This is a genomic window from Micrococcus sp. HMSC067E09, from assembly GCF_001812555.1.
GTDB lineage: Bacteria > Actinomycetota > Actinomycetes > Actinomycetales > Micrococcaceae > Micrococcus > Micrococcus lylae.
This window is the reverse complement of the sequence record NZ_KV809437.1, coordinates 1-55,148: the sequence shown is the minus strand read 5'-3', so window position 1 is coordinate 55,148 and position 55,148 is coordinate 1. Positions and strand designations below refer to the sequence as shown.

At 70.7% G+C, this 55,148-nt stretch carries 51 protein-coding genes, 4 tRNA genes and 1 pseudogene (1 of these 56 running past the window's edge); 28 read left to right on the top strand and 28 right to left on the bottom strand.

What is annotated here, in order from left to right; translation table 11 throughout:
• Positions 1–312, top strand: partial view of a hypothetical protein gene (locus HMPREF2863_RS05425; protein ID WP_070638638.1) — the 3' portion only. The gene continues 513 nt to the left of window position 1, outside the view; 312 of the gene's 825 nt are visible here — the last part of the coding sequence; the start codon falls outside the window, past its left edge; it ends in the stop codon at positions 310–312.
• Positions 313–411: 99 nt separating this feature from the next.
• Here HMPREF2863_RS05425 and radA read toward each other — a convergent pair whose 3' ends face one another.
• On the bottom strand, positions 412–1,809 hold the full coding sequence (gene radA, locus HMPREF2863_RS05420) for a DNA repair protein RadA (protein ID WP_070638635.1): 1,398 nt from the start codon (positions 1,807–1,809) through the stop codon (positions 412–414).
• Between the two features lie 32 nt (positions 1,810–1,841).
• Complete coding sequence (locus HMPREF2863_RS05415) at positions 1,842–3,011, bottom strand: FUSC family protein (RefSeq protein ID WP_067190097.1); 1,170 nt, start codon at positions 3,009–3,011, stop codon at positions 1,842–1,844.
• Positions 3,012–3,320: 309 nt separating this feature from the next.
• Between HMPREF2863_RS05415 and HMPREF2863_RS05410 the strand changes: the two genes are divergently transcribed.
• The 4 genes from HMPREF2863_RS05410 to pstB all read left to right on the top strand — a co-directional run bounded on the left by HMPREF2863_RS05410 (position 3,321) and on the right by pstB (position 7,637).
• Positions 3,321–4,406 (top strand): phosphate ABC transporter substrate-binding protein PstS, encoded by a 1,086-nt coding sequence (locus tag HMPREF2863_RS05410; protein WP_070638632.1) that lies wholly within the window; start codon positions 3,321–3,323, stop codon positions 4,404–4,406.
• 165 nt (positions 4,407–4,571) lie between these two features.
• Positions 4,572–5,540, top strand: coding sequence for a phosphate ABC transporter permease subunit PstC (gene pstC, locus HMPREF2863_RS05405; RefSeq protein WP_070638629.1), 969 nt, complete (start codon positions 4,572–4,574; stop codon positions 5,538–5,540).
• A 137-nt stretch (positions 5,541–5,677) separates the two neighbouring features.
• Positions 5,678–6,766, top strand: coding sequence for a phosphate ABC transporter permease PstA (gene pstA, locus HMPREF2863_RS05400; protein ID WP_141756368.1), 1,089 nt, complete (start codon positions 5,678–5,680; stop codon positions 6,764–6,766).
• 91 nt (positions 6,767–6,857) lie between these two features.
• Positions 6,858–7,637 carry a phosphate ABC transporter ATP-binding protein PstB gene (gene pstB / locus HMPREF2863_RS05395; RefSeq protein WP_067191027.1) on the top strand — a complete coding sequence of 260 codons (780 nt, stop codon included), beginning with the start codon at positions 6,858–6,860 and terminating at the stop codon, positions 7,635–7,637.
• Positions 7,638–7,851: 214 nt separating this feature from the next.
• Here pstB and HMPREF2863_RS05390 read toward each other — a convergent pair whose 3' ends face one another.
• The 3 genes from HMPREF2863_RS05390 to HMPREF2863_RS05380 all read right to left on the bottom strand — a co-directional run bounded on the left by HMPREF2863_RS05390 (position 7,852) and on the right by HMPREF2863_RS05380 (position 10,369).
• Positions 7,852–8,913: an inorganic phosphate transporter gene (locus tag HMPREF2863_RS05390; protein ID WP_246828835.1), complete on the bottom strand. Its 1,062-nt coding sequence runs from the start codon at positions 8,911–8,913 to the stop codon at positions 7,852–7,854.
• Positions 8,888–9,514: a hypothetical protein gene (locus HMPREF2863_RS05385; RefSeq protein WP_070638626.1), complete on the bottom strand. Its 627-nt coding sequence runs from the start codon at positions 9,512–9,514 to the stop codon at positions 8,888–8,890. Before HMPREF2863_RS05385 ends, HMPREF2863_RS05390 begins: the two co-directional genes overlap by 26 nt.
• A 180-nt stretch (positions 9,515–9,694) precedes the next feature.
• A complete protein-coding gene (locus HMPREF2863_RS05380) occupies positions 9,695–10,369 on the bottom strand; it encodes a hypothetical protein (protein ID WP_070638622.1) in 675 nt (224 codons plus the stop codon).
• Between the two features lie 107 nt (positions 10,370–10,476).
• Between HMPREF2863_RS05380 and HMPREF2863_RS05375 the strand changes: the two genes are divergently transcribed.
• Positions 10,477–10,549, top strand: a tRNA-Lys gene (locus HMPREF2863_RS05375).
• Between the two features lie 165 nt (positions 10,550–10,714).
• On the opposite strand, the gene HMPREF2863_RS05370 is transcribed toward HMPREF2863_RS05375, so the two are convergent.
• Positions 10,715–12,055, bottom strand: coding sequence for a D-arabinono-1,4-lactone oxidase (locus HMPREF2863_RS05370; protein WP_070638619.1), 1,341 nt, complete (start codon positions 12,053–12,055; stop codon positions 10,715–10,717).
• The gene (locus tag HMPREF2863_RS05365) at positions 12,052–13,308 is read right to left on the bottom strand and encodes an alanine racemase (protein WP_083315246.1); all 1,257 of its coding nucleotides are present in this window, start codon (positions 13,306–13,308) and stop codon (positions 12,052–12,054) included. The genes HMPREF2863_RS05370 and HMPREF2863_RS05365 overlap by 4 nt, the downstream gene beginning before the upstream one ends.
• A 51-nt stretch (positions 13,309–13,359) precedes the next feature.
• Here HMPREF2863_RS05365 and HMPREF2863_RS05360 point away from each other — a divergent pair, with 51 nt between their 5' ends.
• Complete coding sequence (locus HMPREF2863_RS05360) at positions 13,360–14,073, top strand: alpha/beta hydrolase (RefSeq protein ID WP_070638615.1); 714 nt, start codon at positions 13,360–13,362, stop codon at positions 14,071–14,073.
• Between the two features lie 153 nt (positions 14,074–14,226).
• Positions 14,227–15,228 (top strand): hypothetical protein, encoded by a 1,002-nt coding sequence (locus HMPREF2863_RS05355; protein WP_141756367.1) that lies wholly within the window; start codon positions 14,227–14,229, stop codon positions 15,226–15,228.
• Between the two features lie 103 nt (positions 15,229–15,331).
• On the opposite strand, the gene HMPREF2863_RS05350 is transcribed toward HMPREF2863_RS05355, so the two are convergent.
• Complete coding sequence (locus HMPREF2863_RS05350) at positions 15,332–16,624, bottom strand: DUF445 domain-containing protein (protein WP_245232100.1); 1,293 nt, start codon at positions 16,622–16,624, stop codon at positions 15,332–15,334.
• Between the two features lie 231 nt (positions 16,625–16,855).
• Between HMPREF2863_RS05350 and HMPREF2863_RS05345 the strand changes: the two genes are divergently transcribed.
• A complete protein-coding gene (locus tag HMPREF2863_RS05345) occupies positions 16,856–17,812 on the top strand; it encodes a glycerophosphodiester phosphodiesterase family protein (RefSeq protein WP_083315248.1) in 957 nt (318 codons plus the stop codon).
• A 221-nt stretch (positions 17,813–18,033) separates the two neighbouring features.
• Positions 18,034–18,153, top strand: a pseudogene (locus tag HMPREF2863_RS11805) (hypothetical protein); the annotation flags it as partial.
• Positions 18,154–18,252: 99 nt separating this feature from the next.
• Here HMPREF2863_RS11805 and HMPREF2863_RS05340 read toward each other — a convergent pair.
• The 10 genes from HMPREF2863_RS05340 to HMPREF2863_RS05315 form a co-directional block, all read right to left on the bottom strand.
• Positions 18,253–18,633 (bottom strand): hypothetical protein, encoded by a 381-nt coding sequence (locus HMPREF2863_RS05340; protein ID WP_067191037.1) that lies wholly within the window; start codon positions 18,631–18,633, stop codon positions 18,253–18,255.
• A 64-nt stretch (positions 18,634–18,697) separates the two neighbouring features.
• The gene (locus HMPREF2863_RS05335) at positions 18,698–20,395 is read right to left on the bottom strand and encodes an ABC transporter ATP-binding protein (RefSeq protein ID WP_067191039.1); all 1,698 of its coding nucleotides are present in this window, start codon (positions 20,393–20,395) and stop codon (positions 18,698–18,700) included.
• A 146-nt stretch (positions 20,396–20,541) separates the two neighbouring features.
• A complete protein-coding gene (locus tag HMPREF2863_RS12160; RefSeq protein WP_209279936.1) occupies positions 20,542–20,664 on the bottom strand; it encodes a class III lanthipeptide in 123 nt (40 codons plus the stop codon).
• A gap of 46 nt (positions 20,665–20,710) precedes the next feature.
• Entirely contained in the window at positions 20,711–23,308 is a 2,598-nt protein-coding gene (gene lanKC / locus HMPREF2863_RS05330) for a class III lanthionine synthetase LanKC (protein WP_067191041.1), read from the bottom strand.
• 29 nt (positions 23,309–23,337) lie between these two features.
• Positions 23,338–23,481, bottom strand: coding sequence for a hypothetical protein (locus HMPREF2863_RS12155; protein ID WP_180525333.1), 144 nt, complete (start codon positions 23,479–23,481; stop codon positions 23,338–23,340).
• Positions 23,482–23,491: 10 nt separating this feature from the next.
• Positions 23,492–23,662 carry a class III lanthipeptide gene (locus HMPREF2863_RS12150; RefSeq protein ID WP_180525336.1) on the bottom strand — a complete coding sequence of 57 codons (171 nt, stop codon included), beginning with the start codon at positions 23,660–23,662 and terminating at the stop codon, positions 23,492–23,494.
• 61 nt (positions 23,663–23,723) lie between these two features.
• Positions 23,724–24,470 carry a trypsin-like peptidase domain-containing protein gene (locus tag HMPREF2863_RS05325; protein ID WP_067191043.1) on the bottom strand — a complete coding sequence of 249 codons (747 nt, stop codon included), beginning with the start codon at positions 24,468–24,470 and terminating at the stop codon, positions 23,724–23,726.
• 192 nt (positions 24,471–24,662) lie between these two features.
• A complete protein-coding gene (locus HMPREF2863_RS05320; RefSeq protein WP_168165760.1) occupies positions 24,663–25,577 on the bottom strand; it encodes a sensor histidine kinase in 915 nt (304 codons plus the stop codon).
• A 367-nt stretch (positions 25,578–25,944) separates the two neighbouring features.
• Entirely contained in the window at positions 25,945–26,118 is a 174-nt protein-coding gene (locus tag HMPREF2863_RS12040) for a hypothetical protein (protein WP_157531282.1), read from the bottom strand.
• A gap of 138 nt (positions 26,119–26,256) precedes the next feature.
• Complete coding sequence (locus HMPREF2863_RS05315; protein ID WP_070638605.1) at positions 26,257–27,006, bottom strand: response regulator; 750 nt, start codon at positions 27,004–27,006, stop codon at positions 26,257–26,259.
• Between the two features lie 378 nt (positions 27,007–27,384).
• Between HMPREF2863_RS05315 and HMPREF2863_RS05310 the strand changes: the two genes are divergently transcribed.
• The 6 genes from HMPREF2863_RS05310 (at position 27,385) to HMPREF2863_RS05285 (ending at position 34,543) form a co-directional block, all read left to right on the top strand.
• Positions 27,385–28,737: an Nramp family divalent metal transporter gene (locus HMPREF2863_RS05310; RefSeq protein WP_070638601.1), complete on the top strand. Its 1,353-nt coding sequence runs from the start codon at positions 27,385–27,387 to the stop codon at positions 28,735–28,737.
• 244 nt (positions 28,738–28,981) lie between these two features.
• On the top strand, positions 28,982–30,988 hold the full coding sequence (locus HMPREF2863_RS05305; protein ID WP_070638598.1) for a BCCT family transporter: 2,007 nt from the start codon (positions 28,982–28,984) through the stop codon (positions 30,986–30,988).
• Positions 30,989–31,215: 227 nt separating this feature from the next.
• Positions 31,216–31,581, top strand: coding sequence for a thiamine-binding protein (locus HMPREF2863_RS05300; RefSeq protein ID WP_067191050.1), 366 nt, complete (start codon positions 31,216–31,218; stop codon positions 31,579–31,581).
• On the top strand, positions 31,578–32,375 hold the full coding sequence (locus HMPREF2863_RS11465; RefSeq protein WP_083315245.1) for a GNAT family N-acetyltransferase: 798 nt from the start codon (positions 31,578–31,580) through the stop codon (positions 32,373–32,375). Before HMPREF2863_RS05300 ends, HMPREF2863_RS11465 begins: the two co-directional genes overlap by 4 nt.
• A 206-nt stretch (positions 32,376–32,581) precedes the next feature.
• Entirely contained in the window at positions 32,582–33,403 is an 822-nt protein-coding gene (locus HMPREF2863_RS05290) for a spermidine synthase (RefSeq protein WP_246828834.1), read from the top strand.
• Positions 33,404–33,562: 159 nt separating this feature from the next.
• Entirely contained in the window at positions 33,563–34,543 is a 981-nt protein-coding gene (locus HMPREF2863_RS05285; protein ID WP_246828833.1) for a universal stress protein, read from the top strand.
• Between the two features lie 179 nt (positions 34,544–34,722).
• Here HMPREF2863_RS05285 and HMPREF2863_RS05280 read toward each other — a convergent pair whose 3' ends face one another.
• Positions 34,723–35,118, bottom strand: a complete 396-nt coding sequence (locus HMPREF2863_RS05280) for a metallopeptidase family protein (RefSeq protein ID WP_227718695.1) — start codon at positions 35,116–35,118, stop codon at positions 34,723–34,725.
• 111 nt (positions 35,119–35,229) lie between these two features.
• Between HMPREF2863_RS05280 and HMPREF2863_RS05275 the strand changes: the two genes are divergently transcribed.
• The 4 genes from HMPREF2863_RS05275 to HMPREF2863_RS05260 all read left to right on the top strand — a co-directional run bounded on the left by HMPREF2863_RS05275 (position 35,230) and on the right by HMPREF2863_RS05260 (position 37,804).
• Positions 35,230–35,302 (top strand) — tRNA-Glu (locus HMPREF2863_RS05275).
• Between the two features lie 133 nt (positions 35,303–35,435).
• Positions 35,436–35,509 (top strand) — tRNA-Asp (locus HMPREF2863_RS05270).
• Between the two features lie 61 nt (positions 35,510–35,570).
• Positions 35,571–35,646: transfer RNA gene (locus tag HMPREF2863_RS05265), tRNA-Phe, on the top strand.
• Positions 35,647–35,992: 346 nt separating this feature from the next.
• The gene (locus HMPREF2863_RS05260; protein WP_246828832.1) at positions 35,993–37,804 is read left to right on the top strand and encodes a BCCT family transporter; all 1,812 of its coding nucleotides are present in this window, start codon (positions 35,993–35,995) and stop codon (positions 37,802–37,804) included.
• A gap of 280 nt (positions 37,805–38,084) precedes the next feature.
• Here HMPREF2863_RS05260 and HMPREF2863_RS05255 read toward each other — a convergent pair whose 3' ends face one another.
• The 4 genes from HMPREF2863_RS05255 to HMPREF2863_RS05240 form a co-directional block, all read right to left on the bottom strand.
• Positions 38,085–39,524 carry an amino acid permease gene (locus HMPREF2863_RS05255; protein WP_070638592.1) on the bottom strand — a complete coding sequence of 480 codons (1,440 nt, stop codon included), beginning with the start codon at positions 39,522–39,524 and terminating at the stop codon, positions 38,085–38,087.
• Positions 39,525–39,673: 149 nt separating this feature from the next.
• Positions 39,674–41,545, bottom strand: coding sequence for a glycoside hydrolase family 13 protein (locus HMPREF2863_RS05250; protein ID WP_083315243.1), 1,872 nt, complete (start codon positions 41,543–41,545; stop codon positions 39,674–39,676).
• Positions 41,546–41,968: 423 nt separating this feature from the next.
• Positions 41,969–42,988 (bottom strand): DUF8083 family protein, encoded by a 1,020-nt coding sequence (locus tag HMPREF2863_RS05245; protein ID WP_070638589.1) that lies wholly within the window; start codon positions 42,986–42,988, stop codon positions 41,969–41,971.
• A gap of 24 nt (positions 42,989–43,012) precedes the next feature.
• Positions 43,013–43,840, bottom strand: coding sequence for an exodeoxyribonuclease III (locus HMPREF2863_RS05240; RefSeq protein WP_070638586.1), 828 nt, complete (start codon positions 43,838–43,840; stop codon positions 43,013–43,015).
• Between the two features lie 322 nt (positions 43,841–44,162).
• Between HMPREF2863_RS05240 and HMPREF2863_RS05235 the strand changes: the two genes are divergently transcribed.
• The 3 genes from HMPREF2863_RS05235 to HMPREF2863_RS05225 are packed head-to-tail and all read left to right on the top strand — an operon-like array spanning position 44,163 to position 46,437.
• On the top strand, positions 44,163–44,645 hold the full coding sequence (locus HMPREF2863_RS05235; protein ID WP_070638583.1) for a GntR family transcriptional regulator: 483 nt from the start codon (positions 44,163–44,165) through the stop codon (positions 44,643–44,645).
• The gene (locus HMPREF2863_RS05230; RefSeq protein ID WP_246828831.1) at positions 44,642–45,637 is read left to right on the top strand and encodes an ABC transporter ATP-binding protein; all 996 of its coding nucleotides are present in this window, start codon (positions 44,642–44,644) and stop codon (positions 45,635–45,637) included. Before HMPREF2863_RS05235 ends, HMPREF2863_RS05230 begins: the two co-directional genes overlap by 4 nt.
• On the top strand, positions 45,634–46,437 hold the full coding sequence (locus HMPREF2863_RS05225) for a hypothetical protein (protein WP_067191510.1): 804 nt from the start codon (positions 45,634–45,636) through the stop codon (positions 46,435–46,437). Before HMPREF2863_RS05230 ends, HMPREF2863_RS05225 begins: the two co-directional genes overlap by 4 nt.
• Before the next feature lie 164 nt (positions 46,438–46,601).
• Here the strand turns inward: HMPREF2863_RS05225 and nadE are convergent, their stop codons facing one another.
• Positions 46,602–47,516, bottom strand: a complete 915-nt coding sequence (gene nadE / locus HMPREF2863_RS05220) for an ammonia-dependent NAD(+) synthetase (protein ID WP_070638581.1) — start codon at positions 47,514–47,516, stop codon at positions 46,602–46,604.
• Positions 47,517–47,700: 184 nt separating this feature from the next.
• Positions 47,701–48,144, bottom strand: a complete 444-nt coding sequence (locus HMPREF2863_RS05215; protein WP_067191513.1) for a MarR family winged helix-turn-helix transcriptional regulator — start codon at positions 48,142–48,144, stop codon at positions 47,701–47,703.
• A gap of 74 nt (positions 48,145–48,218) precedes the next feature.
• Between HMPREF2863_RS05215 and pyrE the strand changes: the two genes are divergently transcribed.
• Positions 48,219–48,800 (top strand): orotate phosphoribosyltransferase, encoded by a 582-nt coding sequence (pyrE, locus tag HMPREF2863_RS05210; protein WP_087134184.1) that lies wholly within the window; start codon positions 48,219–48,221, stop codon positions 48,798–48,800.
• A 37-nt stretch (positions 48,801–48,837) separates the two neighbouring features.
• On the opposite strand, the gene HMPREF2863_RS05205 is transcribed toward pyrE, so the two are convergent.
• Positions 48,838–49,884, bottom strand: a complete 1,047-nt coding sequence (locus tag HMPREF2863_RS05205) for a magnesium and cobalt transport protein CorA (RefSeq protein ID WP_067191516.1) — start codon at positions 49,882–49,884, stop codon at positions 48,838–48,840.
• A 63-nt stretch (positions 49,885–49,947) separates the two neighbouring features.
• Here HMPREF2863_RS05205 and HMPREF2863_RS05200 point away from each other — a divergent pair, with 63 nt between their 5' ends.
• A complete protein-coding gene (locus HMPREF2863_RS05200; protein WP_067191518.1) occupies positions 49,948–50,328 on the top strand; it encodes a hypothetical protein in 381 nt (126 codons plus the stop codon).
• Complete coding sequence (locus HMPREF2863_RS05195) at positions 50,325–50,999, top strand: TrmH family RNA methyltransferase (RefSeq protein WP_067191520.1); 675 nt, start codon at positions 50,325–50,327, stop codon at positions 50,997–50,999. Before HMPREF2863_RS05200 ends, HMPREF2863_RS05195 begins: the two co-directional genes overlap by 4 nt.
• A 119-nt stretch (positions 51,000–51,118) precedes the next feature.
• On the opposite strand, the gene HMPREF2863_RS05190 is transcribed toward HMPREF2863_RS05195, so the two are convergent.
• Positions 51,119–52,015, bottom strand: coding sequence for an SMP-30/gluconolactonase/LRE family protein (locus HMPREF2863_RS05190; protein ID WP_070638579.1), 897 nt, complete (start codon positions 52,013–52,015; stop codon positions 51,119–51,121).
• Positions 52,016–52,066: 51 nt separating this feature from the next.
• Positions 52,067–53,410: a lipase family protein gene (locus HMPREF2863_RS05185; RefSeq protein ID WP_070638576.1), complete on the bottom strand. Its 1,344-nt coding sequence runs from the start codon at positions 53,408–53,410 to the stop codon at positions 52,067–52,069.
• A 251-nt stretch (positions 53,411–53,661) separates the two neighbouring features.
• Between HMPREF2863_RS05185 and fbaA the strand changes: the two genes are divergently transcribed.
• Positions 53,662–54,684 carry a class II fructose-bisphosphate aldolase gene (fbaA, locus tag HMPREF2863_RS05180; RefSeq protein WP_067191528.1) on the top strand — a complete coding sequence of 341 codons (1,023 nt, stop codon included), beginning with the start codon at positions 53,662–53,664 and terminating at the stop codon, positions 54,682–54,684.
• A gap of 43 nt (positions 54,685–54,727) precedes the next feature.
• On the top strand, positions 54,728–55,078 hold the full coding sequence (locus tag HMPREF2863_RS05175) for a hypothetical protein (RefSeq protein ID WP_070638573.1): 351 nt from the start codon (positions 54,728–54,730) through the stop codon (positions 55,076–55,078).
• The last annotated feature ends 70 nt before the right edge of the window (positions 55,079–55,148 follow it).

The following is a 55,148-nucleotide window of genomic DNA, read 5'->3' as shown; positions in this document are numbered from 1 at the left end:
TCCCAGGAGCCGTGCACCCTCAACGTGGGCACCACCGAGCAGGTCTTCGAGGTCACCACGGCCGAGGGGGACGACGTGTTCTCCACCGAGATCTGCCAGGCCGACCCGCAGGACCAGGACATGGTGCTCGTCCCGCACGACGAGCAGACCGCACTGTTCGAATGGAATCGCCGCAACTCCGAGAAGGACTGCACCGAGCGCGGTGAACTCGTGGATCCCGGCTCCTACCGCCTCACCGTGACGCTGGGCGACCACTCCTCCCAGCCGGTCGCCTTCCGCCTCACCGACGACAAGCCCGAGGGCCAAGACTGAGCAGCGACGGCGGCCTGTCCGGCCTCGTCTGTCCCCTTCCCCTCCACGACGACGGCCGCCCACCGTCCGCCGGCGGCCTCGCCCGTCCGTCGGGTCGCCTCAGCGGGTCCATGTGGGGATGGTGTTCAGCGCCTCGGACAGCGACCCCACCTGCGCGACGGTGAAGCCCTTCGGGACCTCGCCGAGCGGCTCGGAGGAGCGGGGGACGATCGCGCGGGTGAACCCCAGGCGCGCGGCCTCCCGCACGCGTCGGCCGATGCCGGGCACCGGGCGGACCTCGCCGGCCAGGCCGAGCTCGCCGACGGCGATCATGCCGGTCGGCACAGGGGCACTGAGCTTCGCCGAGGCCACCGCCACCGCGACCGCCAGGTCCGAGGCCGGCTCGGACAGGCGCACGCCGCCGACAGTGGCGACGTAGCAGTCGTCCTGGGCCAGGGCGAAGCGGGCGCGGCGCTGCAGCACGGCCAGGAGCATGTTCACGCGCGCCGAGTCCACACCGGAGACGGTCCGCCGCGGACTGCCGCCGGCGGATGGGGTGAGCAGGGACTGCACCTCCGCCACGAGCGGGCGGCGCCCCTCCAGTGTCACGGTCACGCAGGTGCCCTCCACGGGCTCTGCGGTGCCGGAGAGGAACAGGCCGGAGGGGTCGTCCAGGGATTCGATGCCGTCCTCGCGCAGGTCGAAGCAGCCGACCTCGTCCGTGGGGCCGAAGCGGTTCTTCACGGCGCGCACCAGGCGCAGCCGGGAGTGGCGGTCGCCCTCGAACTGGCAGACCACGTCCACGAGGTGCTCGAGCAGGCGCGGGCCGGCAATGGTGCCCTCCTTCGTCACATGGCCCACCAGCACCGTGGTGATGCCCTTCTCCTTCGCCGTGCGGATCAGTGAGGCGGCGACTTCGCGCACCTGGGTCACGCCGCCGGCGATGCCGTCCACCTCCGCCGACTGCAGGGTCTGGACGGAGTCCACGATCACCAGGGACGGCTGGATCCGTTCGATCTGTCCGAGGGCCCGGCCCAGGTCCGTCTCCGCGGCCAGGTGGAGGGTGTCCGCCAACGCGCCGATGCGGTCGCCGCGCGAGCGGACCTGCGCGGCGGACTCCTCACCCGTCAGGTACAGGACCGGACGCGGTGTGCCGTCCGTGCCGCGGGCGGTCTGGGCGGCCACGTCCAGGAGCAGGGTCGACTTGCCGATGCCCGGCTCCCCGGCCAGCAGGATCACGGCTCCCGGGACGAGCCCGCCGCCGAGCACGCGGTCCAGCTCGCGCACGCCGGTGCTGCGGAAGGAGGCGAGGGTGGCGTCCACGTCCGCGATGCGCGGGGCCGCCTCGGCCACCGTGGAGGCCTTCGTTGTGCCCGCGGTGGCCGTCATCCCGGCCTCCTCCACGGTTCCCCAGGCCTGACACCGGCCGCAGCGGCCGACCCATTTCACCGTGGTCCAGCCGCATTCGGTGCACTGGTATCCGGGGGGCCTGCGGGAGGAGGACTTCGAGCTCGCCATGGACGCCACTCTAGGGGCGGACCCGGACGCGATCAGACGCCCGGCAGGTAGCCCACGGCCTCCTCGTGGTCCGCGCCGGTGGCCTCGAGGAGGTCGACCATCATGGGCCGCAGCAGCATCACGAGGGCCTCGCCGTGCAGCGAGCCGCCGCCGAGGTGCGTCGGGTGCAGCCGGGAGGCCGCGGCGCCGAGCGCCTCGCGGGCGTCGAGCCGGCCCTGGCGGCGGCCGGCGGGCGTGGGCTCGTCGAAGCACCGGTTCAGGATCTGGACGGCGTCCGCGGCCTCGTCGAACCAGCTGCTCAGCGCCTCGGCCGCCTCGTCCGTGAGTGAGCCGGAGTCGATCAGGCTGACCACGCGCCGGGCCACGATGCGCAGGGAGCGGATCGCCAGGTCGGAGCGGTCCACCGCGTAGGCGACGACCGTCACGAAGCCCTTCTGCCGCCGTTCGAGCGGGGAGTAGGTGGTGACCTCGCGAGCCATCTGCACTTCGCGGCGCAGCTCGTCCAGCACGGACTGTGTGCCGCGCCCGGTGATCAGCGCCATCCATGCCGTGCTGGACTCCTGCGTGCGCAGTGCCGTGGACAGGTCCCGCAGGATCGAGACCATGGGGTCGTACAGGGCCTGCAGTCGCTTCGCGGTGGACCTCTGCGTGCGGTGCGGCCTGAGGAACGTGACGATCAGGGCGCAGCAGGCGCCCACGACTGCGTCCAGGCTGCGGGAGAATGGGCCGTCCGCGGGTGCCGGGAGCAGCACGACCAGGACGGCCTGGAGGGACATCTGCGTGGTGAAGATCGGCCCGGAGTCCAGGAACCGGGCCGCCATGATGGACACGAACAGGACGATCGCCGCCTGCCACATCCCGCGGCCGAGCCCGAGCATGAGGGCATCACCGATCAGGATGCCGAGCGTGCAGCCGACGGAGACCTCGAGCACGCGGCGCAGCTTGGGCTCGCGGCCCCAGCCGAGGCCCACCAGTGTGGCGGTCGCGGCGAACAGCGGCCCCTCGTGGCCGAGCACGGCCTCGGCGAACCAGTAGGCCGCCACGGCGGCGATCGTGGTCAGGGCCGCATGGCCGGCCGAGGAGCGGGTGCGCATCCAGCCGGCGCGGGCGCGGCGTCGGACGAAGCGCCGCAGCCGCTCGCCGAGGCCGAGCTCCTCCACCTGCGGCAGGGTGCCGGTGGCGGTGGAGTGGCGGTGTTCCATGCCCGCCAGCCTATCCGTGCCGTCTGCCGAGGGGAGGGAGGGTGGCGTGACGACAGTCCCGTCCCTGACAGATCGCCTGGGCGCGACGTCGACGCCGCCGAGCCTCCGGTGTGCACGAGGTCACAGGAAGGTGACGAAGCGTCTGCCCTCGTTCACCGTCCATTCAACCGGGATGGACCGACGGTTCACAGACCGCCCGTAGCTTCGTCGTACGGCGTAAGCCGGGGGTGGACGCCCCAGGCGATCCACGTTGCTGACACCGGCTCCCGCCACCACTGTCATCCGACCTCTCGAAAGGGGCACTTCCCGATGAAGGCTCTTCGTGCAGGCCGCGCCGCGGCCCTCCTGTCCGTTGCCGCCCTGGCCCTGACCGCCTGCTCCTCCGCTGACAACGGCGACTCCGACAACGGCAACAACGATGAGACCTCGCAGGTCTCGGGCACCCTGACCGGCGGCGGCGCCTCGTCGCAGGAGGCCGCCATGGGTGCCTGGACCGTCGGCGTCTCCGACGTCGCCCCCGAGCTGTCCGTGAAGTACGACCCGGTGGGCTCCGGCAACGGTCGTGAGGGCTTCCTGTCCGGCCAGTACTCCTTCGCCGGCTCCGACGCCGCCATGGGCGAGGACGAGGACCCCACCGAGGTCTGCGGCGAGAAGGGCGCCTTCCACGTGCCGGCCTACATCTCCCCGATCGCCGTGGCCTACAACCTCGAGGGCGTCGAGGGTGTCCAGATGGACGCCGAGACCATCGCCAAGATCTTCGCCGGTGAGATCACCAAGTGGAACGACCCGGCCATCGCCGACCAGAACGAGGGCGTCGAGCTGCCGGACAAGGACATCACCGTCGTCCACCGCTCGGACGACTCGGGCACCACCGAGAACTTCACCGCCTACCTCACCGAGGCCGCCGGCGACGCCTGGAAGTACGACGAGATCGAGACCTGGCCGTCCGAGATCCAGGCCGAGTCCGCTCAGGGCACCAAGGGCGTCGTGGGCCTGGCCTCCAGCACCGACGGTGCGATCACCTACGCCGACGCCTCGGCCACCGGCGACATGAACACCGTGAAGGTGAAGGTCGGTGAGGAGTACGTCGAGTACTCCTCCGAGGCCGCCGCCGCCACCGTGGACAAGTCCGAGGCCAACGAGGACGGCTCCATCGAGCTCGACCGCGCCACCGGTGAGGAGGGCGTCTACCCGATCGTCCTCGTCTCCTACCACATCTACTGCAACGAGTACCAGGACCAGGAGACCGCCGACCAGGTCAAGGCCTTCGCCTCCTACGTGATCTCCGAGGACGGCCAGAAGGCCTCCGAGGAGTCCGCGGGCAACGCCCCGATCTCCGAGGAGACCCGCAAGGCCGCCCAGGAGCGCATCGACGCGATCGCCGCCCAGGGCTGACCCGCCTGGCCTGATCCACTCCGCGCTGTGACGCCGCCGTCAGCCGTCGGCCCCGTGTCAAACGGGGTCGACGGCTGACGCCGTGGACGAGGCCGGCATTGCTCCATCCCCACTGTGGGCCTGCGCCGACGGGTCCGCTCCACCACTGACACAAGGGAAGGCATCGTGACCTCACCTGCACCCGAGACCGCAGCCCCGCGGGCCTCGACCCTAAAGACCTCACGCGGCGGTGCCGCCGGGGACAAGGTCTTCTCCGGTCTGGCCCTCGCCGCGGGCATCATCATCCTGCTGGTGCTCGCCTTCGTGGCGATCTTCCTCGTCTGGGAGTCGTTGCCGGCCCTGTTCCCGGAGGCGTTCGACAAGGAACTGAAGTCCGCGGACACCTTCTTCCAGTACGTGTGGCCGCTCATGGCGGGCACCCTGATGGCCGCGATGGCCGCCCTGCTGATCGCCACCCCGATCGCCGTGGGCGTCGCGCTGTTCATCTCTCACTACGCACCGCCGAAGATCGCCCAGCCGGTCGGCTACGTCATCGACCTGCTCGCCGCGATCCCCTCGGTGGTCTACGGCGTGTGGGGCTGGCTCACCCTCGCCCCGCTCATGGTGCCGATCTACCGGTGGCTGCACGAGTACCTGGGCTGGCTTCCGATCTTCGGCGGCGACGTCACCACCACCGGTCGCACGCTGATGACCTCCGGTGTGGTCCTGGCGGTCATGATCCTGCCGATCATCACCGCCCTGTGCCGCGAGATCTTCTCCCAGACCCCGAAGCTGCACGAGGAGGCCGCGCTGGGCCTCGGCGCCACGCGCTGGGAGATGATCAAGATGACCGTCTTCCCGTTCGCCCGCGCCGGCATCGTCTCCTCGGTCATGCTCGGCCTGGGCCGTGCGCTCGGTGAGACCATGGCCGTCACCCTGGTCCTGTCCCCGGGCGTGTTCACCTGGTCCATGGTCCAGTCCGGCCGCAACGCCACGATCCCGTCCGAGATCGCACTGAACTTCCCGGAGGCCTTCGGCATCCGTCTCAACGAGCTGATCGCCGCGGGCCTGATGCTGTTCATCATCACCCTGGTGGTGAACATGATCGCCCGCTGGATCGTGAACAAGCACAAGGAATTCTCGGGGGCCAACTGATGAACTCGACTGTGAACCACACTCCGGCCGAGACCGGGGCCGCCCCCGGCGACCGCGAGCCGCGCCGCGGGGAGGAGAAGAAGATTCGCGTGCAGCGGTCCTCGCTGACCTCCGGTCAGAAGCCCTCGTGGACCTGGATGGCCGTCCTGGCCGGAGCCCTGGCGGTCGCCGCCGGGCTGACCTTCCTGCTCACCGACGGAGGCTTCTCCGTCGGGGGCTTCGCCGTCCTGCTGGGCATCCTCTACGTGGTGGGCATGTACATCGTCGACCACTTCCTCGAGACGAGGCGCCGCGCCACGGACAACCTGTGGCGGAACTTGGTCTGGGGGACCTTCCTCATCGCCCTGGTCCCGCTGGTCTCGGTGATCTGGTCCGTGGTGGCCACCGGCCTGCCGACCCTGGTCACCCAGCCCCATCTGCTGCTGTTCGACATGGCGGGCGTCACCGGTGCGGACGACGCGGCCTACGCCGACGGCGGCTCCCCGGCCGGCGGACTGCCGGGCGGCTTCGTCCACGCTCTGATCGGCACCGTGATGATCACCCTGATCGCCACCGTGATCTCCGTGCCGATCGGCCTGCTGACCTCCATCTACCTGGTGGAGTACAGCCGGGACAACTGGTTCTCCCGCGCCATCATCTTCTTCGTGGACGTGATGACCGGCATCCCCTCGATCGTGGCGGGCCTCTTCTCCTTCGCGATGATGCAGGTCGTCATGGAGCGCATCCTCGGTCCGGGCCCGGCGGCCATGCAGGCCGTGAAGATGGGCTTCTCGGCAGCCATCGCGCTGTCCGTGCTGATGATCCCGGTGGTGGTTCGCTCCACCGAGGAGATGCTGCGCGTGGTCCCGAACGAGCTGCGCGAGGGCTCCTACGCGCTGGGCGTGCGCAAGTGGCGCACCATCTTCAAGGTGGTCCTGCCGACGGCTATCTCCGGCATCGCCTCCGGCGTCACCCTCGCGATCGCCCGTGTGGCCGGTGAGACCGCGCCGATCCTGGTGACCGCGGGCTACGCGATGAACATCAACTGGAACCCGTTCGACGAATGGATGACCGCCCTGCCGGTGTTCATCTACCGTCAGCTCGTGGCCCCGACGTCCCCGACCGCCACCGACCCGTCGCTCCAGCGTGCGTGGGCCGCGGCCCTGGTCCTCATCGTGATCGTCATGGGCCTGAACCTGATCGCACGCGTGATCGCCAAGGCGTTCGCCCCGAAGAAGGGCCGCTGACCGAGGCCGGTGCGGAGCCCACCGCTCCGCGCCGGCCCTCCGGCCCCACAGACTCCCGCTCCACAGCGACTCCCCAGAAGGAAAACCGCACATGTCCAAGCGCATCCAGGCCAACGACGTCGACGTCTTCTACGGCAAGTTCAAGGCCGTCGAGGGCGTGAACATCGACATCTCCCCCCGCTCCGTCACCGCCTTCATCGGTCCGTCCGGCTGCGGCAAGACCACCTTCCTGCGCGCCATCAACCGCATGCACGAGGTGCTCCCCGGCGCCCACGTCGAGGGCTCCCTGCTGCTCGACGGCGAGGACATCTACGCCCAGGGCGTGGATCCGGTGGCCGTCCGGTCGCAGATCGGCATGGTGTTCCAGCGCCCGAACCCGTTCCCCACCATGTCCATCCGGGAGAACGTGCTGGCCGGCTACAAGCTCAACGGCACCCGCCTGAGCCGTTCCGAGGCGGACTCGATCGTGGAGAAGTCCCTGCGCGGCGCGAACCTCTGGAACGAGGTCAAGGACCGCCTGGACAAGCCGGGCTCCGGCCTCTCCGGCGGTCAGCAGCAGCGCCTGTGCATCGCGCGCACCATCGCCGTGTCCCCGGATGTGATCCTCATGGACGAGCCCTGCTCGGCCCTGGACCCGATCTCCACCCTCGCCGTCGAGGACCTCATCAACGAGATGAAGGAGAACTACACGGTCATCATCGTCACGCACAACATGCAGCAGGCGGCCCGCGTGGCGGACAAGACCGCGTTCTTCAACATCGCGGGCGTCGGCAAGCCGGGCAAGCTCATCGAGTACGACGAGACCAACGTCATCTTCAACAACCCCTCGAACCAGCAGACCGAGGACTACGTCTCCGGCCGCTTCGGCTGACAGGCACCGCCTCCGGCTCCGGAGGCACCCCACGACGTCGGCTCCGTTGCCCTTTCGAGGCGACGGAGCCGTCGTCGTGTCCGCACCGTCCGGAGGACCCACCCTCCGCGGTTTGAGGGGCAGACACGGGGTTGAGATCGCAGAACGCGGCCGTGTTGTATCCCCGAAACGGGAGGCCGGTCCCCAAAGCGGCCGGCCGGGACGGCGGCTCTGCTCAGGCGAGGACGAGGACGCCGCTGGCCAGGATGAAGGACAGCACCAGGCAGACGGCGGGGGTGGCGATCCACCACAGGAACACACGGCCCAGCTGGCCCCAGCGGACCGAGGCGAAGGTCTGGTCCTGACCGGCGCCGACGATCGAGGCGACCGTCATGTGGGTGGAGGACATCGGCATGTGCAGCAGCAGCGTTCCGAAGAACAGCCAGGCGGCCGCGGTGCCGGCGGCCACGGAGGCGCGCAGCGGGTCCAGGGAGACGAGCCGCTCGGTCAGGGTCCAGGAGATGCGCCAGGCTCCGCCCAGGGTGCCGATCGCTGTGGCCAGGGCGAACGCGCCCGCGCAGGCCCAGAGCTGTTCCGGGGGCAGGGCCGTGAGCTCGGTCGCGCCGGCACTGGCCAGGACCAGGGCCCAGAGGATGCCCATGCGCTGACCGGTCTGCATGCCGTGGCCGAACGCTGAGGCGGACGTGGAGATCGCCAGGGCGAGCCGGGCGCGGTGCTGGACGCGGACGGTGGAGCCGGTGGTTCCGAGCCGCAGCAGGGGACGGGTCAGCAGACGCGCGAAGGCCCAGGCGATGAGCGGGGAGATCAGCAGGCCCACGAGCAGTTCCCACTGGACGAAGGAGACGACCTGCTGGATCTGATCGCTGCCCACCGTCAGGTGCGCGGCGATCGTGGTGCCCCAGAGGGCGGAGATCAGGGAGTGCGTGGTGGATCCGGGGATGCGGCGCCACCACATGAGCAGGCCCCAGCCGATCGTCACGACGATGGCGATGCCGGTGGTGGCCAGGCCCGGCCAGCCGTTGGTCTCCGGGTGCAGGAAGAACGCCGCGTAGAACGTCATCAGGGTGGTGCCGAAGAGGACGCCGAGCGCCTTCATGGTGGCGGTGAGCTGCAGGGAGATGCGCGGGGACAGGGAGCGGAAGCGGACCGCGAGGGCCACGGAGTTCGGGGCGTCGCGGAAGCCGGTGAGGACGCCGAGGCCGCAGATGGCCACAAAGCTCAGGGTGAGGCCGAGGAGCACGGTGGCGGCCTCAGGACTCGCGGACGAGGACGGCACCGAGGTGCGTGTTCACATCGCGCAGGGCCTCGATGGCGGACTGCAGCGCCCAGGCGACCTCGCGCCGGCGGTTGAATTCGCGTTGCAGCAGGTCCTCGCCGAAGGAGGCGAGCCACTGCACGAGCACCCGGTCCGTGCGGCGGGAGGCGCGGGTGAGCTGGATCCAGGTCTCCTCCAGGGCGTCCAGGTCCCGGAGCTGCTCGGTGGCGTCCGTGAGCAGCTCGGACTGGCGGCCGATGGTCTCCAGCATGTCCAGGGCCTCGGCCGGCAGGTCGTCCATGCGACCGTGGTGCACCAGGAAGCCCGCGGTCACCACACGCTGCACGGCGTGGTGGATTCCGGAGGCGAGCAGGTACAGGTCTTCGCGGGGCAGGGGGGTGACGTAGACGCTGCGCAGCGCCGTGAGGAAGGCCATGAGGGAGGCGGAGGCGGAGGCGTCCAGGTCCGCGAGGTCGCGGTCCACGGCGTCTCGGGAGGACCCCTCGGAGACGGGGGACTGGGCCACAACGTGGACGGAGCGGCCGAGTGCGCCGGCGAGGTCCGCCATGTGGATCAGGGCCGGGGTGTCGCGGGTGGTCAGCCAGGTCCGGCGCTGCGCCATGGGGCCTCTCCTGACGGGTCTCGGGCCGGCGGCCCGGCGGCTGCCGGCGCCGTCTGCGGCCGGCGTGGGTGCGGTGGAAGGGGGCGCGGTGCCGGACCGGGAACGCCTCTCGGCGGATGGCCGCTCGCAGCGGCAGAATGTTGGAGCCCGGGGTTACCAGCAGCCCGGCACCGCTGTCTGTCAGTCTAGCGATCCGTCACGCCAGCCACGAGCCGAGTCCTCGAGCGCCTCCGCGGTGCCCAGCAGCCGCTCGGCTCGGCGCGTGAGGCGTACGGCGTGTGCGGGGGCGGCGATCTCCAGGTCCTCCGCGTGGCGGGTCTGGCCGAGGGAGACCACACGGGCGTAGGCGGCGGCGCGTTCGAAGGCCACGTCGATCTCGGCACGGTAGGCACCGGTGAGGATCGTGGTGGTCAGGCGACGCAGTTCCTCCGGCCCCGGCGGCTCCACGGCCCCGGCGACCGCGCGGGCCACGTGGGCGTCATGGCCTGCCCGGTACCAGGCGGCCCAGGACTCGCCGTCCCGCGCGGTGGCCTCGTGCAGGGCGTAGAGGCGCCAGAGTGCCCCGGCCAGGGAGACGGCCGGCGCGTCCGCCCAGAGCTCCGCCACGGTGGCGATCCCCACCTCCTCGACCAGCCCGATGAGCCGCTCGACCACCTGCGGGTCGTCCTCCGTCTGCCCGCCCGTGACGAGGGCATGGGCCAGGCGGGAGGCGGCGGCGGAGACCTCGGCCGGGTCTTCTCCGCCGGCGAACCGGGCCAGCTCGTCCGGCGTGGACATCCGCGGACGATGGTGGCGGACCGGCCGGGACGCGGTCGAGCTGGCTCCCCGTCCGGAGGTGGCGCGGTGGACGGCCATGGGCGGACTCCTTCTCACGATCGTGGGCGGGAGCCCCACGGTACTCTCCCACGGCGGGCCGGTGCCCTGCGGTAGGCTCGAGAGGCCCGGTGCGAGCACCGGGCGACGGGCCTTTAGCTCAGTTGGCAGAGCATCGGACTTTTAATCCGCCGGTCGCGGGTTCGATCCCCGCAGGGCCCACCGAGCACCCGCGCCCACGCGGCGCGGAACGGCCCCTCACACGCGAAGTGAGGGGCCGTCGTCGTCCCTCGCCACGGTTGACGGCCGGACGCCCCCGCTTCACGACGACGGTCCCGCCGCCGTCACGTGTGCCGTCACCGGGGCCGTGTCCCCGCCTCGGGGGCGTCAGGACCCGAACAGCCGGTCCACGTAGGCGTTGGTGAAGACGCGCTGCGGGTCCACGGCGTCGCGGACGGCGCACCAGTCCGCGTGATGCGGGTAGGCCTGCGCGGCCCAGGCGGCGTCGCGGGTGTTCATCTTGCCCCAGTGTGGGCGGCCGCCCAGGGAGACGAACAGGTCCTCGACCTCGCGGAAGTAGTCGGTCGGGTCCTCACGGTGGTAGCGGTGCACGGCGATGTACACGGAGTCCCGGCCGTGCGCGGTGGACAGCCAGACGTCGTCCGCGGCGGCGGTGCGGACCTCCACGGGGAAGGAGACTCCGCGGCCGTCCCGGAACATGCCGGCGCAGATCTCGCGGAGCCCGGCGAAGGCCTCCTCGAAGTGCTCCAGCGGCATCGCGTACTCCATCTCAGTGAACCGCACGGAGCGGTCCGCCACGAACACGTTGTAGGAGACGTCCGTGTAGGTGCGCTGGTCCAGGCCGCGGCAGGCGATCCCGTTCAGCACGGGCACGGTGCGCGGCACGGCGGCACCCAGCCGGCACATGAGCTCGTAGGCGCCGTTGGCGAGCAGCCCGTCCATGACCTTCGTGCGCAGCGGCGGCAGCGGGTCCAGCCCCGAGCCGAGGGGAAGGCGGGTGTTCAGCTTGGTCAGCCCCACGCCCGAGCCCGGGAACCAGTAGAACTCGTGGTGGTCGGCGGTGCGGGAGCGCTCCCGGAAGCGGGCCACGGTCTCGTCGATCGGTTCGGCGCGCTCCTCGGCGCGCAGCAGGAAGGACTCGCACACGGCGAGCTCCACCTCGGTGACCACGCCGAGCGCTCCCAGGCTCACCCGGGCGGCCTCGAACAGTTCGGGCTCGTGGGCCGCGTCCACGCGGCGCAGGCGACCGTCCGCGGTGAGGATCTCCAGGCCCGTGACCATGCCCGAGTAGCCGGTGTGCCCGAGGCCGGTGCCGTGGGTGGAGGTGCTGATCGCTCCGCCGAGGGTCTGCCGGTCGATGTCACCCATGTTCGCCAGGGCGAGCCCGTGGGCGCCGAGCAGCGGGCCGAGCGCGGACAGGCGCGTGCCGGCGCGCACCCGCACCCGGCCTGCCTGGCGGTCGATCCCCGTGAGGCCGGTCAGCGCGCCGAGGTCCAGCTGCACGTCGTCCGTGGCGGCGACGGGGGAGAAGGAGTGTCCGGCGCCGATGGGCTTCACCCGCCCGCCGCGCGCAGCCGCCTGCTCCACCACCGAGGCGAGCTCCTCGACTCCGGCGGGACGGACGACCGCCGACGGCGTCCACGACTGGGACCGGCACCAGTTGTAGGCGGTGGGGCGGGTCGGCGTCCCTGCTGACGATGCGCTCACAGGAAGACCTTCCCCTCGCCGCGGTAGGTGGGCCAGACGTCCACGATCTCGTCCTCCACGCGGCAGTAGACGGCCACGGCGGACAGGTGCTCGGCAGGCTCGCCGGCCTTCGCGTGGCGGAAGAACACCGGGTCGCCGAGCTTCATCCCGCGGGCGGCCGCGCCGCGCAGCGGGGTCTGCACCTCGCCGGCGCCCTCCTGCCCGGAGAGGGACAGGCCCTCCGGCCAGGCCACGGTGGGGGAGCGGTCCGGCCCCGGCACGCCGGAAGCGATCCAGCCGCCGCCGGTGACGGTGACGGTGGTCGGGTCGGTGCGCCGCGCCACCGGGCAGATGAAGAAGCTCGCGGGGCGGACGGTGAAGTGCGCGAAGGCATCGAAGCTGGCCGGCCCCAGCAGGCCGGAACCGGCGCCGACCTCGGTGACCGCCCCCTCGGCGACCGTGGACTCGATCGAGCCGGTGCCGCCGCCGTTGACGAACTCCAGCTGCACGCCGTGGCGGGCGGTGACCTCGCGGATCGCCTGCACCATCTCCACCCGGCGGCAGGCCAGGTCCCGGATGGAGGCGGCCTTGATGCCTCGGATCGCCAGGGAGCGGGGTCCGCAGCCCTCCGGCAGCCCCGCCACCTGGCCCTCATAGGCGAGCACGCCCACCAGGGAGCAGCCGGGGGCGCCGAGGATCTTCTCCGCCATCACGCGCGCCTGCTTCGGGGTCTTCACGGGTGAGCGGAGGGCGCCGACGCGGAGCCAGGGGACGGCGGTCGGCTGCCAGGCGGCGTCCAGGTCCAGGCAGAGGCGCAGCGGCGGCATCTCGCCGGTGGACTGTGAGGGGTGCAGGCCGGCCTCGCGCTGGACCTGCTCGATCAGCTCGAGGTGCTCGGGCGAGTCCACCGCCACGGTGATCGCGGCGCGGGCCTCGGCGGAGCGGACCCAGGCGCGCAGGGCCGGACGGTCCACGGTGGGGTAGGCGACCAGCAGGTCCGTGTGGCCGCACTCCTGCAGCCACAGGGCCTCGGCCAGGGTGAAGGCCATGATGCCGGAGAAGCCGTCCTCGCCGAGGGCGGCCTCGATGGCCCTGCGGATGCGCAGGGACTTGGAGGCCACGCGGAGCGGGGTGCCGGCAGCGCGCCGGGCCATGTCCGCGGCGTTGGCGCGGAAGGCGGTGATGTCCAGCAGGGCGAGGGGCGCGGGGGGCAGCTCGTCCTGGCTGCGCCGGAGCGCGGCGACGTACGCCTCGAAGGGGGGCTGCTGCGCCACTGCAACGGTGGCCGGGGCTGATGTGTGCCGTGTCACGGCTACGATTGCACCATGTCCGGGACAGCCCTGCCACCATCGGAACGCCTCGCCACCGGAGTCCACGCGCTCTGGTCCCGCCCCGTCACGGAACGGGACGGCACTGATCTGGTGCTCGTCTTCCACGGCTACGGCACGAACGAGCGGCGCGCGGGTGCACGCTTCTTCCCGATGCTCCCCGAGCGCTGCACCGGGCTCGCCCTCCGCGGCGGCCTCGAGATCGACGCCGGAGCCACGGAGGGACTGCCGGACGACCCGGGCGCCTGGGGCTGGTTCCTGCTGGACCTGAGCCTGAAGGGCGAATTCTCCCAAGTCCTCGCCGCCGTGCACCGCGTCTACGACGTCCTCGCGGACGAGGCCGTGACCCGCCACCGCTTCCGGTCTGTCTCCGTGCTCGGCTTCTCCCAGGGCATGGCCATGGCGACGACGGCCATCCGGGTCCGTCCCGAGAGCTTCGCCTGCGGTGTGGGGCTGGCCGGCTTCGTCCTCCAGGACGCCCTCCTGGAGACCCTCGACTCGCCTCCGGAGGGACCCGGCCCGCGTCCCTTCTTCTGGGGCCGCGACCCCGCCGACCCCGTCATCCACGACGGCGCGATCGCCTACACGGACCACTGGGTGCAGGAGCACACCCGGCTCACCGCCCGCACCTATCCGGGCATCCTGCACTCCGTCAGCCCGGAGATGGGCCGGGACGTGAAGATCTTCCTGGAGCACACGCTGGCCTCCTGAGGAGTGCAGGCCCGGCCGGTGCGAGCAGGGAACACCCGCCGCGGAGCAGAAGCCCGCCCCGTGGCGGGCCTTGCCCTCCGGTTCGTCACGCCCTCAGCGCACAAGGCCCCCCGGCCCTCTGTCGCGCGCCGCCCCGGGCACTACTGTGGCGCCATGGCAAAGAACTCCACGCTCGGACGCCTCGCCGGTGGAAAGGCGATGAACGTCGCGATGAACAGCGCCTTCGACAAGGACGGCAACCCGACCGACGGCTTCCAGAAGGCCGTGCTGCGGGCCATCAGGATCCAGCGCCCGCTCGTGCTGGCCAACATCCGCCGCCTGCACCGCAGGCATCCGGACGAGTCCCCCGCGCAGATCGCGGACCGTCTGAACGACCAGTACCTGCTGGCCGTCACCGGCGCGGGGGCCGCTGTGGGCGGCACCGCGATCATCCCGGGCCTCGGCACGGTGGCCGCGCTGGGACTGTCCGCCGCCGCGGTGGTGGGCTTCATGGAGACCACCGCCCTCTACGCGCAGTCCATCGCGGAGCTGCACGGCATCTCCACGGACGACCCGCAGCGCGCCGAAGCGCTCGTCATGGCCGTCATGCTCAGCGAGGACGGCAGGAAGATGCTCCGAGACTTCGCCGCCGGCCAGCGCGGCGGCGGCATCGTGCCTGGCGGGACCGCGAACTCCACGGGCCTGTCCGCGCTCATGGGGATCGGCGCCCAGGGCAGCATGTCCGAGCTCTTCTTCCAGCAGATGAAGAAGAAGTTCATGCGGAAGATGCTGGTCCGCCAGGGCGCCGGATTCCTGGGCCGCGCGGTCCCCTTCGGGGTGGGCGCCGTGATCGGCGGGGTCGGCAACCGTGCCATGGGCAAGGCCGTGGTGAAGTCCGCGCAGACCCTGTTCGGCCCGCTCCCGGCCGCCCTGCCCGGTGAGGTGGTGCACCCGACCACGGACCCGGAGCAGGACGAGCAGGAGCTCAAGGTCCTCGAGGAGAAGGCCCGGAAGGAGCTCTCCGGCCAGGTGGACCTGGACGGCGATCCGGTCGCCTCCCCGGTGGACGCCGCGCCCGCCGAGGACAAGGACAAAGGCAAGGACGAGGGCAAGGGCGAGGGCTTTGTCGCCGGCCTCAAGGGCCGCTTCGGCCGCAGGAAGGACAAGAAGGCCTGACGGCCGGTTCCCCGGCACCACCGCCCGGGCAGGCGCCTGCGGAAGGGGACGACGACGGACACCCGCCGTGGCCGTGCGTCGTGCCCCTCCCTCGTGCCGGGGGCTAGAGCAGGACCGTGGCCAGGGTGTGGATCACCAGGCCGGCCAGGGCGCCCACCACGGAGCCGTTGATGCGGATGAACTGCAGGTCCTTGCCCACGAACAGCTCGAGGGTGCGGGCGGTCTGCTCGCCGTCCCAGCGCTGCACGGTCTCCTCGATCACGCCGGTCAGCTCCGGTCCGTACTCGGTGAGCGCCGAGGCGGCGGCCTGCCGGGCCAGACCGTCCACGCGGTCCCGCACGTCCGCGTCCTCCTCGAGGCGGCCGCCGAGGTCCCGCAGCCCGTTCACGAGCGCACGGTGCAGGTCCGAGGAGGTGTCCTCGAGCGCCGTCAGCAGGGACTCGGACAGGCCGTTCCAGGCGCGGCGCAGCCAGTCCCGCAGGTGCTCGTCCGCGAAGAGGCTCCGCTTGAACCGCTCCACCGACTCCCGGGTGGCCGGGTCCGCGCGCATGCGCTCGGCCACCTGGGCCAGCCACTGGTCCACGGCGCGGCGCGCCTCATGACGCCGGTCCCGGCGGATGCCGGCCAGATACTTGAGCAGCTCGGCGTGCAGGCGCTCGGCCAGCAGCCGGTCCACCAGGTCCGGGCTCCATTCGGGGGACCGCTTCTTGACGGTCTCCACGAACACCTCGGGGTGGGCGGCGACCCAGTCCCCGGTGTTCTCCACGATCAGGTCCACCAGGGTGTCGTGGTGGCGTCCGGCCAGCACGTCCTCCAGGACCCCGGCGAGCGTGGGGGACCAGTCCGGTTCCACCATGTGCCGCTGCACGAGGTGGCCGAGCAGGTCCTGGATGACCTCGTCGTCCGCGGCCGCCACGGCCTGGCGCGCCACGGCGGACACCTGGACGGCCACGCGGGCGGCGTTCTCCTCCGTGCGCAGCCAGCGGCCCAGCGGCGCAGCGACCTGCAACCCCTCCACCTTCTCCCTGGCCACGTCCGAGTCAAGGAAGTTCTCCTGCACGAAGTCCTTCAGGGCGGAGCCGAGCTGGTCCTTCTTCCGTGGGATGAGGGCCGTGTGGGGCACCGGCACCCCCATCGGATGGCGGAACAGGGCTGTCACCGCGAACCAGTCCGCGAGCGCGCCCACCATGCCACCCTCGGCTGCGGCGCGCACGTAGGACAGCCACGGGTGCTGCTCCTGCAGCACGAACGCGATGACGAACACGACCGCCAGGAAGACGAGCAGGCCCGTGGCCACCGCCTTCATGCGGCGCAGGTCCCGGGCACGGGAGTCGACGGCCGGATCGACCCCGGCCATGCCGAGGGCCGGAGTGCCGGAGGCGGGGGAGAAGGTCACTGCGGGTCTCCTGGGACGGGGCGGTTCCGCCGGCCGCAGGCGGCGGCGAGGCGGGCGGAGAAGGCGGGGGCCGTCGTCGGGAAGGAGGTGCTCCGACCCGCCGGCGACCTGCGATGACGACCATTGAACCAGCCCCGCCGGACGCCGTGGTCCCGAGTGTCCGCCGTCCCGTGGCCGGGGGCATGGCCGGCGTTCACCGCCCGTTCGTCCCGGGCTCGTAGCGTGCACGGCATGACACCGCTGGTGATCGCCCACCGGGGCGCGTCCGCCGACTACGCCGAACACACCCGCGCCGCCTACCTGCACGCCCTCGCCGTGGGCGCGGACGGTCTCGAGTGCGACGTCCGCCTGACCCGGGACCGCGAGCTCGTCTGCTGGCACGACCCCACGGTGGACCGGTGTTCGGACGGCAGCGGGCCGATCGCCGAGCACACCCTCGCCCAGCTGCGCCGTCTGGACGTGCACTCCTGGCATCCGGCGTCCCTGCCCGCCGCCTACGGCCGGGCGCGGGACCAGCTGCTGCGCTTCGCCGATCTGCTCGAGATCGCCGCAGCCGCCGGACGGCCTCTGCGCCTGGCCGTCGAGCTCAAGCACCCCTCCCCGTTCGGGCACGAGCTCGAGGAGCGCGTGCTCGCCGAACTCGTGTCCCACGGCTGGGACCCGGAGACCGGCATGCTCGGCGCTGTGCAGGTGTCGTTCATGTCCTTCGACCCCGGTTCCCTGCGGCACCTGGCGCCGATGGCCGGGCCGGACGCCCTCTGCGCCCTCGTGGACGTGGACCCGGAACCGGCAGCCTCCCGCCTGGCCCGCGGCCCCGTCACCCGGGTGGCCGTGCGCGCCGCGATGCAGCAGGCGCTCGCCGGCTGCGAGGCCCTCGTGTGGGGCGGCGGCACCCAGCTGGCCGGCCCCTCCGTGGCGTATGTGCGCCGTCACCTCGCGGACGTGAAGGCCTGGACTGCCGCCGGGCGTCGGCTGCGCGTGTGGACCCCGGACCTGCCGGAGGACGTCGCGTTCCTCGTCTCCCACGGGGTGCACGAGCTCACCACCAACCGTCCGGGAGCGGTACGGGAGCAGCTCGCCGCCGAGGCCGCCGGGGCTGCGGCGTCCGTGGGGGTCCGGCGGGGGCGTCAGAGCAGCCCTGCCCGCAGGGAACATGCCGCGGGCCTTCACCCTTCGCGCGGAGTGTGAGTATGATCACGGGCAACCCCGGGGCGTGATCAGCGCCACTCGGGGGCCGCTCGCGCCGACATGGAGGCGCCAAGCACGCACGTAACGCCAAGCGCCGTTTCCTGGCCGCCGCGGCCGTCACCGCGTCCGCAGTCCTCGTCCTGGCCGGCTGCGCCGAGTCCCAGCGCGGGGACAACACCGGCGGAGGAACCGACGGGGACGTGGACAGCACGTTCATCCTCGCCGGCTCCTCGGAGGAGGTCTTCACCAACCCGCGGCACCCGTACACGCGACGTCTGCTCGCCTCGATCCCGGGCAACGAGCTGGGGATCTCGGTGGAGGCGGACGGCACCCACGTCTGACCCACCCGCTTTCGTTCGGGAAACCGTCGCGTTCCGCGTCACTTTCGTTCAAGAAACCGTCGCGTTCCGGGGCGCCTCCGGAGTGGAGCGATCAGCCAGTCAGCTGAGCAGCGCCCATCCGGTCACTGCGGACACCCACACCAGGAAGGAGACCAGCAGGCCCCCGCCCATGATCAACAGGACCCGTCCGCGCAGGTCTCCACCGCTCACCGTGCGTGCGTCACCCGCTTGGACCGCCGTGACAACCATGGCGATCACCAGGATCACGAGTCCCAGGCAGGCGCCGCCGACGGCCAGCAACGGGCCGAAGCTGCCGGCATCCAGGGAGTCCGCAACTGTGCGATGACCCGAGCCCTGCTGCGTGAGGACGATTCCGACTGCGGAGACGAGTGCCAAGACGACGGCGAGCCCCGCCAGAAGCCAGGACCGCCTGGTCAACGGTCGGTGCGTCTGGGTGGCCCGGAGTGTGTTGGATTTCATCGTTCTCTCCTTCTGCGTTGGGCGTGTATGTTCCGGCGAGGTTCTTCTCCGACCCTTCGGCTCCTTAGACGGAAGTGAGAGAGGCCGCCTGCGGTACCGGCTCCTCCCACAGGGCACGGTAGGCCGTGCAGCGGGTCCAGAGCTCCTCGTGGGTTCCACGGTCGGCGATCCTTCCCCTGTCCATGACGAGGATCTGGTCTGCGTCGCGAACCGTGGTCAGGCGATGAGCGATCACCACGGCGGTCGTGCCCGTGGGGCGCTGGCGGACAAGGTCCACCACGTTGCGCTCGGCGACGCCGTCCAGCTGAGAGGTCGGTTCGTCCATCAGGAGCAGGTCCGCTCCGCGGGTGAGGGCGGACATGATGGCGAGCCGCTGGCGTTCCCCACCCGAGTGCCGCGGACTCGAGGAATCGCCCTCACCGCGGCGGATGTCTTCGACCAGTGAGGCCAGCCCCGGTACCGCGGCGATGGACTCCGGTCCGGCTCCCAGCAAGAGGGTCTGCTCCTGTTCGACGATCCCGAGCCGGGCCCGATAGTCCATCAGGTCGATGTCCTCGACGGGCTGCCCGTCCAACAGCACGCGGCCCTCAGACGGCGTGATCCGCCGTGTCAGGAGTTCGAGGAGTGTGGTCTTGCCGGCTCCCGACCGGCCCACGACGGCAGTGAACCCGCCGCTCGGGAAGTCTGCGCTGACATGATCCAGGCGCGGAGTGCGGGGGTCACGGCCCGGCACTGAGACTCGGTCGAGCGAGAGCTGGCCGCGCAACGGGACAGCGTCGATGTGATGCCAGCGATCGGATGACAGCGGAGGCAGCCGTCGGTCGACCCTCAGCGCGTGACGGCGCTCGGCGATTCGGCCCGCAGCCGCGCGTCCCTCCTGCCAGGCGAGCACGCCGTTGGACACGGTGGCGGCGGGCCCTGCGAGGAGGCCGAAGTAGAGCACGAAGGTCACGAGGTTCTCGAGCGGCAGGACGCCGGCGGCCACGCGCAGCCCGCCGACGCCGAGGAGCAGAAGGAGGGCGATCGACACGGCGAGTTCGTTCAGAGGGGCCATCAGACCGCGTACTCGGCCGATGCCGCGGCCGTGCCGGCCGGCGTCGACGAAGTGGCCGAGTGCGGCGAGCGCGCGTTCGCCCTGGAGGTTCCGGTGGGTCAGGGCGCGGTGCTCACGGATGAGGGCGTCCACGTCCGCCGTCGCATTCGAGATCGCTTCCTGCCGGTCGCGGGTGAGCCGGTTCACTCGGTGACCGCTGGCCATGGCGATGGTGCCCAGCACGGCGACGGCACCGAGGGCCATCAGGAATCCGAGCGGATCGAACACGACCATGGCCGCGAGGGCGACGCCCGACAGCAACAGCTGGGCTGGGATGTCGAGTGCGCCGGCGGACACCGTGTTCTTGACGGCCTCGACATCACTGGTCACACACGTGAGATGGTCCGAGCCGCGGGACCGCTCCATGCTGTCGGCATCGGCGCGGGCGACGTCCTCCACGATGCCGCGCCGATGTTCGAGCGCGATGTCCTCGGCGAGCGATGCCTGCACGACCGCCTTCACGGCGATCGCGGTGACAAGACCCAGCAGCACGACCGCCAGTGCCCACACTGCTGGGAGCGGCAGGCTGTCCAGGTCACTGGTCTGCGCCATCACCCTGTGGACGACGAGGGGTTGGACGAGGCTGAGGCCTGAGACGAGGCAGGACAGCAGGACCACCGAGGCCGCCTTGCGTGTGTGGCCAGCGGTCAGCCATGCGGTCGAATGCACGGGTTCACCTCTTCCTGTGGTTCGCGGCTCTGCTGCGGTCGGCTCCGTGGCCTCGGCCGTGCGGCAGGGGAGGGCGTCGGGGGCAGAGCCTGCAGGGGCTCTGCCCCCGACGCGCGCTCCTGTTCCATGGTCGTGATCCGTTCAGGTCAGCAGACCGCCACGGAGATGGTGGAGATCACCTTGCAGTTGACGGACAGCGACGAGCCGGCTCGCAGCTCGATGTCGTCCTGGGAATCCATGGACTGGAGGGAGAGGACCTGGTTCTTCATGATGGGGTTCCTTTCTGTGTTCGGTTCCTCCGGTCGGTGACGGGCGTCACCGACCGTCTCCGCGTTCCTTCGCCGCCGGGTAGGAGGCGGTGGGCAGCGGCATCCAGGCGGGAGCCTGGACATCTGTGCGGCCGACCAGCGCGCAGATCAGACCTGCGCTGCCGGTGCCGAGATCATGGGACAGGCGGTATCCGAAGTCACCTGTCAGATAGACGGCGTCTGTGCCGTCGTCCACGAGGAAGTTGCCGAGCAGGCGACCAAGACGCTCCAGGATGTCGGTGCGTTCGGCATCGAGCAGACGGACTGCGGAGATCAGGCCTGCGGTCCCCCGCAGCAACCCGGCGTTGTAGAAGCTGCGGGAGTCGGCGGAGCGGAGGGCCCCCTCCGTCATCCCGTCGAGAGGTGGGACGACGGCGCCGGACCGCTCGGCAGCCCGGAGGGCGACGAGTGTGCCCGCACCACCGCCGGCGAGGTAGGGGATGAGCCGGCGTCCGTCCACGATCGTGAAGGCCCCGTCGTCTTCCCCATAGGCGCCGGAGCGGATATCCGAGGCCAGCATCGTGGACATGGGCTCTTCGAACTCGTGGACACGATCCGGCATCTGATCGCACAGGACGGCCAGAGCCAGACCGCAACCGGTCCATCCCTCGAACAGTCCGATGGTGATGGCATCCGGATCGGAGGCCAACGGAGCCTGGTCCGGGTCGTATCTGCGCACGAGATCACGCGCCACGGCCACTGCCGCCGTCTGGAAGCGCTCGTCCCCCGTGAGGCGGTGGAACGCCAGCAACTGCAGCAGGATGCCCGCGTGTCCAGCGTCCACGGTCAGTCGTTCGTGCGTGCGGTCATGAGATCGGGACAGGTGTGCCACATGATCGAGGACCTCATCCATCACGGCGGCGGCTTCGTTCTGCATGCCTGCTTCCCAGAGGACACCGCCGAGGCCGGCGCCGCCCGTGAACAGGCCATAGTCCTCAGTCCGGTCCTTGGTGGCGTCCAGCCAGCGAGCCGCGGCATCGCGCAACCAGGCCCGGGCCGGGTCCGGAAGCCCGCCGGAGCGCAACAGGGCAAGACAGGCCCCCGCGCCGCCGTTACGGACGTTGATCGTGCCGAATCGCTCTGTGTACTGTCTGATGTCCCCGGGGACCAACTGCGGCGAGCCAGGATCCATGTCCTTGAGAATCCCGGCGCGCAGGGCCGCGACGAGTCGGTCCGGTCGCCGTACCAGATCCACGCCAGACGCGGCCCTCCATCGGGTCGATGTGGTGCGGACACGCTCCGGCACTGCCGTCCAGAGCCTTTGCACCAGGTCTGCCGCGGTGTCGCCGTGAAGCTGCCGGATGGTGTCCACGTGCACATCCCAGAGGTCGGGGGCAAGGTCCTCGGCGGGGCCGATCGGAAGGAACGCCTGCCGTGCGATCTTGGCGAGGCCGTACAGGTCAGCCTCCCGCATGCTCACCTGACCGTAGGGCGTGTAACCGAGGGTCATCAGGCCCGCCTCGCGGGGCGCATCGACCTCGCCGGCGCATTCGAGGTCAATGCAGCGGACCTGCAGATCGTCGTCGACCATGACGTTCAGCGGTTGGAGGTCGCCCAGCGCGATTCCATGCTCATGGATGCCAAGCACACAGCGCTCGAGTCTGCGCACCACGGTGATCGCCTGCCGGACGTACTCCCGCCCGTCGCCGTCATAGGCGAAGGGGAAGTAGGCCGCGATCCAGCTGTTCAGCGTGACGCCGTGGACATACTCCTGCGCCATGAACCTGTGTTCCCAGGCATCGAACACCTCGACGAGTTCGGGGACGAAGCCGGTGCCCCGGAGCCGGGTCATCATCTGCGCCTCGTGATCGATGCGCTCCACCGCGTCGCGGCCGCGCGCATCGATGCCGGCACCGGGCCTGCCCTCCTTGAGCACGACTGTCGTATGGTTCCTGTCCAAGGCCTTGTAGACGCCGCCGCCGTTGCTGAAGTGAAGGGCAGACTCCACCTGGTAGGGGAAGGGCGCCGCGTCGTCGGGCTCCGCGGAGACCAGTCGAGCTGGGAGTTCGACGAAGTCCGGCAAGGACCAGACGGGCCCGCGGGTGTCCGGGACGAGGATGCCATCGGGGTGGCGCAGGGCCAACTGCTCCTGGCCGTCCTCCGTCACGACCCGCATCTCTGCGAACGCTCCGTAACGGTAGTAGACGAGGCCGTCACGCCAGCGACGGTCGGAGAGGACATAGGGGCCGGGCCGGAGGTCGGCTGTGAGATCGTGCAGTCGGTCGAGGAGGGCCATGAAGTGCTCCTCGTCACGTGGGTACACGGTGATGAACTTGCCCGAGGAGGACCGGTCGCCGTACTTGGAGTTCTTCAGCAGCAGGCGTGCAGGGGACCGGGTCACCTTGAACGCCAGGTCATCTACCAGGGCGACGGGCAGAAGCCGGGCGATGACCTCCTCCGCGTCGTCGACACGCGCGGAAAGGTGGATCTTCCATCCCTGGACGGGGAGTGTGGTCCCCGTCGGAAGGACGAAGGTCCAGTCCTCGTCCTTGCGAACGGTCCAACCGTCGGGCACCTCGATGCCGTAGTCGGCCTCAGGGCGGCGGTCGGAGTCCCGGTAGAAGTCGTGACCGGGGATGACGTACTGGTGATAGCGCAGGTCCACGGGGGTCCTCCTCGGGCGGGGATCGCCCTTCAGCAGACGGATACGCTCGCCGTGCTGGCAGGGGCGATGGTGGTGATGGGGCAGAGGGCGATGCTCGTGCCGGAGAAGATGCTTCGTCCGGCCGACGACGTCCTGCGGACGTCCATGCCCTGGAGGGAAAGGATGGCGGTCATCTCTGGCTCCTCACTTGCCCGGGACGCAGACGGCGATCGAGATCGTGCTCTGCTCCTTGCAGATGATGCTCAGGTTCGACGTGAGTCCTGGAATGTCCGAGCTCCGCAGCTCAGGCTCGACGTCCTGGAGGAGCAGCACCCGCTGGGAACGCGTCGTGGCTGACTTATGCGAGGTGATCATGGTGTTTCCTTTCTCATGGATGGGTGGGGATCTGGTCGTTGCATTCCGGCCCAGGGGCAGGTCAGGAGCCCAGGGGCAGGTCAGGGGGACCGCGGTCGGCGAGATGAGTCGCCTGGGCCGCCGCTTGCGAAGCCGCTGCGTGGAGTTCAGCGGCTTCCGCGTCCCAGGTCGGTCCGAACAGGACACGTCGATCCCGGCGGGAACCGAAGCTGGTCACGGAGAACTGATGGATGCTTCCTCCACGACGCACGAGCCAGGGTCCGCCGGATCCACCGGACGAGATTCCGCAGCGAGCTCGATACGCGGTAGCGTCGGCGAAGGGACGATCGACCGAGGCGATGTTGCGGATGACAGCGCGACGGGGGAACACCCTGGACTCGAAGCCGACGACGGCGACGGGGCCTTCATCGATGTCCTTGGAAAAGTCGGGCCGCACCTCGGGGCCGAGAACCTCGGCGTCGAACTCCCGGGGCAGGCGGACCACGGCGAATGCGAGGTCATGTTCCACGGAGGCCCGTTCTCTCCACGCCGTCGGAACGAATGCGCGAAGGACCTCGAGGTGTCGTCCGCTCGGGCGGCGGGTGGGAATCCCGTGCCGGCGGCCGAGCAGGACTCGGCTGTCGACGTGGTCGTGTTCACCGGTGGTGAGGCAGTGGGCGGCGGTGGAGATGATGCCGAACGTCCCCTCGGTGGAGAGAAGGGTGGCAGTGCCGACGGTGATCCCGTCCGGGGTGGTCGAGACGAGACGGCCGACGCGCCGGGACGCGAAGCCTGCCCAACGGCTCGGATTTCTTCTGATGTCGGCCATGGCTGGTGCACCTCCTCTCGACTTCGGCGAATCTGTCCGACGTCTCGTGACGTCGTCGATGACTCCATGAAATCGGCAGCAGGCAGTGAGCACATACAGTCGTCCGACCTGAACTTCCGGCGAATCGCTGTGGCGGTGCGTACTGGACGGATGGCCAGTCAGCCTGTGCGGAGGGACTGCCTGGGGCCCGGATCAGGCCGGCAGGCGCACATCGACGCGCCAGAGTTCACCGAGGGGCCCGATCTCTGCGGTCCCTCCCAACAGGGCGGCTCGTTCGTGGAGCCCGGCCACGCCCAGACGGGAGCTGCTGTCCTTGGACCTGGGCTGCCACGGCTCGCGCCGGATCCGATTCTCGAGCAGGCATCGCACTTCGTGCGGCCGGAGCTCCACCTGGACGACGACGGGAGCTGAGCGGTCGGCATATTTGAGGATGTTCGAGAAGGCCTCACGCAGGATCCGCGCCAAGGATTCATTGATGGTCCGGGAGACTGTTTCCCAGGCTGCCTCATCCGGTGTGCTCGTACGCACGTCGAAGCCCAGTGCGCGGGCCTGGTGGACGACGTCGGAGAGGACTGCTGCTGCGTCGGCCGGTCCCTCAGGAGCCGGTGGTGGGGTCGGCTGAGTGCTCTCGGCGCGCAGGACACCGAGCAGGGTGCGGAGCTCGCGCAGGCCCTGGACCGCGTGTTCGCGGGTGCTCGAAAGGCCCTCCTGGAGGGCGTCCACGTCTGTGGAGCTGCGGCGGGCCCCCGCCAGCATGGAGATCACGGTGAGCTCGTGGGCGACGACGTCGTGCAGCTCGCGGGCAAGTGCTTCGCGTTGGCGGCGTATGGCGGTCCGCCGGTCGGCCTCGGCTTGTTCGAGACGCTGCTGGGCGCGATGCGCCTGGCGGCGCATATGTCGCCCCACCGATGCCAGAGCCCCGGTGGGAAGCGCGAACAGAAGGTAGGTGACGAGGAAGGCGAGGGTGCCGTCGAGGCGCAGGGAGACACTGGTGGACCACAGCACCAGCGCCGGCACGGCGAGAAGCATTTCGCGCCGGCTCCCGAACAGGATCGTCAGGGCGAGGAAGAGGATCGCGATGAACGTCAGCAGTCCTGCGGTCTCCACGATGTGCGGTCCGACCAGAGACCCCACGATGAACACGGCCAGGGCCGTCGGGCGGTGGAAGATCGCCATGACCGGTGCGAGGCATGCGGCGAGATAGCCGGCCGACGCGGCGATCGCGTCCGACTCGTCCTGCGTCCCGACGAGCACGGGGATGAAGTCGATGACGAGGGCCAGGCTTGTCAGGCACAGGAACAGGTGTGTGGCCCGTCGAGGCCAGTCGCGACCTTGTCTGGACGCGGCAGAGTTCTTCAGGACTGTCGCCTCGCCGCCGCCCGCACCCTTCTGCACGAGGTCAGAGTCTCATACAGAACCTGGACAGGCCATTCGGACGATCGGATGGCCTCCCACGTGTGACGTCCCTCCGGGGTCAGCAGGTCTTGTACAGCTTCCCGAAGACGAAGCACCACTGGTCATTGAGCCAGGTGGAGGGGGCGAGCGTGGCTGGCGATTCCGTCGGGGCGGCGTGTGCGGCCGGGGCACCCAGCACGGTGGAGACGACGAGCGCGGCTGCAGTGGCGAGGACGGTGGTCTTGCGGCGCATGGTGGGTTCCTCTCTCCGAGACTTCCACGGAACTGTCGTTCATCCCGTGGCGTGTTCAGCTTCACAGGGAGAGGGGCGGCCGCACTATGGCCGTTGGGCCAGTACTCCGGTGGCCAAAGGTCAGTGGCCACAGCGGGATCACTGGAAACGGGCCAGACCGGTCTCAGGATTCGCCAGCGACGGCTGGATGAGTCCGAGCTCGGTGCCTCGGACCAGGAGCTGCACTCGGTCTCGAGCACCCAGCCGGTCGCAGGCCGTGCTGAGGTAGAGCTTGACAGCACCGACGGAGAGGTGGAGTTCGTCGGCGATCTCCTGGTTGTTCATACCTCCAGCCAAGCACGCGAGCACGTCGGATTCGCGCGGGGTGAGCGCAGGGGGCTGTCCATCTTCGGCGGGGTCGTGGAGAGGTGGTCGCCGCGATGCGGGACTTTCGTTGCAGATCTGGTCGACGAGAAGTGAGACGACCTGTGGGGAGATGGTCATCTCCCCGGCCGCGCACGCCCTCACGGCTGCGCGGATGTCCTCCGGCTCGGAGTGCTTCACCACGTAGCCCGAGGCGCCGGCGCGCAGGGCGGAGAGCACCCACTCCTCGGAGCCGAAGGTGGACAGGGCCAGACAGCGTACGGGGGTGTCCTGCGTAAGGGAGGCGATGGTGGCGACTCCGTCCTGCACCGGCATGTCCAGGTCTGTGACGAGGACGTCGGGTGACATCTGGCGGGCGAGGCGTTCGGCCTCCGCGCCGTCACCGGCGTCCGCGACGATGTCGAAGCGGGGGTCCTTGGCGAGCAGCTCGACCAGGGCCGCTCGCATGATGGGCTGGTCTTCGGCCACGACCACCCGCAACGTGACGTCCCCGTGGCTCGTCTCCTCGTCCTGTGCTTTGGCCATGGTCCCCTCCAGCCGTCGTCTGTGAATCGGGCCTGCCCCCGACGGTAGTCGTGGTTCGATCCGGCCTCCACCTCTCGGCGGCGACGACGCTCCCAGCACTTTCGTTCGGGAAACGGTCGCGGTCCGGGGCACTTTCGTTCGGGAAACCGTCGGATTCCGGGGCGCCTTCGTTCAAGAAACCGTCGCGTCCCGGGGTGCCTCCGGACCTTCGCCCGTCGGGTCGTCCCCGGTCGCACACGACGGCGGCGCCCGCCCTGCGCCGTCATCGTGTGTGACGTATACCTCGCTCATAGGTGACGCGGTCTACTCTCTACTGTCACCACAGCGCCCCGGGTCCGTCGCAGGCGGGCCCGCGGACCACAGAGAGAGGGGAGTCGCATGGCTTCGCACAGTCGCGTCGACACCGCACACCCGGTGCACAACCCGGACATCGTCGGGTTCACCGAGGCGGAGATCAACGAGCAGCCCGTCAAGCCGAAGTGGAACTCGCTCGGCCCCGGCATCGTCGCCGCCGCCACCGGCGTGGGCGCCGCGGACCTGGTCGCCACCCTGACCGCCGGCTCCCGCTACGGCTACATGCTCATGTGGGCCGTGGTGCTGGGCGTGATCCTGAAGATCGTGCTCGTCGAAGGCACCGGCCGCTACTACCTGTCCACCGGCAAGACGATCTTCCAGGGCTGGCGCACGCTCGGGGCCTGGACCACCGTCTACTTCGCCCCGTACATCCTCATCTGGGGCTTCGTGTACGGCGCCACCGCCATGTCCTCCACGGCGCTGCCCCTGGCCGCCCTGTTCCCCGGTGTGGACGCCAAGGTGTTCGCCATCGTGGCCGGCGTGATCGGCCTGAGCCTGGTGTGGCTGAACAGGTACCGCCTGATCGAGACGCTCATGACCGTGCTGATCGGCGTCATGTTCGTGACCGTGCTGCTCTCCGCCGCGCTGACCGTCCCGAACGTGGGCGCGATCCTGGCCGGCCTGGTCCCGCGCATCCCGTCCGGCGACCCCGAGGTCATGTTCTACGTCCTCGGCCTGGCCGGCGGCGTGGGCGGCACCATCACCCTCGCGGCCTACGGCTACTGGCTGCGAGAGAAGGGCTGGAACGTCCCGAAGTACATGAAGGTCATGCGCTTCGACAACGCCACCAGCTACATCCTCACCGGCATCTTCGTGATCGCCACGATGATCATGGGCGTGGAGCTGCTGCACTCCGCGGGCATCGCGATCTCCTCCGGAGACAAGGGCCTGCTGGACGTCGGCACCGTGCTGGCGGACCGCTACGGCCAGGCCTGGGCCACCGTGTTCCTGGTCGGCTTCTTCGCCGCGTCCTTCTCCTCGCTGCTGGGCGTGTGGCACGGCGTCTCCCTGATGTTCGCGGACTTCTGGGCGAACTTCCGCAAGCCGGCCGACCAGCTGGACCAGGACGACGCCCCGTCCCTGTCCTCCGCCCCGGCCCGCTTCTTCCTGCTCTGGATCACCTTCCCGCCGATGGTCCTGCTGTTCCTGGACCGCCCGATCTTCCTGATCCTGCTGTACGGCACGCTCGGCGCGCTGTTCATGCCGTTCCTGGCGGTGACCCTGCTGTTCCTGAACAACTCGAAGAAGGTCCCGGCCCGCTTCCGCAACGGCTGGGTGAACAACATCCTGCTCGGCGCCACCACCGCGATCTTCCTGGTGCTCGGCGCCAACGAGCTCTACAAGGCCCTGCAGCCGCTGTTCGAGCTCCTCGGCTGACACCCCGAGCACTTTCGTTCGGGAAACCGTCGGGTTCCGGAGCACTTTCGTTCGGAAGCCCGTCGGGTTCCCGCGGAACCCGGCCTTCCCGACGACGGCACTCACCGTGCCCAGGTGCGTGCCGTCGTCGTCCCCCGCCTTTCCAGCCGACCTTCGGGCGCTCCATGTGGGGCCGGCGGAGGCGGCCGCAGGCGGACCCTGCACAATAGAGGCGTTCATCACACCCCAGGAGAGGACCTGCGTCATGGACGGGAACCAGCCCCACGACCGATCGACCGCGCCGCCGGGGGAGGAGAGCAGGCCAGGGCGCGGTCGGCTGACGCCTGCGAAGTTCATCGAGGAGGTCACCTACCCGCACGACATCCACCCGGCCCTGGTGCCCGGCGTCTCCATCGAGGACCAGAGGGTCCGCTATGGCCTGGACAAGGCGATCATCGGCGTCGTCGGCGTGCTGGTGGTCGGCTTCGTGGTCTGGGGGGTGCTGCAGCCGGACGTGGTGCTGGAGGCCTCGACCACCGCCCTGAACTGGGTCATGCAGAACCTCGGCTGGGTGTTCTCCTCGCTGGCGATCGGGATGGTCCTGTTCCTGCTGGTGCTGGCGTTCTCCCGCTACGGCGGCATCACCCTCGGCCTGGACGGCGAGAAGCCCGAGTACTCCACCGCCTCCTGGGCGGCCATGCTCTTCGCCGCCGGCATCGGCATCGGCATCATCTTCTTCGGCCCCTACGAGCCGCTGACCTACTACCTGGCCCCACGGCCGGGCGCCTACGAGCCCGCCTCCACGGAGGCGATCACCGGCGCCATGGCGCAGGCGGCCCTGCACTGGGGCATCAACGCCTGGGCCATCTACGCCATGGTCGGGCTGGCGGTGGCCTACGTGTCCTACCGGCGTGGCCGCGTGCCGCTGATGAGCTCGATCCTCATGCCGCTGTTCAACCGCGGCGACGACCCGAAGTCCTTCGGCGCCCGGCTCATCGACTCCCTGGCGATCATCGCCACGCTGTTCGGCACCGCCGCCTCTCTGGGCATCGGTGCCCTGCAGATCGGCCAGGGCGTGCAGATCGTCACCGGATGGTCCACGGAGGGCAACGCCGTGGCGATCGGCATCATCACCCTGCTGACCATCGGGACCGTGGCCTCCGCGGTCTCGGGCGTGGCCCGCGGCATCCGTTGGCTGTCCAACATCAACATGGTGCTGGCGATGGGCCTTGCGCTGTTCTTCTTCGTGGCCGGACCCACCGCATTCCTGTTCAACGTGATCCCCGGCGTGATGATGGAGTACGTCGGCTCCTCGGCGGACATGCTGGGCGCCAACATGGCCCAGGGCGAGGACATGCAGGCCTTCCTGTCCTCCTGGACCACCTTCTACTGGGCCTGGTGGGTGTCCTGGGCGCCGTTCGTGGGCGTCTTCGTGGCCAAGATCTCCCGTGGCCGCACCATCCGCCAGTTCATCCTGGGCGCACTGTTCATCCCGTCGGCTGTGATCATCCTGGCGTTCACCGTGATCGGCGGCACCACCATCTGGCTGCAGCACACGAACGGGTCCATCGCCCCGGACGGCACCGCGGACTCTCTGCCGGCCCCGGCGGAGATCTTCTGGGTGGTCATCGACCAGCTGCCCGGCGGCGGGCTCGTGGCCCCGGTGGTCATTCTGATGCTCGCCGTCTTCTTCATCACCACCGCGGACTCCGCGTCGATCGTGAACTCGCAGCTGTCCCAGGGCGGCGACCCGTCCCCACGCCGCCTGGTCACCGCATTCTGGGCGGTCTGCATGGCCGGCATCGCCGTGGTGATGCTGCTGACCGGCGGCGACACCGCGCTGTCCGGCCTGCAGAACCTCATCACCATCACCGCGCTGCCGTTCTCCGTGGTGATCGTGCTGATGGCGATCGCGCTCTTCCGCGAGCTGCAGCATGACCCGCAGGCCATCCGAGAGCACTACAAGGACGAGGCGCTGGAGAAGGCGGTCCGCCTCGGCATCGAGGACCACGGTGACGACTTCACCCTCGCGGTGCAGCCGGTGGCCGCGGACAGTCCCTACGCCGTGGGCGGCGACTTCGACTCCACCGCCGCAGAGGTCACCGACTGGTACCAGCGCAGAGATGAGGACGGCAACGAAGTCGCCTACGACTACGAGACCGGTGAGTATCTGGACGAGGACTCCGCCGGGCAGGGTCACGAGGACCGCGAGGACGGGCCGGCGGCCGACCCCGCTGAGCCCCACGACGACGGCGCCGCACCCCGCACCTGACCCCCGCCCCGGCGCTTTCGTTCGGGAAGCGGTCGGGTTCTCGGGCACTTTCGTTCGGGAGAACATCCAGTTCCCGGGCGCTTTCGTTCGGGAGAACGTCGAGTTCCCGGGCGCTTTCGTTCGGGAGGCGGTCGGGTTCCCGGGCGTTTTCGTTCGGGAGGCGGTCGGGTTCTGTCGGCCCCGAGCGGGGGCTGACAGGGCGCGCGGTCCCGGGCAGACTGGGCCGCATGATCGTTGCGTTCTCCGTCGCCCCGTCCGGCGCTCCCTCAGACCCGTCTCTCTCCCGCCCTGCCGGGGGTGAGGACTCCGGCTCGGTGCACGAGGCCGTGGCCGCCGCCGTCGCGGTGGTGCGCGCCTCCGGTCTGCCGCACCGCACCTCCTCGATGTTCACCGAGATCGAGGGGGAGTGGGACGAGGTCATGGCCGTGGTCAAGGAGGCCACCGAGGCCGTGGAACCCTACGGCTCCCGTGTCTCCCTCGTGCTGAAGGCGGACATCCGCCCCGGCCGCACCGGCGAGCTCGACGGCAAGCTCGAGCGCCTCGAGGCCGCCCTGAAGCGCGCGGACGAGGACGCGCAGGAGAGCCGCGGGTGAGTGACGACGTCGCCGGTGCCGACAATGCCAACGGTGCCGCCGTGGCCGACGCCGCCGACTGTGCCGCCGGTGCCGACAACGCCAACGGTGCCGCCGTGGCCGACGCCGCCGACCGAGCCCCCGGGGCACGTCCGGGCTCGCGTACTGGTGAGGACACACCCTCATCCGGCCGCGAATCGAGGGTCGAGACGGTGAGTCCTCACCAGTTGTCACAGCAGGCGGGGGCGAGGACTCCCGAGGCGTCGGTCCGTCCTGTCACCGCCGAGGACCTGCCCGCCGTCCTCGCCATGAAGAACAGGTCCTGGCGCACCGCCTACGCCCACGCCCTCCCTGCCGAGGAGTTCGATCGCATCGACGCCGGCCTCGCCGACCAGGTTGAGTCCTGGAAGCGCATTGTCGCTGACCCGGAGGTCAACCTCGTCCTCGGCGAGCAGGGCCCGCACGCCACCTCGGCGCCGGAGTCGGGTGCCGTCGTCGGGATGGCGTGTGCGGGTCCCCGCCGTCCCTTCGGCGACGCCGCCATGGTGCTCGCCGGCACCGGCCTGTCCGAGGGCGACCTGCCGGAACGCGAGCTGTTCGCCGTCTACCTGGACGAACGCGTCTACGGCACGGGACTCGCCGACCGCCTCCTCCGCGAGGTCCTCGGCGACGCCCCGGCCGTCCTCTGGGTCCTGGACGGCAATGCCCGGGCCGAGGCGTTCTACCGCCGCCACGGCTTCGAGGCGCTCGGCGCTCCCGCGCCGCTCGGCGGGAGCTGGGGCGAGCACAGCGAGCGGCTCTACGTGCGGCGCTGAGTCAGCTCAGCCCGGCTACTGGTGAGGACACACCCTCATCCAGCCGCCGATCAGGCACTGAGACGGTGAGTCCTCACCACTTCGCGCAGGGAGCGGGGGCACCTCACCAGTAGGCGCAGGGGGCATCCCACGAGTCAGCGCAGCGGGGGCACCTCACCACTTCGCGCAGGTGCGGGGACACCGCACCGATGCGGGAGGATGGAGCCATGATCGAGGCCGGCACCTTTCCCATCAGCTCGGGCACCGCGACCATCGAGCCGGACCCGTGGACGCCCGGTGCCTTCCTGCTGCGCGTCAACGGCGTGGAGTCCTCCCAGCTGAACCCGGACACCCCGACGGAGCTGGGCTTCGAGTACATGCGCTGGGCCGCGGCCGTCCTCACCCACCGTTTCGCCACCGACCAGCGGATCCGCGTCCTGCACCTGGGCGGCGCCGGCTGCACCTTCGCCCGCTGGGTCACGGCCGTCTACTCGCAGGCGCACCAGGTGGCCGTGGAGCTGGACGCCGGGCTGGCCGAGCTGGCCCGCACGCGCTTCGAGCTGCCGCGGGCCCCGCAGCTGAAGATCCGCGTCGGGGAGGCGGGTGAGGTCCTCGCCGGCATGCGCCCCGGCACCCGCGAGGTCGTCTTCCGGGACGTCTTCGCCCCCGTCTCGGACGACCCCGACGCCCTCCACGTCACCCCGGAGCACCTCACCGGGGTCTCGGCCGCTGCCTCTGCCGCCTCCGTCCTCACCCCCGGCGGGGTGTACCTCATGAACATCGGCGGCGGCCCGGACCTGACCTCGGTCCGCCAGGAGGTGGCCGCGCTGTGCGAGGTCTTCCCCCATGTGGAGGTCATGGCGGATGCGACCATGCTCAAGGGCCGCCGCCGCGGCAACGTCATCGCCGCGGCCTCGGACGTTCCGCTCACGGACGAGTCCCTCGGCGGCCCCTCCGCCCTGGCCCGCACCCTTCTCTCGGACCCCGTGCCCGCCCGGCTCGTGGACTCGGTGGAGAACTTCACTGCCGGGGCGAGACCCCGCCCCTGAGGCCTCCGCCCCCGCCCCCGCCCCTGAGTTCCACCCCCGCCCCCGCCCCTAACCCCGCTCCTGAGACCCCGCCCTCAGGCCCCGCACAGGAGTAGTCTGGAAGGGCACCGTCGGGGTCAGCGTGGATCCCGGCACCGCCGTCGCCGAAGGAGGCCCCGCATGCCCATGGACCCGAACACCACCGCCCCCGCCGCCGGGGAGGAGACCGCCGACCGTCTGGGCGTCGTCGTGGGCGTGGACGGCTCGGACCAGTCAATCTCCGCGGCCCGCTGGGCCCAGCGTGAGGCCGGCGCCCGCGGCGTCCCGCTCACCCTCGTCACCGCCTACACCATCCCGGCCTTCTGGGGCTACGCCGGCGAGGTCGGCGGCCAGCTCGCCGACGACACCGCCCTGCGCGAGGGCGTCCTGACGATGCTGAAGTCCGTCGAGTCCAAGCTCGAGGCGGACGGCGTGCGCCCGACCCTGCGCGTGGAGATCGGCGACGCCGCCGGCGTGCTCGTGGACCTCTCCCGTGACGCGGACATGCTGGTCTCCGGCGCCCGCGGCCGCGGCGGCTTCCTGGGCCGCCTGCTCGGCTCGGTCTCCTCGGCCCTGCCGGGCCACGCACACTGCCCGGTCGCGATCATCCCGGCCGGTGAGGACGCCTCCCGCGCCGGCGGCGACGCCGCCGTGGTGGTCGGTGTGGACGGGTCCGAGCAGGGCCGCGCCGCCGCCCTCGTGGCCGCGGAGGAGGCCCGCATCCGCCAGGCCCCGCTGCACATGGTCTCCGTGGTCCCGCCGGTGGCCGCGTCCACCGCGTGGCTGTCGGTCTCCGTGGACGAGCAGGCGATGATCGACGACCTCCAGCAGCGGCTCGAGGCCGGTGCCGCCTGGATGCGCCACGAGCACCCGGATCTGACCGTCACCACCGAGCTGCTGGACGGCGCCCCGGTGGAGGTCCTGGCCGCGCAGACCACGACCGCCCGCCTCACCGTGCTCGGCACCCGCGGCCTCGGCGGCTTCGCCGGCGCGCTGCTGGGCTCCACCAGCCAGGGCGTCTCCGTGCATGCCAAGGGCCCGGTGCTCATCGTCCCGTTCCGCGAGGACGACCGCCTGGCCTCCCGCAAGGACTTCGGTCCGCTGCTGGACCAGCAGGACTGAGCCTGCAGGGCCGCTTCCCGACGACGGCCCCTCACCGGCACGAGACCCCCTCGCCTTCCCCGGAGGACGAGGGGGTCTGGTCGTGTCCGGTCCGCTCCCGCCGGCGCGGCTCGGCGCGGTCCCGGGCAGGGGCGAGGGGACAGGAGGAGGGGAGCGGCCGTCGTCGGGAAGCTGAGGTGTCAGCCCCAGCCGAGTTCGTGGAGGCGGTCCTCCTCGATGCCGAAGAAGTGGCCGACCTCGTGCATGACGGTCACGGTGATCTCGTCCTCCAGCTCGGCGCGGGAGCGGCAGTGGCGGGTGAGCGGGCCGCGGAAGACCACGATCCGGTCCGGCAGCTGCCAGGGCATCTCGGCGCGCTCGGTGAGCGGGATGCCGTCGTAGAGGCCGAGCAGCTCGGTGTCCGGGTCCTCCCACGGTTCCGGCTCGTACTCCTGTTCGACCACCACGACCACGTTGGTGAGCAGCCGGGCGAGCTCGTCCGGGATCCGCGCCAGGGCGGCGGAGACGGCGTCGTCGAACTCCTGCTCCGTCATCCACTCGAGGTGCTCGTCGGGGGTGTGGTGCTCGGGCGTCACGGCGCTCCTGGGGCGGTCTGGTCGGGTCCGGTGCGGGCCGCCGGGGATTTGCGGGGCCTGGAGGCCCACTCTAGACTCAGGGGGTCCGCCACGCGTGCGCGCGAGCGGCAGGCCCCCATCGTCTAGTGGCCTAGGACACCGCCCTTTCACGGCGGCGACACGGGTTCGAATCCCGTTGGGGGTACGCCTGGCCACCCGTTGTGTGCAGCGTGGTGGAGATCACCTCTCTGCCGATTTGGACAGGTGGGAGACTCCCTGGTAGAGTTTCTACTCGTTGCGAAGGGCCGAAGAGTCCTCCGAAGCGATAAAATGAACATGGCCCTGTGGCGCAGTTGGTTAGCGCGCCGCCCTGTCACGGCGGAGGTCGCGGGTTCAAGTCCCGTCAGGGTCGCTCGGATGTTCCGACCACCGGAATGCCGGTGACGGAGGATCTTGGTGACGATGAGTCATCGGGCTCTGTAGCTCAGTTGGTAGAGCGTTCGACTGAAAATCGAAAGGTCACCGGATCGACGCCGGTCGGAGCCACCACGTCAGAAGGAGGCCCTCGCGGAAGCGGGGGCCTCTTTCGTTATGTGCGGGGGGCGGCGCGTGAGACGTCCGGGCCTCAGTACTACTTCGAGATCTACTGCAACTGATCTCCTCCCAGGGTCCCGGTCCTCACGCGAGGGCCGGGACGTCTGTGCGGGCTCGTATTGTACGCTCTGCGCGGGTGACGTGATGCCGTTCACCCGAACGTGGCATTGCGGAGCCACGGCAACTAGTGTCATAAGGCGTGACTTCCACTCCGCCTTCATCGAACAGCACTGATTCATCGACCCCGCCGGGAGATCGCCCGGCCTCTGACGCCGCCGTGGATGCGGCCACCGCCCCCGGCGTGGACGGCAGCACCGACATCACGCCCGAGCGGCCGCACGGCTCCGACGTCGAGCTCGTGCCCGGCACCGGAAAGCTCAAGGGCTGGGTGTTCTGGCCCTCCGCCATCGTGATCCTCGCCTTCGTGGGCGCCACGCTGGCGTTCCCGGAGCCGATGGAGACCGCGATCGGCTCGGTGCAGTCCGCGATCATCGCGAACTTCTCCTGGTGGTACGCCCTCGTGGCGCTCATCTTCGTCTTCTTCTGCCTGTACCTGGGCTTCTCCCGCAAGGGCCAGATCACCATGGGCCACCCGGACGAGGAGCCGGAGTTCTCCACCCTGTCCTGGTTCTCGCTGCTCTTCGCGGCGGGCATGGGCATCGGCCTGGTGTTCTACGGGATGACCGAGCCGCTCAGCCACTTCGTGAGCCCCCGCCCGGACGTGGCGGCCGCGGACCCGAACACGGGCCAGCTGGCGCAGGACGCCCTGTCCACCACCTTCATGCACTGGGGTCTGCAGCCCTGGGCCATCTACGCGGTCGTCGGCGTGGGCGTGGGCCTGGCGATCCACCGCCGCGGCCGTCCGCTGTCCCTGCGTTGGGCCTTCGAGCCGCTGATCGGTGAGAAGAACACCCGTGGCGGCTGGGGCAACCTAGTCGACAACATCGCCCTCATCGGCACCGTGTTCGGCGTCGCCACCTCTCTCGGCCTGGGCGTGACCCAGATGGCCGCGGGTCTGCGCTCGCTGGGCATCGTGGCCGAGGATTCGACCTGGCTCGAGTACGTGATGATCGCCGGCGTGACCGCGGTGGTCCTCTACACGGTGGTCTCCGGTGTGGCCCGCGGCATGAAGTGGTTGTCCAACTTCAACCTCGTCCTGGCAGCCGGTCTCCTGCTGTTCCTGGCGTTCGCGGGCCCCACCGCCTACCTGTTCAAGGAGATGGTGCAGTCCTTCGGCGCCTACATGCAGGGCTTCCTGAGCAACTCCCTGAACGTCTCCGCCTTCAACGGCGAGGAGGGCGACGCCTGGCAGGCCGGCTGGTCCGCGTACTACTGGGGCTGGTGGATGTCGTGGACGCCGTTCGTCGGCATCTTCATCGCCCGCATCTCCCGTGGCCGCACCGTGCGTGCCTTCATCATGGGCGTGCTGGCCGTGCCGACCCTGATCTCCGTCCTGTGGTTCGGCGTCCTGGGCGGCATCGCCATCTACTACGAGACCGTGAAGCCGGAGGGCTACGCCTCCGTGGTGGGCGACGACGGCACGATCGACGCGAACTCCGCCCTGTTCCAGGTGCTGGAGCAGCTGCCGGCCGGCACCATGCTCATCATCGGTGCGATCATCCTGTCTGCGGTCTTCTTCGTGACCTCCTCGGACTCCGGCTCCCTGGTGATGGGCATGCTCGCCACCGGCGGCGACCCGGAGCCGAAGGTATGGATCCGCCTCTTCTTCGCGATCGCCACCGCCTTCATGGCGGCGGCCCTGCTCATGGCCGGCGGCCTGTCCGCCATCCAGACGCTGGCGATCACCATCGGTCTGCCGTTCTCCGTGCTGATGCTGGTGATGTGCGTGTCCACGCTGCGCACCCTGTCCTACTCGGTGGCCCGGGTGGAGGCTGTGCGCCGTCGGGCCCAGCTGGCGTCCATCAAGAACCACCTGGGTCTGGACACGGACGACGAGGTCGTGGACGGTCCTGCCACGGCTTCGCAGTGGTGGGCCTCGCTCAGCCGTGAAGGCAAGCACCGCATCGCGCAGATGGCCTCGGCCGGTCCGGACGACGTCATCACGGTGACCCCGCCGAGCGGAGAGGGCTCCTCAGCGTCCGATTCGCGTTGATCCGCTGACTCGCTCTGCCCCCGTACCGGGGCGACGACGGCCCCGGCGCCTTCCGCAGAGAAGGTCGCCGGGGCCGTCGCCGTGGTGCAGGATGCCTCGCGCCTGGTGCCTTGCGCCTTGCGCCTTGCGCCTGGTGCAGGGTGCAGGGTGCCTGGCGCAGGGGCCGGGCGCCTGATGCCTGGCGCAGGGGCCGGGCGCCTGATGCCTGGCGCAGGGTGCCTTGGGACGCCGGGCGCCTGATGCTCGCGCCGCGCGCCTGGACGCCGGTCAGGGGTAGTCGTCAGCGGTACTCTTCGGCCGCCAGGGGCATCTGTCCGGTGCGCGCGTTGCGGTGGCCGTGGCGGCGGGCGCCCAGGAACCAGGCGGCCGTCAACACGGCCAGCCAGACCACGCCGATGACGAGCGCCTGGCGGCTCTGAGGGTCCCAGGCGAGCAGGCCGATGACCAGCGCGATGAAGGCCGTGGTGGCCCAGGTGGTGAAGGCGCCGCCCGGCAGGGCGAACGTACCGGGGCTCTCCCCGTGGCGGGCCATGGTCTTGCGCATGCCACGGTGCGTCATGAGGATCATCGTCCAGGTGAAGACCACGGCGAAGGTGGCCACCTGGGCGACCGTCACGAACACGTCCTCCATGAAGGTGTTGATGAGGGCGCCGACCACCATCACGGCGAGGACCAGGCCCACGGCGGCCCACGGCACGCCGCGGTCGGAGACGGTGCGGAAGGCGCGCGGGGCGTGCCCGTCACCGGCCATGGCGTAGAGCAGGCGGCCGATCGAGTAGGTGCAGGCGTTCACGGCGGACACCGCGGCGGTGAGCACCACGAAGTTCAGGATGTGCGGGGCGAAGGGGATGCCCAGGGTGTCGAAGATCTCCACGAACGGGGAGTTCTGGCCGCTGACCTGGTTCCACGGGACCAGGGACATGATCACGACCATGGTGCCCACGTAGAAGATCAGGATGCGGGCGGGCACGGTGTTGATGGCCTTCGGCAGGGCGCCGGAGGCGTCCTTGGCCTCGCCGGCGGTGATGCCGATGGTCTCGATGCCGCCGAAGGAGAAGATCACGATCGCCAACGCCAGCAGCACGCCGGTGAGGCCCTCGGGCATGAACCCGCCGTGGTCCACGAGGTTGTGCAGGCCGGCGCTGGTCTCTCCGTCATAGCTCATTCCCATGACCATCAGGATCAGACCCCCGACGATCATGCCGAGGATCGCGACCACCTTGACGATCGAGAGCCAGAACTCGAGCTCGCCGAAGTTGCCCACATGGGTGAGGTTGACGGCACCGATGAACAGGATGCAGGCGCCGATCCACAGCCAGGCGGGGGTGCCCGGGTACCAGAACTGCATGTACACGGCCACGGCGGTGACGTCCGCGATCACCACGATCGACAGTTCGAACACGTAGGTCCAGCCCGTCACGAAGCCGGCGAAGGGGCCCAGATAGCGGTGTGCGTAGGCGCCGAAGGAACCGGAGACGGGCTCGCGCACGGCCATCTCGCCGAGGGCGCGCATCACCATGAACACGGCGAGGCCTGCGACCGCGTAGGCGAGGATCACGGCGGGGCCGGCGGTCTGGATGGCCGGTGCTGAACCGTAGAACAGGCCGGTGCCGATGGCGGTGCCGAGGGCGATGAAGACGATGTGACGGGTGCTCAGGCCGCGCTGCAGGCCGGGGTCCGTGGCAGATCGTGCCGGGGCCCCTTCAGGGGTGTGTGCCATGGTGGTGGCTCCTCCGAAGCGGTGGGGTCATGGGTGAGACGACTCACCATTGTGGACCCAGGTCACACTCCGCGCCACTCCGTACGTGTTCGTACGTGTTCAACACGCCGCGTCCGCCTGGTGGCCTGCGGTTTCCACCCCGCGGAAGGTCACACCAAGAGCCAGGCGGCGGTGTCCGGCAGCAGGGCAGCGACGGCGTCGGGGGCCCCCGGCTCGCGGTCCGAGCGCGCCAGCACGCGGTGGCCTGCGGGCAGCTCCACCTCGTCCTCACCGAGGTTGGCGATCACCAGCACGGTCTGCTCCGGGATCGGCTCGCCGGATCCGAGGTGCCGCCCCCCGCCGCTGGTGACGGTGAAGGCGACGACGCCGTCGTCAGGGTCGTGGCGGTCGGACCATGCGAAGCGGCCCACGCCCATCTCCAGCTCGCCGCGCACCGAGAGCAGGTGCCGGTACAGCTCGTAGAAGGAGCCCGGGACCTCCACCTGTCGGTCGGCGGCGTAGCGGGCGAAGGACTCCGGCTGGGGCAGCCACGGGGCCGCCGGGATGCCGTCGGTCCTCGGCGCCGCAGCGACACCCTCACCCGGTGAGGCGACGTCGTCCGATGACGCCGCCGCGCCGTCGTCGTGGTTCACGGCGAAGCCGTGGCCCGGGGCCTCGGCCCTCCACGGCATGGGGATGCGGCAGCCGTCACGGCCGGGCTCGGCGCCGTCCGTGCGGAAGAAGTACGGGTCCTGGCGGTACTCGGCGGCCAGGGTGGTGTGCTCGGGCAGGCCGAGCTCGTCGCCCTGGTAGACGTACGCCGAGCCGGGCAGGCCCAGCTCCACCAGTGCGGCGGCGCGGGCGCGGAAGCGGCCCAGCTCCTCGTCCGGCTGCTCGTCCTCCGCGGTGATGCCGTCCGGGTAGGAGGACGGGTCGGACAGGCCGTAGCGGGAGGTGTGGCGCACCGTGTCGTGGTTGGACAACACCCACGTGTTCGTGGCGCCGACCTTGGCGGCCTCCACCATGGAGCGGTCGATCGCCGACGCCATGGACTCCGCGTCCCACCCGGACATCAGGTAGGTGAAGTTGAAGGTCTGCTGGCACTCTCCCTCGCGGACATAGCGGAACATGCGGGGCAGCGGGGAGACCCAGGCCTCGGCGACCATCATCGGCTCATGGTCGTAGGCGTCCAGGACGCGGCGCCAGGAGCGGTAGATCTCGTGCACGCCGTCCTGGTCCAGGAACGGCATCGCCGGCTCGAACGCATCCACGTCGAAGTCCGGGTCGTGGTCCTCGACGGCGTCCGTGACCATGCCCATGCGGGTGTGGTCCGCGTCCGGCAGGCCCTCCTGCTTGACCATGCCGTGGGCCACGTCGATGCGGAAGCCGTCCACGCCGCGGTCCAGCCAGAAGCGCAGCACGGACTCCATCTCCTCGTGGACCTCCGGGTTGTCCCAGTTCAGGTCCGGCTGCTTGGAGTCGAACAGGTGCAGGTACCACTGGCCCGGGGTGCCGTCCGGGTCTGTGGTGCGGGTCCAGGCGCGGCCGCCGAAGGTGGACTCCCAGTTGTTCGGCGGCTCGGAGCCGTCCTCGCCGCGGCCGTCGGCGAAGTGGTAGCGGGCGCGCTCGGGGGAGCCGGGGGCAGAGGCCAGCGCGGCCTGGAACCAGGGGTGCTCGTCCGAGGTGTGGTTCGGGACCAGGTCCACGATGATCCGCAGTCCCGCCTCGTGCGCCGTGCGGATCAGCTCGTCTGCATCCGCGAGGGTGCCGAAGCGCGGGTCGATGTCCCGGTAGTCCGCGACGTCATAGCCGCCGTCCGCCTGCGGGGAGCGGTAGAACGGAGACAGCCACACCGCGTCCACGCCGAGCTCGGCCAGGTACGGGATCTTCGCGGTCACGCCCGGCAGATCTCCCATGCCGTCCCCGTTGCCGTCCGCGAAGGAGCGCGGATACACCTGATAGATCACAGCGTCCACCCACCACGGGTTGTGGGGGCGGTTGCGGGCTTCCGACGGCGGCGTGCTCAGGGGCTGCGAGGTCATGCCGACCAGCCTAGGGCTGTGCGGTGCGGCCATGCCAGGCGGCGGCAGGGTGTGACGGTGTGGGGTAGCGCACGGGGCGGGGTGGGTGAGCAGGGGGCTGGAGGTGCCGGGGTGTGGCGGTGTGGGGTAGCGCACGGGGCGGGGTGGGTGAGCAGGGGCTGGAGGCGCCGGTCCGTCCGGCGACAGGGTCCTGGATCCCGAAGCCCTCGCCCTCGATCCGATCTGGACCCCGAAGCCCTCGAACCGATCTGGTTCCCGAAGCCCTCGATCCGATTCGGAGCACGCCACGCACGCGCTGAATCGGATCGAAGGGTGGCGACGACGGCAGCTCACCTGGGTCGGTCCGGCGTCCCGACGACGGCAGCTCACCTGGGCCGGCCCGTTTGACCGGGGCGTTCGGCCCAGTTGGCTGGGGCGTTCGGCTCAGTTGGCGCGCGCGTGGAGGGTGAGCAGGCCCCAGCGGCGGTTCAGCCGCTCCTGAGCGACAGCCGCGGTGGACTCGTCCTGCTCCTCCAGGCAGGTCAGCAGCGTCCAGAGGTCGTAGGGCGACTCGTCCGGCCAGACGTACGGGGTGAGTCGGCCGTAGTCGAGCTCCACCACGGCGTCCGGGCCGAACAGCTCCAGCCACCCGGACAGCTCGGTCAGCTCCCCGTTCAGGTCCGCGTCCGGGGCGTGGTCCCGCAGGATCCGGGCCGCCCGACCGCAGCGGACGAGCGCGTCCAGCAGGCCCACCGTGCGGCGGGCGCGGAACGGGCGGTCGGGTGTGGCGCGGGTGCCCTCGTCGTCGAAGGTGTCGGCGCCCTCGGCGCAGGCCGAGCCGTCCTCCGCGCCCGTCGGTGCGGATCCCTGTGCGGCTGCGCGGGCGAGGTCCTCGTCCGGGTCGAACAGCAGCAGCCACGAGTGCGGCACGCCCCAAAGCGAGGAGCGGGTGCGGATCGCCGAGCCGGGGCGGGCGAACTCCGGGCGGGAGTCCCGGCCCCGCAGTCCTGCCCCGAGACGGTCGTCGCCGGAGAGGTCCTCGCCGTCGGTGCCGTCCGTGGCGGTGCCGGGCGCATCGGTGTCGGAGGCGACCGAGGGATCGGGGGAGGCGTCGAGCGCGGCGGTGTGCCGTCGTCGTGCCTCCTCGGGGATGAGGGCGGCGAACTGCTCCGGCTCCAACAGGCGCTCCAGGGAGGCCGCCGAGTAGGCGGCGCGGCGGGCGAGCTGGTCCGGGCAGAAGCGGACGCGGCCGTCCGGGTGGGTGAGCGCGCGGACGAGGTCCGGCTGCTGCGGATGCGGGAACGGATCCACACGGCGGCGGGTCACGCGCGCCAGGGTGCGGCGGTCCGCCTCGGCCTCCACGTCGGCACGGTCACGGCCGGCGGCGTCCGCGAGCACCGGGCCGAGGGCGGCGGGGAACGCCTCGGCCGGCTCGAAGACGCGCAGGTGCGCGATCGCGTCCATGGCTGCGGTGCGACCGGGCGCCGGTCAGCGGTAGTCGACGATGACCGGCGCGTGGTCCGAGGCGCCCTTGCCCTTGCGCTCGTCGCGGTCGATCCAGGCGTCCTCGACGGACTCGGCCAGGGCGGGGGAGCAGAGCTGGAAGTCGATGCGCATGCCCTCCTTCTTCGGGAAGCGCAGCGCCTTGTAGTCCCAGTAGGTGTAGACGCCCGGGCCGGGGTGGCGGGGACGGACGACGTCCACCAAGCCGGCGTCGGTGAAGGAGCGGAAGGCCGAGCGCTCCGGCTCGGAGACGTGGGTCAGCTCGTTGTCCAGGAAGAACTGCATGTCCCAGACGTCCTCGTCCTGCGGCGCGATGTTCCAGTCGCCGGTCAGGGCCAGGCGCAGGTCCGGGGACTCGGCCAGCTGCGCGGCGGTGAGGTCCTTGAGGGTGGAGAGCCAGTCCAGCTTGTAGACCATGTGCTCGTCCTGCAGCCCGCGGCCGTTGGGCACGTAGAGGCTCCAGAGGCGCACCGGGGCGGCACCGTCCGTGGACTCGGTGCCGACCGTCGCGCCGATCGCACGGGCCTCCTCATGCGGGTCCTTGCCGCCCTTGCCGAAGTGCGGCTGGCCTTCGAAGCCGCGCTGCACGTCTTCAAGGCCCACGCGCGAGGCGATGGCCACGCCGTTCCACTGGGAGAAGCCGTTGTGCGCCACCTCGTAGCCGGCGCGCTCGAACAGCTCCCACGGGAAGTTCTCGTCCTTGCACTTCGTCTCCTGGATGGCCAGGACGTCGATGTCCTGACGCTCCAGGAACGCCTCCACACGGTCGGCGCGGGCACGGAGGGAGTTCACATTCCAGGTCGCGATCTTCACCCGGCCAGGCTATCGAAGGGCGCGGGGCGGGTGGGAACGGGCGGTCTCGGGGCGGCGTCGGCGGGCGGTCACACCCTCGGACGTCCGAGCGTGTATCGAACTTGGGCCGGAGCCGGCCGATCCGGGCCTGGACGGCCCAGGTTCGATACACGCAACCGCATCCTTCGGCACACGCAACGGCATCCTTCGGCACCCGCAACCGGGTCCTCTCTCTTCGCCCAACGGCGCCGCGGCGCCTCGGCTCGGGTCTTGCCTCGGACGCGGAAGGCACTTAGGTTAGTTACACAAGTAATGAACCACTGAAGCTCGGACGGGAGTCGAGATGGCCAGCACAGACCCGCACGGACAGCCCCTGTTCCGCACCCTTGCGCAGACGATCGAGCGCGGCATCGTGGACGGCAGCTACCCGGAGGAGACGCAGATCCCCTCGACCAACGAGTTCGCCCTCCACCTGCGCATCAACCCTGCGACCGCCAACAAGGGCATCAACCTCCTCGTGGACGCCGGACTGCTCTACAAGCGACGCGGCATCGGGATGTTCGTGGCCGAGGGGGCACGTGGACGTCTGCTGGCCCAGCGGACCGAACGGTTCGCCGAGGACTACGTGGACCCGATGGTCGCCGAGGGGCAGCGCCTCGGACTGCAGCGTGAGGACATCGTCGAGCTGGTGAGCGAGCGGGCGGTCAGCGCCGAAGGCGCCGTCACCGACGCCGCCGGGGAGCCCGCCAGCACGGACGGACGGCAGCCGGCGGAGGCGTCAGTACGCCGGAGCCCCGGTGCCGCTGAGGCAGGAGGAATGCGATGAGCACCGCGCCGACGGCCACGCCCGTTCTCGAGTTCCCGCCCACGGTCCGTCCCCTCTCCGCGGACGCCCCGATGTCTCCGGACGCCGCGGTGAGCGTCCGCGGCCTGGCCCGCCGCTATGGGGAGGTCCGCGCGCTGCAGGACGTCAGCTTCGACATCGCCCCCAACACCATCTGCGGACTGCTCGGCGCCAACGGCGCAGGCAAGACCACGCTCATGTCCCTGATCTCCGGCCAGGACCGCCCCAGCGCGGGCACCCTGCAGGTGTTCGGCCGGGAGCCGTTCGACGACGCCGCCGTGCTCACGCAGCTCTGCTTTGCACGCGAGAACCAGGCCTACCCGGACACCTTCGCCGTCCGCCACGTCCTCACCACGTGCCCGCTGTTCCTGCCGCACTGGGACGCGGACTTCGCCGACGAGCTCGTCGAGACGTTCCGGCTCCCGCTGAACCACAAGATCCGCAAGCTCTCCCGCGGGCAGCTCTCGGCCGTGGCGATCGTGGCGGGACTCGCCTCACGGGCGCCGCTGACCTTCCTCGACGAGCCCTACCTCGGACTTGACCCCACCGCTCGACGCCGCTTCTACGACGCGCTCCTGCGCGACTACGCCGAGCACCCCCGCACGATCCTCATGTCCACCCACTTGATCGGCGAGGTCGAGGGGTTCTTCGAGCAGGTCCTGGTGATCGACGACGGCCGCCTCCTCGTGGACGCCAGCGCCGAGGACATCGCCGAGCTGGCCTTCACGGTCTCCGGGCCGGCGAAGGCGGTGGAGGCCGCCACCGGCGACCGCCAGGTCCTCGAGACCCACCGCATCGGCGGTCTCGCCTCGGCCGTGGTGCTCGGCACCCCGGACGCCGCGATGCACCGTCGGGCCGCAGAGAGCGGGCTCGAGATCGGCCCGGTCGGCCTGCAGGACCTCATCGCGGCACTCGGCGCCGCGCCGCACGGCATCGCCGAGGCCCGAGCCCACGACCAGGAGGCGACCCGATGACCACGGCGACCGCACAGACCGACGGACGGGCCGTCGTCGGGAAGCCGACGGCCCATCACGACGACCGCACCCTGCCGCACCGGTGGCTGCGCGTGGTGCGACTGCACTACTCGGACCTGACCGGGATGCTCGTCACCACCCCCGTGACGTTCGCCCTGCTCACGCTGTTCTCCGTGGCCGTGTACCTGGTGCTGAAGGCGTACGTGGTGCCCGCGGAGACCGACCTCTCCCAGTTCTTCCGCGGGAACATGGGGGTCCTGTGGATGCTGCCCGGATTCCTTGCGAGCGTGGGCGCGTTCTCCTACGTGCGGACCATGCCCTATGCGGTCGGCATGCTCGGCTGCACGCGCGGCGAGTATTGGCGCGGCACCCTCGTGTGGGCGCTGCTGCAGGCGGTGTACTCCGCCGCCGTGGTGGTGGTCTTCCTGGTGCTCGAGCAGGCCACCGGCACGTGGTTCACCGACGGCGCCCGGGTCTTCGACGTGGCGACCCTCGGGGACGGACACCTCGGCACGGCGGCGTTGGTCGCCTTCTGCGTGGGACTGGCGTCCCTGCTGCTCGGGGGCTGCATCGCCATCGCCTGGCTGCGCTGGAAGCAGTGGGGTGTGATCGGAGGATTCCTGATCCTGGCCGTGGTGCTGCTCGGCGGTGCCACGCTGCTGCTGGCCCTGGGCGTGGACGTGATGGGCTTCCTCGCCGAGGACGCGCTGCTGAAGCTCTCGTCCCTGGTCCTTGCCGTGGCCGCGGCCGCCGCGATGCTCAGCCGCCTGCTGCTGGGCCGGGCTCCGGTCGCACGGTAGGGCCGGCGCGGGACGTGGTCACACCCTCGGACGTCCGAGCGTGTATCGAACTTGGGCCGGAGGCGGCCGATCCGGGCCTGGACGGCCTAAGTTCGATACACGCAACGGCTTCGATACACGCAGCCACTCCCCGTCCCACCGCTCACGGCCTCAGCGCCACGGCCTCAGCGCCACCAGTCCTCGAGGATCGTCACCGGGGTGGTGCGCTTGTGGCGGCTGCGCAGCCAGACGGCCTCGATCTTGTCCGCCACGTCCTCGGGCACCTGACGGCCCTCGAGGTAGTCGTCGATGTGCTCGTAGGTCAGGCCGAGCTCGTCCTCGTCCGCGCGGCCCGGGCTGCCGTCCAGCAGGTCGGCGGTCGGCACCTTCGCCCACAGCACCTCCGGCGCCCCGAGCTCCTTGGCCACGGCCCGCACCTGGCGCTTGTTCAGGCCGAACAGGGGGAGCACGTCCGCGCCGCCGTCGCCGAACTTGGTGAAGAAGCCGGTCACGGACTCGGCGCCGTGGTCCGTGCCCACCACGAGCTGGCCGTGCTGGCCGGCCAGGGCGTACTGGGCCACCATGCGCACGCGGGCCTTCACGTTGCCCTTGTTGTAGTCGGAGATCGGCTCCCCGGTGGCCGCCGCGAAGGCCTCCGTCACGCCGTCCACGCCGTCGGCGATGTCCAGCGTGCGGTCGATGTCCGCGTCGATGAAGTCCATGGCCTGCTGCGCCTCCGCCTCGTCAGCCTGCACGTTGTAGGGCAGGCGCACGGCGGTGAACTGCGGGTTCCGGTGCGAGGGCTTCGGCAGGGTCTCGGCGGTCGGCCTCGGGGCCTCGCCGCCGCGCAGCACGGGCCCGCCCATGGCGACGGCGTCGGTCACGCCCAGCTCGGCACGCGCCCTCTCCACGGCCAGCTGCGCCAGGCGGCCGGCGGCGGTGGAGTCCACGCCGCCGGAGATGCCGAGCACGAACCCGGCCGCGCCGGTCGACTGCAGGTAGTCCGCCAGGAAGCGCACCCTGCGGTGGACCTCCTCGGCGGGGTCGATCGCGGGCTTGACGCCCATCTCCTCGATGATCTTCTGCTGCAGCTCACGCATGCGCCGAAGCCTACTCGCGGCGTGTTTCCGGCGGGAGTCGTGCTCCTCGGCCGTTTCCCGACGGCGGCACACCGCTTCCGCGGCGTCCCGCACCCGCCCCGTCGGTCGGCCTTGTGGCGGCGTCTGCATCGTGGCGGAGTCGGCGTCCCTCGCCCGCGCCCGTGGGTCGGGGCGGGACGGAGCCTCAGGCCTCCGGATGCCCCAGGTTCCGGGCGATGGTGCGCAGGGCGGCCAGGGTGGTCTCGTAGTCCTCCCGGGGCAGGTCGCCGATCGCCTCGGCGCGGAGCCGGTCCACGGCCTCGGCCACGCGCTCGCCGGCCTCGCGACCGGTGGCGGTGAGGGTGAACAGGTCGCCTTCGACGGCCACCCACGCCGCCTCCACCAGCTCGTGCAGCTCGGCGAGCGCGGTCTCGGACAGTTCCGGGGCGAAGCCCGCGGTGACCTCCTCCGAGCTGAGCGGGCTTGCGGTGAGGGCGTTGAGCATCTGCCACTGCGCGCGGGTGAGCCCGTGCTCTTCGAGCGAGGCGGCGACGCGGGCGGTGATCAGGCCCTCCGTCTGCGTGATCCAGTGGGCCAGCGGCAGACCGGCATGGCGGGACGTCTCGGTGGTGCGTGCGTTCTCGTCCATGGCCGTCAGGCTAGCGCCGAACCAGGTTACGGGGCAGGGGTGCCGCTCCGCCGAGCGCCGCTAGCATGAGGGGCATGAGCGAGAACACCGCAGCCCCCACCCCCGAGCAGGACCGTGCCCGCCTGAAAGAGCTCATCCAGCAGCTCGCCGTGGTCCGCGGAAGGGTCACCCTGTCCTCCGGCAAGGAGGCCGACTACTACGTGGACCTGCGCCGCGTGACCCTGCACCATGAGGCCGCGCCGCTGATCGGCCGGGTGATGCTGCGGATGCTCGAGGACGCCGGTGTCGAGTACGAGACCATGGGCGGCCTCACGATGGGGGCGGACCCGGTGGCCACCGCGATGATGCACGCCGCCGGTGCCGAGGGCCGCGCGCTCGACGCGTTCGTGGTGCGCAAGGCCCAGAAGTCCTACGGCATGGGCCGTCAGGTCGAGGGCCCGGGTGTGGACGGCCGGAAGGTCGTGGTGCTCGAGGACACCTCCACCACCGGCGGCTCGGCGCTGACCGCCGTCGAGGGCGTGCGCAGGGCCGGCGGCGACGTGCAGGCCGTGGCCGTGATCGTGGACCGGAACACCGGCGCCGCCGAGCGCATCGCCGAGGAGGCCGGGGTGCCCTACCTCTACGCCTTCGGCAAGGACGAGCTCGGCCTGGACTGAGCCCGGCTCACAGCCATTCGGCCCGCTTGAACAGCACTCACAGCCATTCGGCCCGCTTGAACAGCACCCACAGCACCACGGCCACGGTCAGCATCAGCGTCAGCGCGAACGGGTAGCCGAACGCCCAGTGCAGCTCGGGCATGCGATCGAAGTTCATGCCGTAGATCGACCCCACCAGCTGCGGGGCGAAGATGATCGCAGCCCAGGACGAGATGCGCTTGACCTGCTCGTTCTGCTCGATCGACTGCTCGGCCAGCCGCTTGGACGCCAGCGTGGAGTCCAGCTCCAGCGCGCTGTTCAGCATTGCGCGCATGGCGGCCACGCGCTCGTTGATCTGCACGGCGTGGTCGTGGACGTCGCGGAGGCGGCGCAGGTTCTCCACCTCGATCGCCGCGCCCTGGGACGCCGCACTCGACTCCCCGGCCTCGTCCGCGTGCAGGCGTGCCCGTGCGTCGTCCTGGAGCTGGTCCACCATGGTCGGCAGCGCGCGGATGGCGTGCTGGAAGTTCAGCACCTCGCGGGAGAGCTCGTAGATGCGGCGGGACACATGCGCGTCGCCGGCGAAGATCTGGTCCTCGATCTCTCCGATGTCCTGCTCGAGGCCGTCGGCCACCGGGAAGTAGTCGTCCACCACCTTGTCCAGGATCTCGAAGGTCACCTGCCAGGGGCCGAGCGCGAGCCGGTCCGGGCTGTCGCGCTCCAGGGAGTGGCGCACGGCGGCCAGGTCCGGCTCCTCGGCGTGGCGCACGGTGACCACGTAGTCGTCCCCGGAGAAGACGCCGATCTCGCCGAACTCCACGGTCTCCGTCTCGTCGATGTACCGCGCCGGGTGCAGGACCATGAACCAGTCCTCGCCGTAGTGCTCGAGCTTGGCGCGCTGCCCGCCGGACAGCGCGTCCTCCACGGCCAGCTCGTGCAGGTGCAGCTCGTCCGCGACCTCCTGCAGCTCGTGGGCGTCCGGCCGGTACATGCCCAGCCAGGCCAGGTCACCGGACTCCTTCAGGGCCCGCCAGGTCTGGTCCAACGAGGTCGGCGCGAGGATGCGTCTGCCGTTCTTGTAGACGGCGTTGTCGATGATCGTCACCTGACCATTGTGCGCCTGTTCCCTTCCGGGCCGCCTCCAGGCTTCCGGGCGTACGGTGGAGCCATGAGCGAGAAGATCACCCAGACCCAGACCGTCGAGGCCGTCCGAGACGGCAAGTCCCTCCTGCCCGCCGAGGCGGTGAACACCGCGCCCGTGGTGGCGCTCGGGCTCTTGGGCGGCTACGTCACCGCCCGTGAGACCGGCATCCGTCCGCTGGGCGGCGTGCTGCTCGGCGCCGCAGGCCTGCTGGCCGGCCGCACCTGGCTGGCCAAGGGCGGACCGGCCGTCACCGGTGGGCTGGCGGCGCTGTATCTGGGCGGTTTCGGAGCCTCCCATCCGCTGGCCAAGAAGATCGGCGCGTGGCCGGCCGTGCTGGCCGTGACCGCCGCGGCCGCCGGCGCTTCGAAAGTGCTGGTGGATGCGAAGGCTCCCCGCGTCGCGTGAGCTCCCGCCCGCTTCACGACGACGGCGCCTCACCTTCGGAGGGTGAGGCGCCGGAGCGTGTGGTCGGGGTGGGCCCCTGGGAGGGCCCGTGGCCGCAGGACCCGCGCTTCGATGCAGACCTGCTGCGCGAGGGGGACCGCCGCAACGTGCTGGACCGGTACCGGTACTGGAGCCTCGAGGCGATCGTCGCGGACCTCGATGCGCGGCGGCACCCGTTCCATGTGGCCATCGAGAACTGGCAGCACGACCTGAACATCGGCACGGTGGTCCGCACCGCCAACGCGTTCAACGCCGCCGGGGTCCACATCATCGGCCGGCGCCGCTGGAACCGCCGTGGCGCCATGGTCACGGACCGGTACCTGCACGTGCACCACCATGACACGGTGGCGGCGTTCGCTGCGTGGGCGGCCGAGGAGGGGCTGCCGGTGCTCGGCGTGGACCTGTTCCCCGAGTCGGTGCCGCTGGAGACCTTCGACTTCCCCCGCGCCTGCGTGCTGGTCTTCGGTCAGGAGGGACCGGGGCTCTCGGAACAGATGCGGGCGGCGTCGAGCGCGGTGCTGTCCATCGCGCAGTACGGCTCCACCCGTTCGATCAACGCGGGCGTGGCCGCCGGCATCGCGATGCACGCGTGGATCCGGCAGCACGCGGACGCGGCGCCGCCGTCGCCCTAGGTGTGATGTCCAGGGAGGTTGTTGAGCCTGGTGGCAGGCGCGGCGCCGGGGCGACCGTCCGCTGCCCCTCCCGGCATGACGCCGTGGGATCGCGCGGGGCGGGGGGAAAGGCGGGCGGTTCAGCCCGCGAAGGGCCGGGCCGGCAGGCCCGTCACCCCCGGGCGGACGGCGAACAGGGCCCCGGCCAGCGGGTCCTCCCCGCGTTCCATGTTCTCCCAGGAGGTGGTGATGTAGAGGGTGCCGAGGTCGTCGCCGCCGAAGGTGCACGCCGTGGTCTTCTGCACGGGGACCTCCACCACCTCGTCCAGGGTCCCCTCCGGCGTGTACCGGTGGATCTGGCCGTGGCTGATCACCGCAACCCAGATGCCGCCCTCGGCATCCACGGTGAGTCCGTCCGGCTTGCCCTCGCCGTCGAGCACGTCCACGAGCACGCGCCGGTCCGTCAGGCCCTCCTCGCGGGAGTAGTCGAACACGGCCACCTGCCGGGTGGGGGTGTCGTTGTAGTAGGCCCGCGTGCCGTCCGGGCTCCACTCGAGGCCGTTGGACGTCGTCGAGCCGGTCAGCACGACGTCCACCTCGCCCGCGCCGCCGTCGGGTGCGGGGGTGAGCCGGTAGAGGTTCGCGGCCCCGGGGGTCTTCGCGTAGGCCATGGTGCCGCAGTGGAACCGGCCGTCTGGGTCGCAGCCGCCCTCGTTCATCCGGATCCCCGCGTCCGCGCCCCACAGCTCGGGCAGCGTCGTCAGCTCGCCTTCGGGCGAGATCAGGGCGAAGCCCCGCTCCACCGCGACGACGGCCCCGCCCCCGGTGCGTGGGCGCAGCGCGGCGGCCACGTCGCCGACGTGCGTGCGGTCCACCGTGCCGTCGGCGCGCAGGGCCAGGACATCCCCGGCGAGCATGTCCACCCAGCGCAGGCCGCCGCCGGCGGTCACGCCCTCGGCGGCAGTGCCCCAGGAGTCGGCCCAGACGGGGCCCTCGCCGTGGTAGGCGATGGGATCGGTGAGCTGCTCGGCGCGCATGTCTGCTCCTTCGGTGGGCGGGACGGTCCTGCCCTTGACGCTAGCCGACGCTCAGAACCAGCCGCACGAGTCGGCGGTCCGGCGGTCGTTCAGCGCGGCGTCGAGGAAGCCGGTCGCGCGCGGCAGCGCGGCCACATAGCCGCCCACGTGGGTCGGGGTGAAGACCGGGTCGAAGCGCACCTGCGCACCCTCCGCGCACCAGCGGTGCCCCAGCTCACGGCCGGTCCGGTACGGGATGACGTCATCGGTCAGCGAGTGGGCGATCATCACCGGCATCTCCGGATGACGGCCCTGATGCCCGAGTCGCTGGTCGGCGAGGATGCCGGCGAGCAGTCGGTCGCTGCGCACCAGCTCCGGGAAGGACTGGCCTGAACTGGTGATGGTGGAGGAGTCCAGGTCGGCGAACGCTGAGCCGTCCGAGATGCAGGCGGTGGAGGCCTTCTCGAGGGTCTGCATGCCCAGGGCGTTGAGGTACAGGCTCGGGTCCACACCGTAGGCCTCGAAATGGCCCGCCATGGCGAAGAGCAGGAACGCGGCCGAGCCGCCCCCGTCGATCGCGTCGGCCACCTGGGTCAGGTCCGCCGGGGGAGCGCCCGCGTAGGCGGCCTTCACGTCCAGCTCCGGTGCGTACTCGCCCGCGAGCTCGGCGGCTGCAGCCGCGGCGCCACCGCCCTGGGAGTAGCCGGCGATCGCCACCGGGGACGTGGCCGTCACGCCCGAGCCCTCGAGCCCGGCAGCCGCCCGGACGGAGTCCAGCACGGTGTGCGCCTGGGACTGCCGGACCATGTAGGTGTGCAGGCCCTCGGTGCCGAGCCCCTCGTAGTCCGTGACCACCACGGTGTATCCCTTGTTCAGCAGCGTGGAGATGCCGACGCCTTCGTACTGCTCTCCCGTGGACAGGGTCTTGGACGGGGCGCACTGGTCTCCCACGCCCTGGGTGCCCACCGCGTAGGCGATCACCGGCCGTTCGCCGGAGCCGGTCCACTCCTTCTCCGGTTCGAGGACGGTGCCGGTCACGGCGATCGGCTCGCCCGTGGCGCTCACGGAGGAGTACATGATGCGCGTGGCCGTGGCGGGGAAGCGGATCAGCTTCACCGGGTCCAGGTAGAAGTCCATCGGCTCCTGGCGGATCAGCGCGCCGGGAGTGCCGGGGATCGAGTCCGGAGCGGCGTAGAAGTCCTCGTCCGCGGCCTGGGCCAGAGCGGTGCGGGCGGCGTCCCACTGTGCCCGCTCCGCGGTGGTGGGGGCCGTGGACAGCTCCTGCACGGCGGTCTCCTGCTCGGGGCCCATGCCCTGCTGTGCGGCGGCGGGGGCGGGGCCGGCGAAGGTCGCGCCGAGGCCGAGCGCGACGGCCGCGGCGAGGGTGGTCAGACGGGAGGGGCGGGAGGTGGTCATGGGTTCCTCGGGTGGGGGGACAGGTGCGGGCCTGCCGGCCTGCGTGTGATGCACCTCACGCTACGGAGCGGCCCGACGGCGGGCAAGAGACCTTCGTCCAGACCTCGCCGCGGGCCCCGGGCGCACCGATAGGATGGTGCCGGCGGCTCCGCACCGGCGCGGGCGCACGCGTCCGCCACCTGAGAGGGTGTCCGCCGGTGACAGCACGGAGCCGGATCCGTCCGCCCGACCGCGACGCACAGGAGCGCAGCATGCCCATCGCAACCCCGGACAAGTACGCCGAGATGATCGACGCCGCCAAGGACGGCGGCTACGCCTATCCGGCGATCAACGTCACCAGCTCCCAGACCCTGAACGCCGCCCTCCGCGGCTTCGCCGAGGCCGGCTCGGACGGCATCATCCAGGTCTCCACCGGCGGTGCCGAGTTCTTCTCCGGCAAGAACATGAAGAACATGGTGGCGGGCTCCCTGGCCATGGCCGCCTTCGCCCGCGAGGTCGCCAAGCAGTACGACGTCACCATCGCCCTGCACACGGACCACTGCCCGAAGGACAAGCTGGACGGCTTCGTCCGCCCGCTGCTGGACGCCTCCGAGGCCGAGGTGAAGGCCGGCCGCGACCCGATCTTCAACTCCCACATGTGGGACGGCTCCGCCGAGACCCTGGACGAGAACCTGAGGATCGCAAGGGAGCTGCTGGCCCGCACCGCCGCCAACAAGCAGATCCTCGAGGTGGAGATCGGCGTCGTCGGCGGCGAGGAGGACGGCGTCGCCAACGAGATCAACGACCAGCTCTACACCACCGTCGAGGACGGCCTGGCCACGGTCGAGGCCCTCGGCTCCGGCGAGCACGGCCGCTACATCACCGCGCTCACCTTCGGCAACGTGCACGGCGTCTACAAGCCGGGCAACGTGAAGCTGCGCCCGGAGATCCTGGACGAGATCCAGCAGGCCGTCGGCGCGAAGATCGGCAAGGACCGCCCGTTCGACCTGGTCTTCCACGGCGGCTCCGGCTCCACCGAGCAGGAGATCGCGGACGCCGTGCGCTACGGCGTCATCAAGATGAACGTGGACACGGACACCCAGTACGCCTTCACCCGTCCGGTCGTCACCCACATGTTCCAGAACTACGACGGCGTCCTGAAGATCGACGGCGAGGTCGGCAACAAGAAGATGTACGATCCGCGCACCTGGGGCGAGAAGGCCGAGATCGGCATGGCCCAGCGCATCGTGGAGGCCTGCCAGGACCTCGGCTCCGCCGGGAAGTCCATCAAGTGACGCTGCCGGAACGCCGGCTGGGCTCTCGAGAGGAGGCGGTCTGATGGAGATGCTTCCCTGGTTCGCCTGGATCCCGATCGTGGCGATCCTCGTCTGGGGCGCCGTGCAGATCGCCCAGCTGATCACCGGCCGCAGCGTCGAGGGCCTCGAGGGCTCCGGCCTGTCCGACCGCATGGACGAGCTCGAGCACCGGCTCTCCGAGCTGGAGTCCTGGTCGGACCAGGTCGGGGACGCGCCCCGTCGACCCGCGGTCGAGCGCGGAGGCGCGAGCGGCGGCGAGTCCCTCGAACATCGCATCGAACGTCTCGAGGCCCGCGCCGACCGCCGCGAGGCGCGGGACCGGGACCGCGACGACTGGGACCGTCAGGCCAAGGACCTCGGCCTCGAGGACTGACGGCGGGCCCGCCCCGCCGCAGCCGGCCTCCAGCACGACGGCGGCCGCTCACCTCGCAAGGTGAGCGGCC

Bases quoted from the DNA above. Each gene is read 5' to 3' on its own strand.
- HMPREF2863_RS05355 (WP_141756367.1), top strand. From the start codon at position 14,227: ATGGCAAAGAACTCCACGCTCGGACGCCTCGCCGGTGGAAAGGCGATG.
- pstA (WP_141756368.1), top strand. From the start codon at position 5,678: ATGGCCGTCCTGGCCGGAGCCCTGGCGGTCGCCGCCGGGCTGACCTTC.
- pyrE (WP_087134184.1), top strand. From the start codon at position 48,219: ATGAGCGAGAACACCGCAGCCCCCACCCCCGAGCAGGACCGTGCCCGC.
- HMPREF2863_RS05360 (WP_070638615.1), top strand. From the start codon at position 13,360: ATGTCCGGGACAGCCCTGCCACCATCGGAACGCCTCGCCACCGGAGTC.
- HMPREF2863_RS05315 (WP_070638605.1), bottom strand. From the start codon at position 27,006: ATGGCCAAAGCACAGGACGAGGAGACGAGCCACGGGGACGTCACGTTG.
- HMPREF2863_RS12150 (WP_180525336.1), bottom strand. From the start codon at position 23,662: ATGATCACCTCGCATAAGTCAGCCACGACGCGTTCCCAGCGGGTGCTG.
- HMPREF2863_RS05175 (WP_070638573.1), top strand. From the start codon at position 54,728: ATGGAGATGCTTCCCTGGTTCGCCTGGATCCCGATCGTGGCGATCCTC.
- HMPREF2863_RS12040 (WP_157531282.1), bottom strand. From the start codon at position 26,118: ATGCGCCGCAAGACCACCGTCCTCGCCACTGCAGCCGCGCTCGTCGTC.
- HMPREF2863_RS05325 (WP_067191043.1), bottom strand. From the start codon at position 24,470: ATGGCCGACATCAGAAGAAATCCGAGCCGTTGGGCAGGCTTCGCGTCC.
- HMPREF2863_RS05300 (WP_067191050.1), top strand. From the start codon at position 31,216: ATGATCGTTGCGTTCTCCGTCGCCCCGTCCGGCGCTCCCTCAGACCCG.
- HMPREF2863_RS05380 (WP_070638622.1), bottom strand. From the start codon at position 10,369: ATGGCCGTCCACCGCGCCACCTCCGGACGGGGAGCCAGCTCGACCGCG.
- HMPREF2863_RS05340 (WP_067191037.1), bottom strand. From the start codon at position 18,633: ATGAAATCCAACACACTCCGGGCCACCCAGACGCACCGACCGTTGACC.
- HMPREF2863_RS05345 (WP_083315248.1), top strand. From the start codon at position 16,856: ATGACACCGCTGGTGATCGCCCACCGGGGCGCGTCCGCCGACTACGCC.
- HMPREF2863_RS05385 (WP_070638626.1), bottom strand. From the start codon at position 9,514: ATGGCGCAGCGCCGGACCTGGCTGACCACCCGCGACACCCCGGCCCTG.
- HMPREF2863_RS05190 (WP_070638579.1), bottom strand. From the start codon at position 52,015: ATGCGCGCCGAGCAGCTCACCGATCCCATCGCCTACCACGGCGAGGGC.
- HMPREF2863_RS12155 (WP_180525333.1), bottom strand. From the start codon at position 23,481: ATGACCGCCATCCTTTCCCTCCAGGGCATGGACGTCCGCAGGACGTCG.
- nadE (WP_070638581.1), bottom strand. From the start codon at position 47,516: ATGCGTGAGCTGCAGCAGAAGATCATCGAGGAGATGGGCGTCAAGCCC.
- HMPREF2863_RS05255 (WP_070638592.1), bottom strand. From the start codon at position 39,524: ATGGCACACACCCCTGAAGGGGCCCCGGCACGATCTGCCACGGACCCC.
- HMPREF2863_RS05200 (WP_067191518.1), top strand. From the start codon at position 49,948: ATGAGCGAGAAGATCACCCAGACCCAGACCGTCGAGGCCGTCCGAGAC.
- HMPREF2863_RS05215 (WP_067191513.1), bottom strand. From the start codon at position 48,144: ATGGACGAGAACGCACGCACCACCGAGACGTCCCGCCATGCCGGTCTG.
- HMPREF2863_RS05245 (WP_070638589.1), bottom strand. From the start codon at position 42,988: ATGGACGCGATCGCGCACCTGCGCGTCTTCGAGCCGGCCGAGGCGTTC.
- HMPREF2863_RS05235 (WP_070638583.1), top strand. From the start codon at position 44,163: ATGGCCAGCACAGACCCGCACGGACAGCCCCTGTTCCGCACCCTTGCG.
- HMPREF2863_RS05310 (WP_070638601.1), top strand. From the start codon at position 27,385: ATGGCTTCGCACAGTCGCGTCGACACCGCACACCCGGTGCACAACCCG.
- pstB (WP_067191027.1), top strand. From the start codon at position 6,858: ATGTCCAAGCGCATCCAGGCCAACGACGTCGACGTCTTCTACGGCAAG.
- HMPREF2863_RS12160 (WP_209279936.1), bottom strand. From the start codon at position 20,664: ATGAAGAACCAGGTCCTCTCCCTCCAGTCCATGGATTCCCAGGACGAC.
- HMPREF2863_RS05415 (WP_067190097.1), bottom strand. From the start codon at position 3,011: ATGGAACACCGCCACTCCACCGCCACCGGCACCCTGCCGCAGGTGGAG.
- HMPREF2863_RS05230 (WP_246828831.1), top strand. From the start codon at position 44,642: ATGAGCACCGCGCCGACGGCCACGCCCGTTCTCGAGTTCCCGCCCACG.
- HMPREF2863_RS05250 (WP_083315243.1), bottom strand. From the start codon at position 41,545: ATGACCTCGCAGCCCCTGAGCACGCCGCCGTCGGAAGCCCGCAACCGC.
- HMPREF2863_RS05305 (WP_070638598.1), top strand. From the start codon at position 28,982: ATGGACGGGAACCAGCCCCACGACCGATCGACCGCGCCGCCGGGGGAG.
- HMPREF2863_RS05225 (WP_067191510.1), top strand. From the start codon at position 45,634: ATGACCACGGCGACCGCACAGACCGACGGACGGGCCGTCGTCGGGAAG.
- radA (WP_070638635.1), bottom strand. From the start codon at position 1,809: ATGGCGAGCTCGAAGTCCTCCTCCCGCAGGCCCCCCGGATACCAGTGC.
- fbaA (WP_067191528.1), top strand. From the start codon at position 53,662: ATGCCCATCGCAACCCCGGACAAGTACGCCGAGATGATCGACGCCGCC.
- HMPREF2863_RS05285 (WP_246828833.1), top strand. From the start codon at position 33,563: ATGCCCATGGACCCGAACACCACCGCCCCCGCCGCCGGGGAGGAGACC.
- HMPREF2863_RS05290 (WP_246828834.1), top strand. From the start codon at position 32,582: ATGATCGAGGCCGGCACCTTTCCCATCAGCTCGGGCACCGCGACCATC.
- HMPREF2863_RS05410 (WP_070638632.1), top strand. From the start codon at position 3,321: ATGAAGGCTCTTCGTGCAGGCCGCGCCGCGGCCCTCCTGTCCGTTGCC.
- HMPREF2863_RS05185 (WP_070638576.1), bottom strand. From the start codon at position 53,410: ATGACCACCTCCCGCCCCTCCCGTCTGACCACCCTCGCCGCGGCCGTC.